64 protein-coding genes, 6 tRNA genes and 1 other RNA gene (1 of these 71 only partly in view) are annotated in these 55,956 nt (G+C 45.2%); 33 read left to right on the top strand and 38 right to left on the bottom strand.

Going from position 1 to position 55,956, the window contains the following annotated elements; genetic code table 11:
* On the top strand, window position 1 holds a 1-nt sliver of the coding sequence (locus DK846_RS16105) for a sugar-specific transcriptional regulator TrmB (protein ID WP_109970018.1). Its footprint begins 1,142 nt before the window's first position; a 1-nt sliver of its 1,143-nt coding sequence is all that appears in the window; the start codon falls outside the window, past its left edge; its stop codon straddles the left edge of the window (only 1 of its three bases is visible, at window position 1).
* Between the two features lie 67 nt (window positions 2-68).
* Window positions 69-809 carry an FKBP-type peptidyl-prolyl cis-trans isomerase gene (locus DK846_RS16100; RefSeq protein ID WP_109970017.1) on the top strand — a complete coding sequence of 247 codons (741 nt, stop codon included), beginning with the start codon at window positions 69-71 and terminating at the stop codon, window positions 807-809.
* Between the two features lie 241 nt (window positions 810-1,050).
* Here the strand turns inward: DK846_RS16100 and DK846_RS16095 are convergent, their stop codons facing one another.
* The 14 genes from DK846_RS16095 to DK846_RS16030 form a co-directional block, all read right to left on the bottom strand.
* A complete protein-coding gene (locus DK846_RS16095; protein WP_109970016.1) occupies window positions 1,051-2,838 on the bottom strand; it encodes a NosD domain-containing protein in 1,788 nt (595 codons plus the stop codon).
* A gap of 187 nt (window positions 2,839-3,025) precedes the next feature.
* Window positions 3,026-3,110 (bottom strand) — tRNA-Leu (locus tag DK846_RS16090).
* A 31-nt stretch (window positions 3,111-3,141) separates the two neighbouring features.
* Window positions 3,142-3,504: a prefoldin subunit beta gene (locus DK846_RS16085; protein ID WP_109970015.1), complete on the bottom strand. Its 363-nt coding sequence runs from the start codon at window positions 3,502-3,504 to the stop codon at window positions 3,142-3,144.
* Window positions 3,501-3,776 carry a KEOPS complex subunit Pcc1 gene (locus DK846_RS16080; protein ID WP_109970014.1) on the bottom strand — a complete coding sequence of 92 codons (276 nt, stop codon included), beginning with the start codon at window positions 3,774-3,776 and terminating at the stop codon, window positions 3,501-3,503. Before DK846_RS16080 ends, DK846_RS16085 begins: the two co-directional genes overlap by 4 nt.
* A gap of 6 nt (window positions 3,777-3,782) precedes the next feature.
* On the bottom strand, window positions 3,783-4,187 hold the full coding sequence (locus DK846_RS16075) for a hypothetical protein (protein ID WP_109970013.1): 405 nt from the start codon (window positions 4,185-4,187) through the stop codon (window positions 3,783-3,785).
* Window positions 4,184-4,318, bottom strand: a complete 135-nt coding sequence (locus DK846_RS16070; RefSeq protein ID WP_109940869.1) for a DNA-directed RNA polymerase subunit P — start codon at window positions 4,316-4,318, stop codon at window positions 4,184-4,186. Before DK846_RS16070 ends, DK846_RS16075 begins: the two co-directional genes overlap by 4 nt.
* Window positions 4,319-4,325: 7 nt before the next feature.
* Window positions 4,326-4,613: a 50S ribosomal protein L37ae gene (locus DK846_RS16065; RefSeq protein WP_109970012.1), complete on the bottom strand. Its 288-nt coding sequence runs from the start codon at window positions 4,611-4,613 to the stop codon at window positions 4,326-4,328.
* A gap of 53 nt (window positions 4,614-4,666) precedes the next feature.
* Entirely contained in the window at window positions 4,667-5,362 is a 696-nt protein-coding gene (locus DK846_RS16060) for a ribosome assembly factor SBDS (RefSeq protein WP_109970011.1), read from the bottom strand.
* A gap of 26 nt (window positions 5,363-5,388) precedes the next feature.
* Complete coding sequence (gene psmA / locus DK846_RS16055; protein WP_109970010.1) at window positions 5,389-6,111, bottom strand: archaeal proteasome endopeptidase complex subunit alpha; 723 nt, start codon at window positions 6,109-6,111, stop codon at window positions 5,389-5,391.
* A complete protein-coding gene (locus tag DK846_RS16050; RefSeq protein WP_109970009.1) occupies window positions 6,101-6,589 on the bottom strand; it encodes an Rpp14/Pop5 family protein in 489 nt (162 codons plus the stop codon). The genes psmA and DK846_RS16050 overlap by 11 nt, the downstream gene beginning before the upstream one ends.
* Window positions 6,586-7,236, bottom strand: a complete 651-nt coding sequence (locus DK846_RS16045) for an RNase P subunit p30 family protein (protein WP_109970008.1) — start codon at window positions 7,234-7,236, stop codon at window positions 6,586-6,588. The genes DK846_RS16050 and DK846_RS16045 overlap by 4 nt, the downstream gene beginning before the upstream one ends.
* Window positions 7,237-7,245: 9 nt before the next feature.
* Complete coding sequence (locus DK846_RS16040) at window positions 7,246-7,836, bottom strand: 50S ribosomal protein L15e (RefSeq protein WP_109970007.1); 591 nt, start codon at window positions 7,834-7,836, stop codon at window positions 7,246-7,248.
* Between the two features lie 104 nt (window positions 7,837-7,940).
* Window positions 7,941-8,411 carry a cyclic pyranopterin monophosphate synthase MoaC gene (gene moaC, locus DK846_RS16035; protein WP_109970006.1) on the bottom strand — a complete coding sequence of 157 codons (471 nt, stop codon included), beginning with the start codon at window positions 8,409-8,411 and terminating at the stop codon, window positions 7,941-7,943.
* A complete protein-coding gene (locus tag DK846_RS16030; RefSeq protein ID WP_109970102.1) occupies window positions 8,408-9,829 on the bottom strand; it encodes an NAD(P)H-hydrate dehydratase in 1,422 nt (473 codons plus the stop codon). The genes moaC and DK846_RS16030 overlap by 4 nt, the downstream gene beginning before the upstream one ends.
* Before the next feature lie 150 nt (window positions 9,830-9,979).
* Between DK846_RS16030 and DK846_RS16025 the strand changes: the two genes are divergently transcribed.
* The 7 genes from DK846_RS16025 to DK846_RS15995 all read left to right on the top strand — a co-directional run bounded on the left by DK846_RS16025 (window position 9,980) and on the right by DK846_RS15995 (window position 15,344).
* Entirely contained in the window at window positions 9,980-11,380 is a 1,401-nt protein-coding gene (locus DK846_RS16025) for a single-stranded-DNA-specific exonuclease RecJ (RefSeq protein ID WP_109970005.1), read from the top strand.
* The gene (locus DK846_RS16020; protein ID WP_109970004.1) at window positions 11,352-11,816 is read left to right on the top strand and encodes a PUA domain-containing protein; all 465 of its coding nucleotides are present in this window, start codon (window positions 11,352-11,354) and stop codon (window positions 11,814-11,816) included. Before DK846_RS16025 ends, DK846_RS16020 begins: the two co-directional genes overlap by 29 nt.
* A complete protein-coding gene (locus tag DK846_RS16015) occupies window positions 11,813-12,157 on the top strand; it encodes a nascent polypeptide-associated complex protein (RefSeq protein ID WP_109970003.1) in 345 nt (114 codons plus the stop codon). Before DK846_RS16020 ends, DK846_RS16015 begins: the two co-directional genes overlap by 4 nt.
* Window positions 12,154-12,879, top strand: a complete 726-nt coding sequence (locus tag DK846_RS16010; protein WP_109970002.1) for a methyltransferase domain-containing protein — start codon at window positions 12,154-12,156, stop codon at window positions 12,877-12,879. The genes DK846_RS16015 and DK846_RS16010 overlap by 4 nt, the downstream gene beginning before the upstream one ends.
* 147 nt (window positions 12,880-13,026) lie before the next feature.
* Window positions 13,027-13,866 carry a hypothetical protein gene (locus DK846_RS16005; protein ID WP_109970001.1) on the top strand — a complete coding sequence of 280 codons (840 nt, stop codon included), beginning with the start codon at window positions 13,027-13,029 and terminating at the stop codon, window positions 13,864-13,866.
* A gap of 245 nt (window positions 13,867-14,111) precedes the next feature.
* Entirely contained in the window at window positions 14,112-14,915 is an 804-nt protein-coding gene (locus tag DK846_RS16000; protein WP_146201255.1) for a hypothetical protein, read from the top strand.
* 198 nt (window positions 14,916-15,113) lie between these two features.
* Window positions 15,114-15,344 (top strand): hypothetical protein, encoded by a 231-nt coding sequence (locus DK846_RS15995; RefSeq protein WP_146201254.1) that lies wholly within the window; start codon window positions 15,114-15,116, stop codon window positions 15,342-15,344.
* Between the two features lie 1,243 nt (window positions 15,345-16,587).
* Here the strand turns inward: DK846_RS15995 and frhB are convergent.
* The 4 genes from frhB to frhA are packed head-to-tail and all read right to left on the bottom strand — an operon-like array spanning window position 16,588 to window position 20,223.
* Window positions 16,588-17,454, bottom strand: coding sequence for a coenzyme F420 hydrogenase subunit beta (frhB, locus tag DK846_RS15990; protein ID WP_109969998.1), 867 nt, complete (start codon window positions 17,452-17,454; stop codon window positions 16,588-16,590).
* A gap of 1 nt (window position 17,455) precedes the next feature.
* Window positions 17,456-18,376, bottom strand: a complete 921-nt coding sequence (gene frhG / locus DK846_RS15985) for a coenzyme F420 hydrogenase subunit gamma (RefSeq protein WP_109969997.1) — start codon at window positions 18,374-18,376, stop codon at window positions 17,456-17,458.
* Entirely contained in the window at window positions 18,294-18,842 is a 549-nt protein-coding gene (gene frhD / locus DK846_RS15980) for a coenzyme F420-reducing hydrogenase, FrhD protein (RefSeq protein ID WP_109969996.1), read from the bottom strand. The genes frhG and frhD overlap by 83 nt, the downstream gene beginning before the upstream one ends.
* A 13-nt stretch (window positions 18,843-18,855) precedes the next feature.
* A complete protein-coding gene (gene frhA, locus DK846_RS15975) occupies window positions 18,856-20,223 on the bottom strand; it encodes a coenzyme F420 hydrogenase subunit alpha (RefSeq protein ID WP_109969995.1) in 1,368 nt (455 codons plus the stop codon).
* 601 nt (window positions 20,224-20,824) lie between these two features.
* Between frhA and DK846_RS15970 the strand changes: the two genes are divergently transcribed.
* Window positions 20,825-21,340, top strand: coding sequence for a HepT-like ribonuclease domain-containing protein (locus tag DK846_RS15970; protein WP_181391832.1), 516 nt, complete (start codon window positions 20,825-20,827; stop codon window positions 21,338-21,340).
* Between the two features lie 2 nt (window positions 21,341-21,342).
* On the opposite strand, the gene mptA is transcribed toward DK846_RS15970, so the two are convergent.
* A complete protein-coding gene (mptA, locus tag DK846_RS15965) occupies window positions 21,343-22,320 on the bottom strand; it encodes a GTP cyclohydrolase MptA (protein ID WP_109969993.1) in 978 nt (325 codons plus the stop codon).
* A 305-nt stretch (window positions 22,321-22,625) separates the two neighbouring features.
* Here mptA and DK846_RS15960 point away from each other — a divergent pair, with 305 nt between their 5' ends.
* Entirely contained in the window at window positions 22,626-23,237 is a 612-nt protein-coding gene (locus DK846_RS15960; RefSeq protein ID WP_109970101.1) for a translation initiation factor IF-2 subunit beta, read from the top strand.
* A gap of 15 nt (window positions 23,238-23,252) precedes the next feature.
* Here DK846_RS15960 and DK846_RS15955 read toward each other — a convergent pair whose 3' ends face one another.
* From DK846_RS15955 to DK846_RS15935, 5 genes are read right to left on the bottom strand one after another with little or no spacing between them, the layout of a single operon-like run.
* Window positions 23,253-23,528 (bottom strand): DNA-directed RNA polymerase subunit L, encoded by a 276-nt coding sequence (locus DK846_RS15955; RefSeq protein ID WP_109969992.1) that lies wholly within the window; start codon window positions 23,526-23,528, stop codon window positions 23,253-23,255.
* Between the two features lie 46 nt (window positions 23,529-23,574).
* Window positions 23,575-24,297: an MBL fold metallo-hydrolase gene (locus tag DK846_RS15950; protein WP_109969991.1), complete on the bottom strand. Its 723-nt coding sequence runs from the start codon at window positions 24,295-24,297 to the stop codon at window positions 23,575-23,577.
* A gap of 5 nt (window positions 24,298-24,302) precedes the next feature.
* Complete coding sequence (locus tag DK846_RS15945) at window positions 24,303-25,583, bottom strand: ATP-binding protein (protein WP_109969990.1); 1,281 nt, start codon at window positions 25,581-25,583, stop codon at window positions 24,303-24,305.
* A gap of 59 nt (window positions 25,584-25,642) precedes the next feature.
* On the bottom strand, window positions 25,643-26,518 hold the full coding sequence (map, locus tag DK846_RS15940) for a type II methionyl aminopeptidase (RefSeq protein WP_109969989.1): 876 nt from the start codon (window positions 26,516-26,518) through the stop codon (window positions 25,643-25,645).
* Complete coding sequence (locus tag DK846_RS15935; RefSeq protein ID WP_109969988.1) at window positions 26,515-27,645, bottom strand: M24 family metallopeptidase; 1,131 nt, start codon at window positions 27,643-27,645, stop codon at window positions 26,515-26,517. Before DK846_RS15935 ends, map begins: the two co-directional genes overlap by 4 nt.
* A 59-nt stretch (window positions 27,646-27,704) precedes the next feature.
* Here DK846_RS15935 and DK846_RS15930 point away from each other — a divergent pair, with 59 nt between their 5' ends.
* From DK846_RS15930 to DK846_RS15900, 7 genes are all read left to right on the top strand, one after another.
* A complete protein-coding gene (locus tag DK846_RS15930) occupies window positions 27,705-27,932 on the top strand; it encodes a hypothetical protein (RefSeq protein WP_109969987.1) in 228 nt (75 codons plus the stop codon).
* Window positions 27,933-27,943: 11 nt separating this feature from the next.
* Window positions 27,944-28,240, top strand: a complete 297-nt coding sequence (locus DK846_RS15925; RefSeq protein ID WP_109970100.1) for a hypothetical protein — start codon at window positions 27,944-27,946, stop codon at window positions 28,238-28,240.
* 59 nt (window positions 28,241-28,299) lie between these two features.
* Window positions 28,300-28,372, top strand: a tRNA-Asn gene (locus DK846_RS15920).
* Window positions 28,373-28,383: 11 nt separating this feature from the next.
* Window positions 28,384-28,456, top strand: a tRNA-Ile gene (locus tag DK846_RS15915).
* A gap of 47 nt (window positions 28,457-28,503) precedes the next feature.
* Window positions 28,504-29,538 carry a hypothetical protein gene (locus DK846_RS15910; RefSeq protein WP_109969986.1) on the top strand — a complete coding sequence of 345 codons (1,035 nt, stop codon included), beginning with the start codon at window positions 28,504-28,506 and terminating at the stop codon, window positions 29,536-29,538.
* Between the two features lie 14 nt (window positions 29,539-29,552).
* An RNA gene (gene ffs / locus DK846_RS15905) (signal recognition particle sRNA) lies at window positions 29,553-29,865 on the top strand.
* An 18-nt stretch (window positions 29,866-29,883) separates the two neighbouring features.
* Window positions 29,884-30,843, top strand: coding sequence for a malate dehydrogenase (locus tag DK846_RS15900; protein WP_109969985.1), 960 nt, complete (start codon window positions 29,884-29,886; stop codon window positions 30,841-30,843).
* Between the two features lie 27 nt (window positions 30,844-30,870).
* Here the strand turns inward: DK846_RS15900 and DK846_RS15895 are convergent, their stop codons facing one another.
* From DK846_RS15895 to DK846_RS15885, 3 genes are read right to left on the bottom strand one after another with little or no spacing between them, the layout of a single operon-like run.
* On the bottom strand, window positions 30,871-31,128 hold the full coding sequence (locus DK846_RS15895) for an elongation factor 1-beta (RefSeq protein WP_109969984.1): 258 nt from the start codon (window positions 31,126-31,128) through the stop codon (window positions 30,871-30,873).
* Window positions 31,129-31,131: 3 nt separating this feature from the next.
* The gene (locus DK846_RS15890; protein WP_109969983.1) at window positions 31,132-31,293 is read right to left on the bottom strand and encodes a zinc finger domain-containing protein; all 162 of its coding nucleotides are present in this window, start codon (window positions 31,291-31,293) and stop codon (window positions 31,132-31,134) included.
* Between the two features lie 46 nt (window positions 31,294-31,339).
* Entirely contained in the window at window positions 31,340-31,930 is a 591-nt protein-coding gene (locus tag DK846_RS15885) for an amino acid kinase family protein (protein ID WP_109969982.1), read from the bottom strand.
* A gap of 29 nt (window positions 31,931-31,959) precedes the next feature.
* Between DK846_RS15885 and DK846_RS15880 the strand changes: the two genes are divergently transcribed.
* Window positions 31,960-33,654, top strand: coding sequence for a phospholipase D-like domain-containing protein (locus DK846_RS15880; protein ID WP_109969981.1), 1,695 nt, complete (start codon window positions 31,960-31,962; stop codon window positions 33,652-33,654).
* A gap of 5 nt (window positions 33,655-33,659) precedes the next feature.
* Here the strand turns inward: DK846_RS15880 and DK846_RS15875 are convergent, their stop codons facing one another.
* The gene (locus tag DK846_RS15875; protein WP_109969980.1) at window positions 33,660-34,337 is read right to left on the bottom strand and encodes a cytochrome c biogenesis CcdA family protein; all 678 of its coding nucleotides are present in this window, start codon (window positions 34,335-34,337) and stop codon (window positions 33,660-33,662) included.
* Window positions 34,338-34,339: 2 nt separating this feature from the next.
* A complete protein-coding gene (locus tag DK846_RS15870) occupies window positions 34,340-34,927 on the bottom strand; it encodes a TlpA family protein disulfide reductase (protein ID WP_109969979.1) in 588 nt (195 codons plus the stop codon).
* An 87-nt stretch (window positions 34,928-35,014) separates the two neighbouring features.
* Between DK846_RS15870 and DK846_RS15865 the strand changes: the two genes are divergently transcribed.
* A complete protein-coding gene (locus DK846_RS15865) occupies window positions 35,015-35,407 on the top strand; it encodes a hypothetical protein (RefSeq protein WP_109969978.1) in 393 nt (130 codons plus the stop codon).
* On the opposite strand, the gene nadC is transcribed toward DK846_RS15865, so the two are convergent.
* Genes nadC through nadX form a run of 3 tightly spaced genes read right to left on the bottom strand, consistent with a single transcriptional unit; the run spans window position 35,370 to window position 37,878 of the window.
* A complete protein-coding gene (gene nadC, locus DK846_RS15860) occupies window positions 35,370-36,212 on the bottom strand; it encodes a carboxylating nicotinate-nucleotide diphosphorylase (RefSeq protein WP_109969977.1) in 843 nt (280 codons plus the stop codon). The two genes, DK846_RS15865 and nadC, sit on opposite strands and share 38 nt — an antisense overlap.
* Entirely contained in the window at window positions 36,209-37,123 is a 915-nt protein-coding gene (gene nadA, locus DK846_RS15855; protein ID WP_245926589.1) for a quinolinate synthase NadA, read from the bottom strand. The genes nadC and nadA overlap by 4 nt, the downstream gene beginning before the upstream one ends.
* Window positions 37,120-37,878 carry an aspartate dehydrogenase gene (nadX, locus tag DK846_RS15850; protein WP_109969976.1) on the bottom strand — a complete coding sequence of 253 codons (759 nt, stop codon included), beginning with the start codon at window positions 37,876-37,878 and terminating at the stop codon, window positions 37,120-37,122. The genes nadA and nadX overlap by 4 nt, the downstream gene beginning before the upstream one ends.
* A gap of 95 nt (window positions 37,879-37,973) precedes the next feature.
* Between nadX and DK846_RS15845 the strand changes: the two genes are divergently transcribed.
* Together DK846_RS15845 and DK846_RS15840 are read left to right on the top strand one after the other, a co-directional pair.
* Complete coding sequence (locus DK846_RS15845; RefSeq protein WP_109969975.1) at window positions 37,974-39,242, top strand: tRNA (N(6)-L-threonylcarbamoyladenosine(37)-C(2))-methylthiotransferase; 1,269 nt, start codon at window positions 37,974-37,976, stop codon at window positions 39,240-39,242.
* Window positions 39,243-39,304: 62 nt separating this feature from the next.
* Entirely contained in the window at window positions 39,305-39,838 is a 534-nt protein-coding gene (locus DK846_RS15840) for a hypothetical protein (protein ID WP_146201253.1), read from the top strand.
* 9 nt (window positions 39,839-39,847) lie between these two features.
* On the opposite strand, the gene DK846_RS15835 is transcribed toward DK846_RS15840, so the two are convergent.
* Together DK846_RS15835 and DK846_RS15830 are read right to left on the bottom strand one after the other, a co-directional pair.
* A complete protein-coding gene (locus tag DK846_RS15835) occupies window positions 39,848-40,315 on the bottom strand; it encodes a hypothetical protein (protein ID WP_109969973.1) in 468 nt (155 codons plus the stop codon).
* Between the two features lie 37 nt (window positions 40,316-40,352).
* Window positions 40,353-40,426, bottom strand: a tRNA-Ile gene (locus DK846_RS15830).
* A gap of 137 nt (window positions 40,427-40,563) precedes the next feature.
* Here DK846_RS15830 and iorA point away from each other — a divergent pair.
* The 7 genes from iorA to DK846_RS15795 all read left to right on the top strand — a co-directional run bounded on the left by iorA (window position 40,564) and on the right by DK846_RS15795 (window position 49,063).
* On the top strand, window positions 40,564-42,333 hold the full coding sequence (gene iorA / locus DK846_RS15825) for an indolepyruvate ferredoxin oxidoreductase subunit alpha (protein WP_109969972.1): 1,770 nt from the start codon (window positions 40,564-40,566) through the stop codon (window positions 42,331-42,333).
* On the top strand, window positions 42,330-42,908 hold the full coding sequence (locus DK846_RS15820; RefSeq protein ID WP_109969971.1) for an indolepyruvate oxidoreductase subunit beta: 579 nt from the start codon (window positions 42,330-42,332) through the stop codon (window positions 42,906-42,908). Before iorA ends, DK846_RS15820 begins: the two co-directional genes overlap by 4 nt.
* 51 nt (window positions 42,909-42,959) lie before the next feature.
* A complete protein-coding gene (locus DK846_RS15815) occupies window positions 42,960-44,576 on the top strand; it encodes an ArnT family glycosyltransferase (protein ID WP_109969970.1) in 1,617 nt (538 codons plus the stop codon).
* 114 nt (window positions 44,577-44,690) lie between these two features.
* Window positions 44,691-46,235, top strand: a complete 1,545-nt coding sequence (locus DK846_RS15810; protein WP_245926588.1) for a 2-isopropylmalate synthase — start codon at window positions 44,691-44,693, stop codon at window positions 46,233-46,235.
* Window positions 46,216-47,466, top strand: coding sequence for a 3-isopropylmalate dehydratase large subunit (locus DK846_RS15805; RefSeq protein ID WP_109969968.1), 1,251 nt, complete (start codon window positions 46,216-46,218; stop codon window positions 47,464-47,466). The genes DK846_RS15810 and DK846_RS15805 overlap by 20 nt, the downstream gene beginning before the upstream one ends.
* A 2-nt stretch (window positions 47,467-47,468) precedes the next feature.
* On the top strand, window positions 47,469-47,957 hold the full coding sequence (locus tag DK846_RS15800) for a LeuD/DmdB family oxidoreductase small subunit (protein ID WP_109969967.1): 489 nt from the start codon (window positions 47,469-47,471) through the stop codon (window positions 47,955-47,957).
* Complete coding sequence (locus DK846_RS15795) at window positions 47,945-49,063, top strand: isocitrate/isopropylmalate dehydrogenase family protein (RefSeq protein ID WP_109969966.1); 1,119 nt, start codon at window positions 47,945-47,947, stop codon at window positions 49,061-49,063. Before DK846_RS15800 ends, DK846_RS15795 begins: the two co-directional genes overlap by 13 nt.
* A gap of 55 nt (window positions 49,064-49,118) precedes the next feature.
* Here DK846_RS15795 and DK846_RS15790 read toward each other — a convergent pair.
* The 3 genes from DK846_RS15790 to DK846_RS15780 form a co-directional block, all read right to left on the bottom strand.
* A tRNA-Ser gene (locus DK846_RS15790) sits at window positions 49,119-49,202 on the bottom strand.
* 35 nt (window positions 49,203-49,237) lie between these two features.
* Window positions 49,238-50,194 (bottom strand): RNA-guided pseudouridylation complex pseudouridine synthase subunit Cbf5, encoded by a 957-nt coding sequence (locus tag DK846_RS15785; protein WP_109969965.1) that lies wholly within the window; start codon window positions 50,192-50,194, stop codon window positions 49,238-49,240.
* 6 nt (window positions 50,195-50,200) lie between these two features.
* Window positions 50,201-50,890 (bottom strand): uroporphyrinogen-III synthase, encoded by a 690-nt coding sequence (locus DK846_RS15780; RefSeq protein WP_109969964.1) that lies wholly within the window; start codon window positions 50,888-50,890, stop codon window positions 50,201-50,203.
* Between the two features lie 81 nt (window positions 50,891-50,971).
* Here DK846_RS15780 and DK846_RS15775 point away from each other — a divergent pair, with 81 nt between their 5' ends.
* From DK846_RS15775 to DK846_RS15765, 3 genes are read left to right on the top strand one after another with little or no spacing between them, the layout of a single operon-like run.
* Complete coding sequence (locus DK846_RS15775; RefSeq protein ID WP_245926587.1) at window positions 50,972-52,183, top strand: tripartite tricarboxylate transporter permease; 1,212 nt, start codon at window positions 50,972-50,974, stop codon at window positions 52,181-52,183.
* Window positions 52,183-53,076 carry an NOP5/NOP56 family protein gene (locus DK846_RS15770; protein ID WP_181391831.1) on the top strand — a complete coding sequence of 298 codons (894 nt, stop codon included), beginning with the start codon at window positions 52,183-52,185 and terminating at the stop codon, window positions 53,074-53,076. The genes DK846_RS15775 and DK846_RS15770 overlap by 1 nt, the downstream gene beginning before the upstream one ends.
* Window positions 53,073-53,687 carry a fibrillarin-like rRNA/tRNA 2'-O-methyltransferase gene (locus DK846_RS15765; protein WP_245926586.1) on the top strand — a complete coding sequence of 205 codons (615 nt, stop codon included), beginning with the start codon at window positions 53,073-53,075 and terminating at the stop codon, window positions 53,685-53,687. Before DK846_RS15770 ends, DK846_RS15765 begins: the two co-directional genes overlap by 4 nt.
* Here the strand turns inward: DK846_RS15765 and DK846_RS15760 are convergent.
* Window positions 53,685-53,757, bottom strand: a tRNA-Gln gene (locus DK846_RS15760). The genes DK846_RS15765 and DK846_RS15760 overlap by 3 nt on opposite strands.
* Before the next feature lie 378 nt (window positions 53,758-54,135).
* On the opposite strand from DK846_RS15760, the gene DK846_RS15755 reads away from it, so the two are divergent.
* Window positions 54,136-55,956 (top strand): MEMAR_RS02690 family S-layer glycoprotein (locus tag DK846_RS15755; protein WP_109970096.1); only part of this gene is annotated, 1,821 nt, incomplete at its 3' end.

Genomic DNA, 55,956 nt, shown 5'->3' with positions numbered 1-55,956 from the left:
ATTCAGGGAGGAAGATCTGAATGACTAGGAGGGAATACTATTTGACCAAACCTGTGCTATAGCTGAGTATGGACAGATCTCAGATCATTCCCCGCAGACATAGATATCTCACAGTTGTCTGCGTCGTTCTTCTCGCCCTTGCCCTGCTGGCAGCCGGGTGTACCAGCAAAGATGCAACAAAATCACCAGCAACAGCATCCCAATCAGCACAGCCATCACAGGCAGTCCAGTCTGCAGCTCCTGGAGAAGGTGTTCAGAATGGAGACCTTGTTGAGATAGAATACACAGGAACTCTTGCTAATGGATCTGTATTTGACAGTTCCAAAGACCGCGGCCCATTCCAGTTTATCATTGGAGAAGGTACTGCTATTGTCGGATTTGAGAACCAGATTAAGGGTATGAAGACCGGTCAGAACAAAAAGTTCACCCTGAGTCCTGAAGAGGCATATGGTCAGTATGATCCATCCCTGATTAAATCAATGCCAATTGATTTCATTCCGAAAGAGGAGAAGGGAAATATTACCATTGGTGACACAGTAACTCTGTTCAATGGTCAGGCATACTTCCCGGCAAAGATCATCGCAATGAATTCAACGAATGTTACCTTTGATCTGAATAGTCAGCTTGCTGGGCAGACCCTCACCTTCGATATCACTCTGGTAAACCTTACTCCTGCAAAAGAAGTCGAAGAGATGGTAAAGAACCTTCAGCAACAACAAAACCAGACAGTTCAGGTTCCTGTTGATGCATCAGGAAAAAGTCAGTCTTCCTCTTCTCAGCAGCCAGCAACTGGGAAGAACAGCCTCTAACCCTTTTTTATTTCAGTTATTCTCGTTTGTAATATCTCGTTTCACGACATTCACTCAAAAGTCATCGTTATACTGTTTCATCGATGAGGATAGTGAATTCAACAAAAATGTTAAATCTCAAAGAATTAGTTAGTGCTCATTTTTGTGTAAAATAGGAATTTGAATTCATTTTAACCTTGTATCATACAGAACTGATAGATAAAAATAGACACGGGTATATTCTGGAGAGAATTGTCACAATTTAACAATCTCTGATCTGTACCCGGTGGTTGAGGAGCACTGTATTGTTTATCTTATCCTTTTCGTAGATGTTATTGGATGGGTCCGCTATTGCACCGATAAAGTACATCTTTGCAGGTGTTCCAGCAGGTATCTGGAGGGTATCAGTAAGCTCTCGTTTGTCGTGAGGGTTAAGATTTTCAATCATGTGGTATCCGAGTTCTTTATCTGTACCGGTAATTACCTGGTCGTCAGACAGGTAGTAATGAACTGAGAAGTATTTGGCCCCTAGATCTCCAATGTTTTCTACCAAACAAGTTACAGGAAGACCCGATGTCCTACAAACACTATCAGTAGCATTCAGATTGCTTAAAACCAACTCTGCAAAATATGCACTATTCGGTTCTTTTTTCTCTGTTTCTTTTATATTTGGTTGGGAAGAATTGGTTATCGGTTCTTCTTTTTGGGTATTTGATTGGTTATCTGCAATATCTGTTGTTGAAATAGAGAGATTGTTTGATATATTTATCTCAGGTTCTGTCTGAATATCTGAAATATTGGGTGTTTGTGTAACGGATGGTTGGGCTGTAACATTCTGATTGATAGATATGGGGTAATAATCGATATTATTTGCGTTGATTGTGTAAGGCACATCGATAATTCCATCATGGTTCTGATCCGGGCTCGAAGCAGAATATCCGGTTCCATTTAAATCTAGCCACACATTACCTCCCTTACTACTACCGCCTGCGATGTTGGTCCCTGCCTGCTTTTCACTATTCCAGAAGTTACGTTGATCATCGTTGGCAGCAGCGTTGAACTGATTTTTCAGGTAATTATTAAAGATTTTATTACCCACTGACTGGAATGCCCCGATACCCATTACATTATTTTCAAGGATATTATCCGAAATTGACATGGAACGTGATTGATCCAGACGTATGCCGATATTCTTACAATTTTTAAATGTACAATTTACAATGGATCCGCCCTCAATACGATAAAACCAGATCCCGAAATCAACTCCGTCAAGCACACAGTTTCTGATATTAATATTTTTAATTGTGTTACCTCCGTCTGCATATATTGCTGAAGTAAACCCGGTGGAAATTCCCTGTATTATGTGTCCTCCTCCATCAATTGTCACGTCTGAACTGGCAATTTTTATTCCAGCATTCCGATCCCCAACCTGGATGTCCCTCATCAGCAGGTATGATCCCGAATTATCAATTGTACTGGGAGAGTATATTGGTACAGATCCTCCTGCCTCTGCATATGCTCCGATTTTTACTGGATGATCACTGATGTATTGGACAAATGAATTACTCCCTTTTTCATCTGAATCAATTCGAATCATCACCTTGTAATTACCTGGTTTGAGGCTTTTTGATACCATATAGTTATTAGTGAAAACTTTCACCTCCCCAGGTTTTAATTCAACATTCCTGAAATCGCTTCCCAACTGGGTGCTAATAGTATCCTCTCGTCCCTCTTTCACCAGGAATGTTTTGATCCGCAGCCCGGATAGCACATTGGCTTCGGTATTTACCACTGATGTGGAGATCGAAATTCGTTCATCAGGTATCTGACCCAGCGGAATATCACCGATTTGGCTCACATCTATTGTTGCAGAAACATCAACAATTTTTACAGCCAGTGAAGTATCTGTTGTTATATTGCCACTCAATGGTGGAATCCCTGCTGTTGAAAGAGATGTAACTCCAATTATTATTACCCAAAAAAGGAGTAGTAATCTTTTATAGTCTGGTAATATTAGGGGATTTCCCCATCTCCCCTTTTCCGAATCCATAACTTAACCCCCATCCAGAATGGATATCTTCCATAATATATCCTTTCAGTTATTATATTATGTGACAATAAAAAAGTATAGTTATTGATCTTGTTTTTATTCAATGAATTGAGCAATAAACAAGATAAAAAAGATAATGGTAGTATCACCGTTATTTTGATGAGGCATTTTTTATTTCGGGAAAAAATGTGGGAGGAGGGATTCGAACCCCCGAACGCCTGCGCGATAGGACCCTAAATCCTACTCCTTTGACCTGGCTCGGATACTCCCACGCAATAATGAGATAGAGGATTATCAGGGATGTCAGGCAGCTTCCGGGGTGCTTCCCCCGTCGAGGACCTGTCTAACCTGTGCCTGAAGTTTTTCAAATTTCTCTTGAAGTGCTTTTTCCTGACGCTCGATGGACTTGATTCTGACTTCGAATGTTTCCACTTTCTCATTCAGTTTTTCCAGTACCTGCTCGCGCGGTTTTTCAATTACAATAGTTCCAACTGTCATGTAAACTGCGGCCCCCTCAGGAGCATCACCTAGTTCTTCCTTCGCTCTTCTTGCCTCTTGAGCAGCAAGTTCGTACTGGTTTTTTTGGTTTACTACAGTCTGTAATTGTTGCTGCAATTGTTGCAGCATATTTATCTGATTTTGCACCTTGGGTGGAATTGAATTCATAATGAGGTTCCCTCTATCATTATACCTGCTCTGATTTGAGTGCTATCAATCATCTCGGATGCAACCTGTATAAGACGAAGCCATGAGTTTAATGATGCACGGAGTGCAGGAAGGTCTGCGGCAGAAATTGATATCTCCAGGCATTCATGAGATATCATCCGGCATTGTCCCTGAGATCGAAGTCCATTTTTTTCATCCTCTTCTTCAGGAGCAACAGATTCGCATATAATTAATGCAGAATCTGTCTCTATCCTGAATAATGCAGAATGCATGATATTCTAATCCGTCTTTCCCAGTTTCAAAAAACTCTGACGACGTTGTGGGCCATCGATAATAAGAACTGGAATTTCATCATCCTGAATAAAAACCGGAAATAATGGGTTTAGTCTTTCATATAGTCCCTTATCTGACGTTATTATTCCTCTGGTTAACACTCCTTCACGTGTTCTACATTCATATGTAGTAATTTTACGTTCAAGTTCAGGAGAACCGTTGTAGTACCAACGTAACATGAGGCCTTTCTCGTCATATGAGATGATGAAAAAAGATGATTCCGTATCTAAAAATTCCCGAATACCTCGTTTACCACGGGCGACATACCTTGCCCCTAAAGCAAATGCGAGATCCTTTGCCACACCTCTGCTTTCAGTGGTTGAACGGCGTGATGTGGTTACCAGAGTCATCGGGCTTTCAGTTCTTTGATCGCTGCTCCTCGTTCTTTGAAGAGTATCCGATGCCCACAAAATGGACAGCGGACATTTATATCGATCTCCACCTTCTGTTTGCACCGGGCACATTTATATGAGCCTGGCATGGTAGGTTTATCCCTCCTTTACTGTACGTTCAATTGCGCGGAGTGCAATTTTCAGGTTTGGAGTAACCGGGACGTATGCGCCACCAGCATATTTAAACTGGCACTTTTTACATTCCCAGATCCCTGTTCCGACTCTCCGGACAGAAATATTGTCGCACCGTGGACATGTGTGAGTAGCTTTTGAGATTACTTCAATTTCACGAACACGTTTGCGGATAAATCTACCATATCGTGGGCCAAAGCGACCTGTTGATCCGGAAACCCTTCCTTTGGCCTTTGTCTTGACACTACCCATACAAGATACCTCTATCGAATGTCCTTTGTTATATGTTCTGAATCCACTTATAGTTACTTGATAAGTTTGGTCTCTGCTTCTCCACGACTAATCTTGTTGATGAGATCATAGAATTCGTTCTGTATTCCTGCTGGGATAGTTACAACACAGATCCACGAACCATCTTTCTGCCATTCTTGTTGCTCTATTGAAGCAGAAGACTGAATTTCACCATATGCACGGGGTGCATAATCAGCGGGAATATGGACCGCAACCTTGACCTCCTCGAATTTTATTGGTATGAGTGGTCGAAGCAGTTTCATCGTGTCCTTTACAAGTTCTTCCAGACTGCGGAAGGGATCGATGTTTACTTTGGCTTCTTCCATTGCCATTTCAATTCTCTGAGGGGGATGTGGATGACCCGTTTGTGGGTTGATTGCATTTCGCGCTATGAAGAATATCACTTGCCGGCGTTTTTCTGCTATCATTGCCCTGCGCTGCTCAGCAGTAAGGTGAATCTCTCCCTTAGTTATAATCTTAGTAGCAATCTCTTGGAAAGAAGTAGTTCCGAATGCTTTCTTAAGAGATTCATCTGATGCTTTCTCTGCCTGCGATGCGTTTTCGAATATGTAGAGGGCTGCTACTGCATCCTCTATCTCAATTTGATTTCCCTGGCGGATTTTTGCTGCGATATCTGGATCTACCAGAATTTCAAACCGTTCTCCATGGCTTTCAATTCTGGCAACCACTGCATGATCTAGTGGTATCATCCTCTCATCCCCTCTTGTTGCCCCGCTTACGCGGCGGGCTGATCAATATATGTTGCGACTTCTTCGCGGGTCATCTTTCTGAAGATGCCTTCACTTCGTGAAATAACTCCGATTTCTACAGTAGAGACATCAAACTTCCCTTCTGTAGCTTCATGGAGTGCTTTTAGTCCGAGTTTTATTGCGTCATCCAGCGAACACTCGTACGTATACTCTTCTTCAAAGAGTTTCATTACAGCCGGTCTTCCGGTACCTATCCCTGTTGCTTTGTACTCCAGAAGTGTGCCGCTGGGGTCAGTTTCGAAAAGTCTGAACTCACCATCAGATATACCCGTAATTAATAGAGCTGTCCCATATGGTCTGGCTCCACCAAACTGGGTATATGTCTGCATATGATCCCCGAGTTTCTTTGATAGCGTCTCGACATCAATGGGTTCGTCATATGAGATACGGTTTATCTGTGCCTCGACTCGTGCTCTGTCTACCAGAGCTCGTGCATCACCTACAAGTCCTGAAGAAGCAACTCCGATGTGCTCATCAATCTTGAAGATCTTCTCAATCGAGTTTGCTTCAAGAAGGCGGGAGTTGATTCGTTTGTCAACGATCAGAACCACTCCATCTTGGCATTTAATTCCTACAGCAGTGGTTCCTCTTTTGACCGCTTCACGGGCGTATTCAACTTGATAAAGTCGTCCGTCAGGACTGAAGACGGTTATCGCACGATCATATGCAGCTTGGTTATTATTCATCATAGTGCAGGTCCTCGATATCCTCTTCTGTTATATAGAGGGGTATATTAGGATTAATTCCCTTCTCTTTCAAATCGATCCATCCCTGTGGTAAAATTCTTACAGAAAACCATTCGTCATGATACTTAACTCTGCACGATCTGTACGAATTCTCTCCCTTTGAGATCTCTTCTCTGATTGTTTTGATAGTACCTGATGTTTTCAGCGGGTGCAGAACTGCTGCTATTCCTTTTACATTGGTAACGGCAGCCATTGCAGTCTCAACTTTCTGTTCATATCCTCTTCTGAACCTGATAATAGTATATGGCTGTGAGTACTCCATGACCGCAACCCAGGCATATGATGCCTGAACTTCTCCAAAAAGTGAAATAAATGAATCAGAGATTGATAGGTAGATATCTTTTGCATCAATTTGCTCTTTTGATACAACTCTTGTGAGAATATACCGATAATTCTCCCGCATTGAGGGTCTGAGCCTCATTCAAAAATCTCCTGAACTGATTTATTTTTTATTAGAAGGCTGGGAACAGATGAAAATGACCTGTTGATAAGATCCATGTCCATCCCGATCTCTGCAAGAAGGACCTTTACGGCTCTGACACTCCTCATATCATAAGGTGTTAGGGCGCCGGTTGAGATAGTGAGGGGAAATTCATACCTGTTCTGCAATAGAAGGATTTCTTCATAAGCTCGAATCACCCTCTGTCTTGATACTCCTCTCAGTTCCCAGAGTGGTCTGACCCTGATATCTACTGCAATATTTCTTTCAGCGGCAAGTTGTGCACAATATCGGTCAAATGCATTTTTTGGGGCAATATGGAGATCACATAGGGTGTGAACCCCGGAAAGGGTTAAGAGAGAGCGATTTAACCCGTTTTCTCCTGCCTGGGCCATGCAGTATTGATCTTTTCCTATAGGGTCCTGGGCATCTCTCTGGATTTTTTTAAGATTAGCCCCTTTGATATACCGGGCTGGAATTATCTGAAAATTATCTTTAGGTATTTGATTTTGGTTTATACCGCAGGCAACCATCCCGTTGTATCCAAGTTCTTTCAATTCGCTGATCGCACGATTGATAGAACAGGAACCTGATTGAAATAAGAAAACACAGCCGTCGATATACTGCATTAAAAAAAGTTATTTGGCCCTGTTGGCATTGGACCTGACGCTGGGGCGGCACTTTTCGGTACCAATTCCACGCTTGCCCATTCCACGGCCTTTCATACCAGCACTGGTTTTTCCACGTTCTGCACGGCCACGGTGCCCGGTCTGGCTGATCCAGTTGAGATTAGAATCATTGATGACCGACGGGTGATGTGGATCAACTAAAATGACCTCATACCACTTCTGTTTTCCGTCTTCACCAACCCAGTATGAGTTCAATGCTTCCATGTTCGGGTATTTTCTGCTGGCCCGCTCTTCTGCGATCCGCTGAATGCTCTTACCCATGGTGCGCTTATTGATACCCATCCGAGCAGTTCTACGGGCTCTGACGTACCGGGACGCCCTTCGACCGCCACGGCGGACTTTCACTCGTACAACAACTATACCCTGTTTTGCTTTGTAGCCGAGTGAACGTGCCCGGTCAATTCTTGTTGGCCGGGTGACACGCACTACGCTGCCCTCCCTGCGCCATACCTGCATACGTTCCCAGAGGAGGGCACGAACTCCGGACTTTGCCGGAACTTTCCATGCATCTCTGACGTATGCATACATCGATTTTGCCATAATATCTCCAAGGTTCAGCCTGTAATCAGGCTACATTCCTAAACGGGACTTGTCCCGTCTTCCTTACTTTATGGGAACCACTGCTATTTATTGCCGTTCCTTTATTAGTGCTGGCCCTTCCGTTTCTCATCTACCCGGATTTCTTTAATAAGAGTGACAGGGTACTGTCCGTTATCGTCTTTTTCTGCAGATTTTACCATATCCCATATGGTTAGAAGTGCTGTGCTGACCCCAACAAGCGCCTCCATTTCAACTCCTGTCTTTCCGCTTGAGACTACCTTCACACGCGCTGTAATGGATGTTTCATCTTGTTCAAAATTAATGTCAATTCCATGGACCGGAATATTGTGGCACATTGGGATAATTCTAAACGTGTCCTTTATTGCAAGGGTTGCTGCTACCCGTGCTGTTGCGAGAACATTCCCTTTTATGGTAGATCCTGATGCAATTGCTTTTAGTGTCTCTGGACGCAGTATGATTGTTCCCGAAGCTACCGCTTCTCGGCTGACTTCGTTCTTTGATGAAACATCAACCATACGGACGCGATCATCTGTAATATGTGTAAATTCCGTCATGGGTCCCTCTCTATAATATGTCTGTAGAGAATTTGAGGAATGGCAGGAATAATATCTTGAGCAGTGAGTCCGTAACCGGTTTGCTTTGTTACGAGCTCTCCAGCAGATCCGGTTGCATAAGCTCCGATGCATGCTGCATCAAATGCTGGAAGCACAACAAATAATGCCCCACATACGCCTGCAAGAACGTCCCCGGTCCCGCCTGTTGTCATTGCAGGTGTTCCGGTCCGGTTAAATCGGATCCGGTTTCCATCTGATATAATATCCGTTTCTCCTTTCAGGAGTATAGTTCCGTTATCTGATGCCTTTTTAACTGCATCAGCCCGGGCATGAATCTCTGTCCCTGGATTAATCCCGGTAATTCGTGTAAATTCGCCAGTATGCGGAGTATATAAACTCTCTTTTGCGACCGGAAGGGGAAGACGCAGGGCATCCGCATCAAATACTGCTTTTTTGCAAAAAGGTGCGATTTTAGTGACAACTTCATGAGAATCAGGTCCGAGTCCCATTCCACAGATGACAACATCAGAATTCTCACACAGGTTGGCAAGAATATCAATGTCATCTTCTGATACCTGTTCATTCTTGGTTGGTATGTGAATTAGGTCAGGGAATTGGAGAGGAGAGGGTGATGCTACACGGACGATGTCTGCTCCTGCCCTGAGTGCAGACATACCTGCAAGATATGGTGCTCCCTGGTAAGGTCCTCCCCCTATGACAAGGATCGAGCCTCCGATTCCTTTATGTGCTGAAGGATTCCTGTCCGGGATCATGAGCAAATCACCGGGTCCCGTGCAGATCTCTGCAAGAACTGGGATACCTATGTCAGCATTTTCTGCACCTTCTGACTTTGCTCTGTGGAATGAACATATTATTGTGGGAATAATGCCCGGGGTAGGCATATCCGCAGATATTATCGGTAATTTTGTTTCATTAGCGAGGATTACACAACTCTTATGAGGTTCTCTTACATCTCCTGCCATACCAGTTCCCAATAGGGCATCTAGTATCAGGGTAGATTGTGAGAAGAGGTATTTTATGGAATGAACATCGTCCTTGCATCGTACTGGGAGAAGTCTCACTGCACAGTTTTCAAGAATAGACAATTGTGTTTTGCATGCAAGGGACATGGTTGAACTATTATGATAGATGACTGTGACATCTGTCTCATGTGCAAGAAGCCGTGCAGCAACCATTCCGTCTCCTCCGTTATTACCTGAACCACAAAGGATGAGTATCGAGGCCGGATGATATCTACGGACGACGTTCACGAGGGCATGTCCGGCATTCTCCATAAGTTGAAGATCACTAACTCCAAGGGCCATTGCATTTGAATCTATCACCCTCATCCTTTCGGGGGAGATGATCTGCCCGTCACGATACTTTTTTATCTGGTTTGAATCTGCCCAAAATCTCATATTATCATCTGCTTCAAGTGGGGTTCGGAACACTTTGGGTTTTAAAAATCTCTTTATATATTAATTGAGTTCTTTTTGCATAGAATTTCAATTGGATCACATCATACAGGTGCTCATCCTTTTCTGCGTAGGTCCCATATCATACATTAAATGAGTCTTGATAAGGATGTACGGTCTGCTGCCGAAATGGTTCTTTCTTGCAAATCGGCAACTGTCATCTCTCACATTGATGCTGACGGTATATCTAGCGAATCTATTCTTTCACAGGCGATTTCGCGTGCGGGAATCCCTGTCCGGAGCATCTATATCAGGCAACTGGATCCCCTCACCCTTCATGAGATTCCTGATGATGATTCTCTCAAGATTTTTTCAGACTTTGGTTCAGGTCAACAGACAATGTTGCAGGAGAAAGGGATTCGGTCGAAAGATGTTGTTATCATCGATCATCACGTAAGTCAGCCTGCAGATGCTGGGTATCTAGAGGTAAATTGTCTTCTCCATGGATTTGAAAAGATGAGTGCTGCCGGGGTAGCCTATCTTGTTGCCCGTGAAATGGATGAGATTAATCGTGATCTTGCAAAACTTGCAGTCATTGGCAATATCGGAGATATGATGGACAGGGAGAACCTGAAATTATCAGGTCCTGCTCATGAGATATTGTCAGACGGGGTGGGCTATGGAAATGTTGAGGTCTGGGAACATGATCTCAATATTTATGGTATATCCACCAGGCCTCTCCCAAATGCGCTTGCATATTCTGATGATATTGACATACCCGGGGTGTCCCATGATCCTGATGGTGCAAGACGATTCCTTGAAAGGATAGGTATCAGGCCGGTTTCTGCAAACCGATGGCCGGTTTGGGAGTCACTAACGATTGAAGAAAAACAGATAATTGTCTGTTCTATTATTGATCAGATGATGGCCTGTGAAAAGAATCTTGATAGGCTGTTTGCGGATCATTATCTCTTTCCTGACGAGAGTAAAATCCAGGCAACCCTCCGAAATGCTTCTGAATATGCGACCCTCCTCAATTCATGTGGAAGATGGAAAAGGCCAGAACTCGGAGGGGCAATATGTCGTGGTGACAGGGTGACAGCATACCGGGAGGCTGAACAGATGCTTAAAAACCATCGGACAAAGATCAGGGAAGTGATGGAGTATATAACCGATACCGGAGTCTCGGAACTCTCTCATCTACTTTATATTCATGTTGGAGATCGGTTCCCTGATACTATTGTTGGGATCGGTGCTGGGATGTCACTCTCCAGGCTTAATCCTGAAAAGCCGATATTAATAATGTGTGAAGATTCTCTAGATCCCTCCAAAACCAAGATCTCAATGAGAACAAAGCCTGAAGTCGTGGATAAAGGAGTTGATCTTCAGAAAGCTCTTTGTATAGCATGTGAGCGATTTGACGGTTCGTCTGGTGGTGGCCACCGGATAGCAGCAGGGGCATTTATTCCACGTGAAGCTGAACGAGAGTTTATCGAAGATGTCAACCGAATAATAAAACAGCAATATGCTCAAAAGAGTTCAGATTCTTGCTGACTATCAGTTTGGAAAGGGTGTTGGTGTTCAGTTATTTCCTCAAACCTGCCGGTTTATTACTTCCCGGAGGGGAGGAGTCAGGCAGGTTATGCTTGATGGCCGACGGCTTGCAACCCTTCGGGCCCATGATGGACGACTAACGCTGGGTCTATTAGGTGCAGAACGGCTGTCTCGAATTCTGGATCCATCCCGAACCAGAGTGATAGTCCGTGAAGATGTCTGCCCATACATTGCTAATGGGAAGAGCGTTTTTGCAAAGCATGTAACTCAAGCCTCTCTGGATATTCAGGCAGGAGATGAGGTACTTGTCATGTCTGGTGATGGGACTCTTCAAGCTGTAGGTGATGCCATGATATCAGGAAGAGAGATGGTTTTGTCAGAATCTGGAGTGGCAGTATCTGTGCGAAAAGGAAAAAATCAGGAGGATAAGGAATGATACCTGGAATGAACCCCCGGAAGATGAAGCAGATGATGAAACAACTCGGAATGGATGTCCGACCGGTAGATGATGTCCAGGAGATTGTGATCACAACGCCTCAAGGAAAATATGTTTTTGACCAGGCAGAAGTTGCGATAATGAAAATGCAGGGGATTACTACCTGGCAAATTACCGGTGAACCACGGTTTGAGGAAGCAGCTCTGACAATACCTGATGAGGATATATCACTCGTTGCAGAACAGGCTGGTGTGCCAGTAGAAAACGCGAGAGCAGCCCTTGAAAAATCGAATGGCGATATTGCCGATGCAATCCTGAACCTAACAGGAAAGGCTGAATGATTGGGCTTTCTGATCGGGTCATTATCTCTAGTAATGGTAAATCATGGTTTGTCCGTCCATCAGATGGGAAACTAGGCACCGATCTTGGACTTGTCGATCTTGAACAGATAGTTGGAAAGGAGCCTGGTGATGTCATATGTACGCATTCGGGGAGAGAACTTTCCATACGTCTTCCCAGGTCTACTGATTTTTTTGAGTATGCAAAAAGAAGTACCGCTCCTATGCTTCCCCGTGATATTGGCCTTGTGATAGGTTTGACCGGGATGAACAAGCATGATCATGTTCTGGATGCAGGTACTGGTAGTGGGATATCGGCAATCTTTTTTGCAGGAGTGGCAGCACACGTAACCTCATACGAGCGAAGGGCCGAATCTGCAGAACAGGCCCGATTGACTGTTTCTGATGCAGGTATACAGAACCTGGAGATAATATCCGGTGATATTCTGAAAGAAACACGGATGTACGATGTGGTTCACCTGGATCTTGGCCTTACAAAAGAGCATGTAATCCATGCCCACTCTGTTCTCAAACCCGGTGGATACCTGGCTTGTTACACACCCTTTTTTGAACAAATGGCTTTGGCATTTGATAGTGCTAAAAACTTGTTTGTTGAGTGTTCTTCATACGAGTGTATTATGCGTGATATGGACCGGGGAGAACGAGGAACAAGACCTTCAACCCGTGTTTGTCATAGCGGATATATCACGATAATGCGGAAGTAATCCGGCACTAATTATCCATTTTTTGAATTGAATTTGAGGTTAACCACAATTTGCTGAGTTCGAAAACTCAGAAAATATATAACTCGTTACCGACAACGTGTCTATGTTGATGCTGAGAGTATCAGCATGAAATGTAGGAGGAAATAAATGAAGTTCGTATTTGCAGCAATTGTTGCACTGGTTGCCCTTGTGGCAGTTACCGGGTTTGCAGCAGCAGACCGTCTGCCCAACGCAACCCCAGAGAATCAGGTTTTTTCAATTGACACCGTCATCGACGCAACTGGTGCAGTCGACGACAAGTCCACCATGTCCTGGGTAATTGCAAATCCAGGTAAGATTCCAACCGGAATCCTTGGAGCAGGCCAGACAATCTCTGACGTTACCTACAAGGATGCAATCCTCACCAACGGTGGAAAGCTCGCTGAGAACAAGAACTTTGATTTCAACTCAAAGAGCCAGAGCAGCGGCCTCTACAACATTGAGTCCCAGAAGGTTCTGACCTACGCCAGCACCGAAGGTGCACACCTTGTCGGCGAGGAAGAGTACACTCTGTCTGTTGCAGGTAACTTTGCAAGCGCAGACAACAACATCCGCTGTGTGTTCTCAACCCTTAATGGTTCAATGCTCCCAGCATTCTGCAACATTGTCTCTGCAAAGAGCAGTCTTGTAAATGTTAACAGTGCACAGGTCTCCACCAAGGGACAGATCCGTGCAACTGCAGACACCGCTGATGTTCCAGCAGGTCTGAACTACCAGATTGCAGTTACTCCTGATGCAAACTCCGGCAGCGGCTTTGCAGAGGGTACTGTCAAGACTGTATTCGCAGGCAGCATCATGGAAGCCCGTGACAGTAACTACGACAATGGAGCAGGAGCAACCTGGAACAAGACCTCTGCAACCAACAGCTGGAAAGACAACACCGAAGTCACCGGCGGCATAAAGACCCTGCAGAAGGCCTTTACCTACCAGTCCGGATTCAAGGTATAATCTTAATACCTCATAATTTCCCTTTAGGGAACCTTTTTTTGTTACTCTGTGTGAATTCTGTTGTTCTTTATCTGCCTATTAGCGCTTTAATTGATATTTTTGGTTAATTCGCTGTACAAGAGTTTTTCAGAAACTACTTATTTCTCTGATCATAATGTATCCTTATTACCTGGGGGTTTCAGGTATGGGAGTGGGGTATTATTGTGAATTATAGAGTTATGTTATATGCTGGCTTGGTGATTTTTGTGGCTGTTATAGGTCAGGTCGCTGGTGATAGGCTTCCCAATCAGACACCGGAAAATCAGGTTTTTTCAATTGATACTGTAATTGATGTCACAGGTTTTGTTTCTGATAATACTATGTTGTCCTGGGTTATTGCCTCACCAGGAGCAATTCCTACTGGTATTCTTGGTGCTTCTCAATCGATTGCAGACATCACATATCGTGATTCTATCATGACAAATGGTGGTAAACTCAGTATGAACAAGAACTTTGATTTTAGTTCTAAGGATCAGTCGAGTGGGCTATACAATCTTGAATCCCAGAAGGTTTTGACCTATGCCAGTACTGAAGGTGCACATCTTGTTGGTGAGGAAGAGTACACCCTCTCTGTAGCAGGCAATTATGCTTCTGGTGACGGAAACATTAGGTGTGTCTTTTCAAACAGTGCAAATAATGCTCTTCCGGCCTTCTGCAATATAGTGTCAGCAAAGAGCAGCCTTATCAATGTAAATAGTGCTCAAATCTCAAGTAAAGGTCAGATAAGAGCGGTTGCTTCTGATGCTGGTGTGCCTGCTGGTCTGAACTACCAGATTGCAGTCACTCCTGATTCTAACTCGGGAAGTGGATATGCTGAAGGAACAGTGAAAACTGTCTTTGCTGGAAGCATTATGGAAGCCCGTGATGGTGGTGATAGTAATTATAATTCAGCATCTGCAACCTGGAACAAGACATCTGTTACCAACACATGGAAAGATTCCACGACTGCAACTGGTGGAATAAAGAATTTCCAGAAAGCATTTACTTATCAATCAGGATTTAAAGTCTGATTGGGTTTTTACCCTTTTTTTATAATTTACCTTGTGTCCTCAAATATCAGCAAAAAAATTAACCTTTGGATGGTTTGCACTGTGCAAGACCAGATTCTCTTATAAAATAATGATTAATAATGATTAAACGAATATTTCTCCATAATGGATAGTAAGATTAAATACGATATCCATCAACATAATGTGAGGAATCCTGATATGAAGCGTACGAGTATGGTATTGGTTTCAGGTGTAATTTTCGCCCTTATACTGAGTATTGTGGGAATTGCATGTGCTGATGATGATGTTCTTTGGCCTAAGAGCATGCAGGAAACACAGAAGTTCAACTCAAGTGATGTTAAGAGCATGCAGGAAACAGCAAAGTTCAACTCAAGTGATGTCAAGAGCATGCAGGAAACGAGTTCACCATTTAACTCAACTTTCGCTTAATTGAATAAATGCATATTCCTTTTTTTCGATCTTTTATAAAATTTTGTTCTTTGTTATATTCTTTTACGTTTTATAGGTGTCTTTAGGCCATTCGGTATGTATCTTGATAAGGACGTTAAAGATTACCTATAAACAGTTGTATGAAGGATAGTAATCATAGGTTTACTCAAATTCAATGGTGGCCTTTCATACGATAGAGGATTGTTTTCACCGAAGAGAAAAAATAACTCACCATTGAGGTTACATTGCCCAATGAAAAAAATGTGGGGTTTTTAGCTGTCCTCTGGAGTAAAATCATGCTAAGAATCACTGTAGTTGTCCTTTTATCCTGATTATGGTATTAAATTTAGATTAATCCGGATTTATTGAAAATATAAAGATTTTAAGTTCAAATTCGAACCCTAAATGAGTAATGCCCGATGAAATTAATGACAATTTTTCTCAAGTATTTACGCATCAATAGATCCTGAACTTTGTTGACCTGAATCATATCTTGTTTCTTTGTCAATACTTCAAAATATTCTTCTTTTTCTGTTATCTTCCCGAGGAATTCTAACAGTATTGCATCGACATCTTGTTTTCTAAGAAAGATATCAAACTAATCGTCGTAAGTTTTGTCTTGAAAGTGATGGAACTCACATTCCCCGGTTGGAGTAAAAACATGAATTAAATGAAGCCATATGGCAACCGAATTCCATGATGTTTGTTTTGGAAAAAAATCTGCATGATTAGGAAAAACAGTCTCCTTTGTGCAATCTGTTTCTTATGTATATCACTATATAGTTTAATTGATTGTTATGTAATTAATTAGCATCGTTTCAACCTTACTTTGCCACTTTGACTTTTGAGATTAATGAGTTCATCCACTATTACGATCTAATTTTCCCGAATTTCATTAGGAAACTGTATTTGACAGTTGAAGTTTCCCTCAAAACTTAACGTAACCACCACTATGTCCAAAAATAACTATGATGATGGCATCAAAATTGGAATGAATGAACTTTTTTGTTATTCCTCATTCACGAATAATCATAACAGTCAAATTCGATAACGCTATTTTTGGTGAATTTTGTTGAGATATGCTTCACATTTTGGACAATTCAAACATCACTAATTACATTTTATTTTATTATTGGCAAAGTTGGATTTCAACAATAAAAACCAGGCAGTGACCAAAGCAGTTAAATATGAGATTTCAGTAGAACTAGATTATAAAAAAGATTAATGAACCAAAAAAAGGTTCTTAGATATATGGGTTGCGAAGGCCCTTGTTTACACCCATCTTTGCACGGTGTTCAAGTTCCTTCTGGTTCTTGGTGATCTTTTCAGTGGCGAGTTTGGTTACAAGGTCCAAGCCTGGCTTGACACTGTCAATTGCTTTAACTTCAAAGACACCTGCTTCTACTGCCTTTTTCCAGATATTGTCACCGTTGGTGCTTCTGACAAAGACAGTGCTCCATCCGTCTGGTGAACCGACTGAACCGGTTGAAATGTCACCCATGTTGGCGACATAGTCCAGACAGACGTGGCAGCCTGGCTGCTCGTACTTGTGAGTAACTTTCAGGGGGATCTGGGAGACTGCACCACGGTTGGTGTATGCCCAATACTTACCCTTTCCGATATCAGTCTTCTTGAGAGAGTGCAGATCCACATTGCAGTGGTCTTCTACAATCTGCTTCATGCTCTGGTAGGAGAAGTTCTCCATACAGAAGATACCCATTGCGAGAGCGATCTTGTCAGTGACATACCGCATTCCGACCGGGTAGAGCTGAGCCTTACGGAGTGCCTGCATCTGGCAGGGAGTTCCGACAATACCGACCTTATCAAGGCCATACTTCCGGACTGACTCCTTAATGACAGCCATATTTGGTGAGATGTTGTACCTGGTTCCCCTGGCTGCAAGTATCTCCTCAGGAGTTGTTGCGACCATGGGTTTTGGTTTCCAAGGTTCGTCTCCAGGTCCTGCGACAATTGCACCGTCGATGATGCCCTCTTCAAGAGCATAGATGAACATCTGGGTGACAATTCCACCATCCTGGGACGACTTCAGAATCTCACTGCTGGTGCTGCGTGCTGCAACACAGGTTTTGTACTTGCCGAGCATATCCATGTTAGTTGCCCCCTGGGTTCATTGCAGCAGTAATTGCGCCGAGAATGTTTTCGTAATCGCCACATACATCGAAGCTGAAGAAGCTCCGTGGGCAAGAACTATAACAGGCACCACACTTGATACACATTTCGCGGTCAATGTTAGGTTTACCATACTCCATACTGATTGCAAAGACCGGACAGGATGCTGCACAGGTTCCACAGCCCATACACAGTCCCTGGTTGATGACCTTGAGCATAATGTCACAGCCACAGGCCTCGCTGTCGGACTCAATGCGGGATCCGTCCTTTGCAAGAGCCATCAGTGGTGCAAGGTATGCTGTTGCCAGTTTCTTCTGTGCGTCATTACCCTTCAGCAGCAGGTATGCCATTACAGCAACGTTCCTGATAACTTCTGGGTTTGGTGCACAGCCTGGAATGTAGACATCTACATCGATCAGTTTGGAAATTGGTACATAGGACTCGTGCTGTGGCTGGTTGAACTGACCGCCGCGGCTGAACCGGGTAATGTTTCCGTATGCTGAACATCCACCGAGAGCCACCACGACAGTTGCCCTCTCACGGGTTTCCTTGATCTCTTCAATTGAGAGTTCATCCTGCAGGCATACAGATCCCTCAACGAGGGCGACATCCATCTTCGGGATGTGTCTTACATCCACCAGTGTTAGGCTGTAAACCAAATCTGCGTAATTATCAAGCAGAGTGAACAGGCCCCCATAGGTGTCCGCAATTGAGACACAGCATCCTATACACCCACTCATGTGCACATGTCCGAGAGTAATTTTGTTAGACACAGGTCTTTCCTCCTTATGTGATTCTTGTTTCACACTCGCCACGGGTTTAGGAGTTGCAACCGGCTGTGGTGGTTTTACCTCCACCGGTTTCTTCTCTTTCCTCCCGAATATTAGCGATAGTAGTCCCATAATGCTCCTCCAACAACTTCAGTACTAACTGTACTGTTCGTGGAATCGCGCTTGCAACCTCATCCGAGAGTCCGATTTCTAAATCAGGAGCAGTAACACGCTTGGGTTGACATCCAATGATCGTGATATCGATCTTGTCTTTTATGCGGTGAAGTGGTTCTGCAAGGTCCCATGAATGGGCATCCCGGTATTTGCCTGGAGGCAGATCATAAGGAGTTAACAGAGTTATCTCTCCAGGATTTCCACCAAAGTCTGCAATATCAATGATGATTATCTTCTTCACCGGTTCTTCAGACTGGTCCAGCAAGGTGAAGATAAAATGTGGGCCACCAAGACCTGCATCTATCACCTTCACTGTTTCAGGCAGTGAGATCTTCTTTAATTCCTCTACTACTTCCGGACCGAACCCGTCGTCAGCAAAGAGCGGGTTACCGCACCCGCATATCACGATCTCCTGAAATAACATGCGCGAGACTCTCTCACTGGACGAGTTTCTGGGCGATGATCTTCTTGTTCTCGTCTACGACCAGCATGTGGGTTGCACAGGAGACACAGGGGTCATAGGCACGTACAATAACCTCTGCGAGCTGCCAGGGTGCTCCTTCGAGAGCTCGACTACAGGTCGGGAAGTTCCAGGTGGTTGGCACAAGCAGGTTGTACATCTGGACTCTTCCATCCTTGACCTTAGCGAGGTGAACATCGGTTCCACGAGGTGCTTCGTTGGCGTTCCATCCAAGGCTACCGTCTCCCTGTGGGATCTCATCAGCAAGGACAGACCCATTACAGTCAAGGGCATCCAGAGCATCGATAATAGTGTATAGGCAGTCTGGGTACTCCATCTCACGTGCAATGTTCTGACCCATGGCTCCCTTGTGATCGAAGTTCTTGAAGGTGACCATACGGGCACGTGGACCGACTTCTACTGGCTGGCCATCGTAGAGTGGAATGGAGGTGCAGGCCTGCATCTGTGGCCATGCCTTGGTTCCGATCTTGGAGGTTCCACCGATTGGGTAGTCTGGGTCCTCAAGTGAAACTTCGCACTCGCCCATGTACCAGTCCCAGGGGGTTACATCGGTCCAGCGGTTTGGATCCCACTTGGGGTCAAAGTCAAGGCTTGATGACTGGAATATCGAGTCGACAGCCATGTATCCCTGGTTGTGGTATCCGAATTCCTTTGGCATATCAACAGTGGTCTTCCCGACGGTAACGGTCTCCCTCTTCTCGAAGTTCTTGAAGACAGCGTTCATGAAGTCCATCTGGGCGATGGCCATTGGGAGGGCTTCCTTTGCGAGGTCAAAGAGCTTCTGCTTTGCCTGTGGGCTGATATTGTAATACATTCCACCGACACGTGGATTGCTTGGGTGAACTGGTTCTCCTCCGGCAATCTCACCGATCGTCTGTCCGATCTCACGGAGCCGCTGGATCCGCTTTGCAACGGTTCTGACTGGTTCTTCCGCAGTGAACGGATTGATCTTTGTCTCGGTGCCTGGGATGTACATATCAGGCAGTGCAAGGATGTCGTGCAGTGCAATACTGTGAAGTTTATTTGCGCACTGGAGGATAAGCCTGAGCAGATATGCATCCTGTGGAATCTCACAGCCGATTGAGGCTTCCATTGCTCCGATACCTGCCAGGGTGTGTGCAATCGGGCAGATACCGCAGACACGGGATGAGATCTTTGGTGCCTGGTGCATCGTCTTTCCGATACACAGTTTTTCCAGACCTCTAACCGGGGTTATACTGATCCAGTCTCCTCGCTCAATAATTCCCTCATCGTTGACTTTGAGTACGAGCTTGGAATGCCCCTCATGTCTTGTGGTTGGGGAAATTTCTACTACTTTGGACAAGAGAATCGCCTTTCATTATTGGTTTGTTCGTAGTGCTATACCACTCATCGCGAGAGAGCCCTCAGGAGATCTGAGGGTACGACCGTACCAGTGTACGACAAATGGTGATTTGAGACTTCAATATATCTAATTTGTCATTTGAAACCCGAATTTCTAAAGAAACCGCGCCAAACCCTTAGTTTTGGTAAAAATAATCCATATTAATTATGCCATTTGTGTTACTAATTTTATAAATTCTATTATTATCTTCTATAGTTTTTGTAGAGGAAAAATATCCTAAAAAATAAAAAATTAGATTTCGGAATTAATTTTAGTAAATAAGAGAAAAATAAGGTCTTCACTAACAATCTGAATTATTCGTGTAATACTTATCAGATTTTTATATACATTTATTATTGGATTTGTTTAATTTTTTCGAACTAAAAATTTCCCTTTCATTTTGGGACCATTCTCTGATATAAGTCATTAATAATGATTGGCGCTTGAAATAGGCAAAATATTCCGCATATTTTTTCGATAGGTTGAATATTTGAGATCTAGACTATCGACATTTTGTTTACTGATCTGCTTATCCTGATCCCTGCCCAACTACATGGGAGATATGGATAACGGTCTCACTCCAGAACAGGGTAAAATCATATCAGATATCTATCAGTATCTTGGAGACGCCAAGAGTATCAGTCTTCAGCAGACACGCCAGGATCGGGATCATCGAAATTTTTATGCATTATCGATGGTGCTATTTGCTCTTGCAAATCGCCTGATTGATCTTGGAAGAGAGACTGTTTACTATCGGGGATATGCAAGTCCAGAAGAAGAGATACGAAATAAAGTAATCTTCAAACGTCTTTCAGATTATGATGTGATCGATCCGGCGACCCGTCAGGATCTTCTCATGCTTGTAAACTTTCGAAATCAGTGTTCACATCATTTCCATGAAGTAACAAAAGAAGATCTAAACGAGATTATTGAGTCACTTCCCAGGTATGAGGCTTATGTCACAGTAATACGAAATGAACTTAACCGGACGGGTATGATTACCCGAAAACAAATGATTCTTGCTACCGGGTTAATACTTCTGGTTTGTATCTTTGTTGTAATCTTTCTTTTAGGATGAGATTAGGAGTTTTCTCCATTGATCTCGTCTGATAACTCTGCAATTGTAGCCTGCCGCTCGGCAAATGCATCGTGTTGATGAATACTTTCTTCGTTGTCTTGTGCTATTGTCACAACCGAGTCACCTGGAAGGTCACCAAACTCGGCGTGAACACGACGAGCCATCTCTCTTACGCAGTCTTCAACAAAACGTGGGTTTTTATGTGCAGCAAGAACCACATGCCCCTCGTCACCCCGTTTCAGAAGTTCGAAGATGGGGGTACTCATTGACTGTTTTAATATCTTGATGATCTTATCGAGTGGAACATGGCTCTCATCATCAGTCTCAAGAGAAAGGAATCCTCTTCCTCGTTGATTGTGAGTAGCCATTGGGACCTCATGGAAAAACTTCTCAATAGTTTCAGTGTCAATATTGAGCCCTTCCATGACCTCCCGTGCCCGTTCCTGCATGATGTTCTGGGCACAGGGACAGGCAGTCATCCCGGTAACTTCAGCCCCGATACTTTTACGGACAATAGGATCTTTAAAGGTTCTCTTGGCTATTGCACTGGCAAATACCTTTACAACCTCCTGACATATTGTCCGTGTAACCGGGGTCTCGCCGGCAACCATGAACTCACTTCGCATGAGGACTTCTGTTCTGTCTGCGTACTCATGTTTATCGAGAAGTTTTCTGGCTACCATACTACACAGTTCTTCGATCTCTTTGACTTCTCCTTCAATTGCCTGCTGGAGTACTTCATCAATCACTTCAAAATTACGTGATAGATTTGCTCCTTTAAGGCTTCCTGGCAGGTCAACAAAGATATCAAAGTTTGATATAAATATGACCGGGCGCTTTCCTGGACGGGATACCTCCACCATCTTTTTGACGTTTTTAACTCCCACCCGTGTGAGATTAATTCTTACGTCCGGGGTAGTGGATTGTACATCGGGAAGTTCCCTGACAAAGGCCCGCTCTGCATTTTTTGTTATGATCATCGCTCCTTTCTTATGGTAGGGATTGAGCTGGTTCCTACATCTGAGTACTGGAGATACTAATAGGTTGTCTATTGTTCTGTCTGAAAAATAGAGGGAAAAAAGATCGAATTGTATCCATGAGTAATAAACGGTGATATTGGCACGGAAATCTCCTAATTAGGGTGCTACTAATAATAACATGTTTAATTTTTTCTGATATTCTCGGTAAGATTTGCAGATAAAAAGGTCTCACCACAAAAAAACCGTGAATTGTACTTGGTGAAGGCCTCATATTTATCCCGTTCCCGGGAGAAATGATAGGTACCATGGTCGATTCATATGAGGCCCTGTTACATAAGGCATACGAGGAGGTGACTGAGCCCTCCGAGGATGGTGAGCGTTGGTCATATCCCGAACCCCGAATTACAATCGAGGGCAAAACGACCATCCTTGAAAATTTCACCGATATTGTCAGTGCTCTCCGACGTGACCCTGATCATCTCATGAAGTTCTTCCTAGGCGAACTTGGTACAGCCGGAAAGATCGATGGGAACAGGATCATATTAAACGGAAAATTTGAGGAGTCAATGTTCAGCCCGCTCATCAAGAGTTATGTTGATGATTATGTCATCTGCTCTGAGTGTGGCAAACCTGATACAAAATTGTTCAAGGATGATCGAGTTCTGGTAATCAAATGTGAAGCCTGTGGAAGTCATCGGCCGGTCAGGAAACGCAAAGCGAAGACTGAAATGGCAACCAGTAGTCTTGAGCCTGGAAACATTGTTGAAGTCAATATCGAGTCTACCTCACGTCGTGGAGATGGAGTCGCTAAGATCGGTAAGTATATTGTGTATGTAAAAGGTGCAAAACCAGGTCAGAAACTAAAAGTCAGGATAGCAAAGATATCTGGATCGATTATATTTACAGAACAGCCATAATGGCTGAAAATAAGGTTATTTTTTTACTGCTTCTACGTCTTTTAAAAGTTCATTACATGAAGCAGAGAGACGATTACATGCAGCGACAATCGGTGCAATCGGATCCTTTTTGTCATAAGTCGTGACGGTAAGCACCGGATCAGAGAATTGGAATTCAATGACATAGTTTGCTACGTCAACAGTTGGATCCTTCTGAATCTCACTGATGAGGGCGTTCATGAACGTATGCCCCTGACCGATCAGGGTAATTTTAACCTTATCTTCACTCAGTTCAAGAACGGTTATATTCATTCCAGATTAGTGTGTCTTCAAAACTCATAAACTTACAGCCATCTCTTTAGAAGATGAATTGTTCACCATCATAGCCCTGATGAGGGAGGTTGAATGGGAGGTAATGGCTCATATGAACAACTCTAAAATCCTTGGCCTTGAGTTCTCCGGCAAGATCCACTGCTTCCTCGTAGTTAAGATGCTTGGCGACTTTTTTGAAAGATGAAGGAAAGAGGCCGTCGATAAAGAGGAGATCCATCCCGGTTAAGAGTCCCCGGGTCTTTTCGGGGAGGTGCTCATTTGTATCTGACGTATAACCTATCCTGACCTTTCCATCAGAGAAGATAACTCCGCAGGTATACACATTTGGATGTGTAACTTCTACCAGTGTGAATTCAAGGCCAAAAAGAGTGAAGGGGGTATAAACCTGAATTTCATGTTTATCATGAATGAGGAACTGGTATATTTCCCCACAATATTTCATCACGGCTGGTGCTGCGTACACAGGTGGAATCCTCTGTACACGGTAAAATTCCCCGAACCCCATGAAATGATCATAATGCCCATGGGTCCAGATGACTGCATCTATCCGCGGGGATCCGTTCTGTAACAGTTGTCTTCTCAAATCAGGAGATGTATCGATGAGGATGGTATTGCCATTATTTCTAATTAGAATTGAGGTTCGAAGTCGTTCGATGCCATTCTTTTTTGCATAGGTACATTGTGTACAATCACACCCAACATGGGGTGTGCCTACTGCATCGCCAGTACCGAGCAGGGTTATTTCCATCTGATTTATCCCTGACAGTTTTTGTTTCTGCTAGCATCCCTGTTCTTGATAAGATTCTGACCAGTTGTCAGATCCTCGTTAGTCAGTTGAGTTCTGCTATCTATGAGTGCGGTGAGTATTGCTTCACGGACAACCATCTTGAGATCTGCACCTGAATATCCATCAGTCTCACGTGCTACCGCGCTGACATCGCATCCTGATGAAAAACCCTGAAGAAGCCGCTCCAGAATAAGTTGCCTTGTTGCAAGGTCTGGAAGATCAAAGGGAATAACTTCATCAAATCGGCGCCAGGCCGCTTCATCCAGAAGTTGAGGGTGGTTGGTTGCCCCTACCAGAAGCACATTATTTCTGATAAGGCCGATCCGGTCAATGTTTTTGAGAAGTGCGTTTACAGCCCGTTTCATGGCTCCATGATCGTCACCAATCCTACTTTTTGCGAGGAAGTCAAATTCATCGATAAATAGAATACAAGGAGATAAAGAGCGTGCAACCTCAAAGATCCGGTCGATGTTCTTGGATGTCTCACCAAGGTACTGGGAGGTAACCATCGGGAGTCTCACCTCAAGAATTGGCATGTGAAAAACCCGGGTCAGAGCAAAAGCGAGTGATGTTTTTCCTGTTCCCGGTGGGCCAATAAAGAGTAGTTTTCCAATATCAAATACCTGATGGGCCCTGAGAAATTCCAGGTTTTCTAATGCAACCTTCAGCTTGAGAATACGTTGAACCTGGTCAGATGTGCAGATGATATCATCCAGCGTCTGTTCAACTTCTTCCGGAGCACTGATGATGATTAAATCAAGACCCGCCCTTAATTTTTCATCATCTGCAAGCATCTTGGATATTCTGCGATCCAGTGACACTCTGCTATCTTCAAACCTTGGGTTAATATCCCTAGATGCACTATGTGAAATATCTGATAGAAGATTATTTTTTTCCGCATACCAGGCGAGAACAGGGTTTTTTCGAATTCTTTTCTCCCCATTGTGTTTGATAAACCAGTTGAATCCCGCCGGAAGAGTTGTTATTCTGAGTCGGTGTCCAAACTCTTCATACACCGTGAGTGGGTGCTTTTCAAGTCGCAGATGAGCGTCAGGGATACCAAGAACCTTCTGTAGCGCGCTTTCCGAAACTACAACAGGTCCCCGTTCTCCTTCCATACTCTGAACGCCATATACCTCACGTGCAATGGGGGTTAGATCGTTTATATCCAGATTCTGATTCTGGTTAAATATCTCGGCCGCCAGAAGCAGTTCGATCAGGTCCAGGATCTCCTCGTCACGGGCCATGTCAATAACTCATATCGTTAGTGCTGATCACAGATGAACGTGTTATTTTTATTCAGGGGTTATGCGGTGGTCACTACACATCCATCACTGGTGACAATCATGGTGTGTTCAGCTTGAGATACATAGGATCCAGGAACATCTGCAAGGACCGGATATGCGTGAAGCACCCCTTCTCTGACAAGTCTGAGCAGGGAAAGGTCAGGCTTTGGTGTTTTAAGATGTCTTCTTGCGAATGGAAGCCCGTTTAATGGTTCAATCTCTTTCAGGATCTTCCGCGATGTAGGCATTCTTACCGGCTTCCAGGCCATCTGTGAGAAAATCTCAACACGTTTCTGGTCATTGACATAACCCGTTCCTGTTGTAGCAAATGGTTCTATTGCAATTGCCATTCCTTCTTCCAGCACTGCCCCGCCGATTCCTCCGACGTTAGGGACATTTGGCCCCATATGAAGTCTGAACTGGTCAAGGCCGTGTCCTGTAAGATTTGCAATCGGTCTGTATCCGCGTGAACCGATCTCTGCTGCCACAGCCGTTCCAAGTTCACCAATGGTAACTCCGGGTTTGACTTTAGCAATGGCTGCATCACGCGCAGCAATTGATGCCTCCACTAGTAGGTTCTGGTCTCCAAGATCGACAGTTAATGCCGTGTCAGCGATATATCCATCCAGATGTACACCCAGATCCAATTTTACCATATCTCCTGCTTTGAATGTCCGGTCATCTTCAGGTGAAGGTGTATCATGAGCTGCTGATTCATTCAATGAGATGTTCACTGGAAATGCCACTCCAAGACCTGCATCGATTACCATCTGTTCAACCTCAGCAGCGGTTAGTGCAAGTGATACATCGGGTCTTATCAGGTCTCCTCCCTTTCGCAGGATGGTGGATGCCACCTTTCCTGCCTGTATATATCGTTCAAATACCTCTTCTTTCAAAGAATCATCTCCACAGGGAAATTCGTTAGCCGATTAAAACCGCTTCTTGTAACTACTCCCATGTTCTCAATCCTGACCCCTCCTACTCCACGGTAATAGAGACCTGGCTCTACAGTAACAACATGTCCCTCTTTCAACTCTTCACCAGCTGGTGAAAGGCTTGGTTTTTCATGTACCTCCAGGCCGATTCCATGCCCAAGACTATGAATAAATCCCTCAGTATCTGTTTTGAACCCCTGGTCATCGAAATAATCCCTGACCTTCTGATAACATTCAGCCCCGCTCACACCAGCTAAAATTAGACTCTCTCCCAGGATCTCTGCATCGCGAACTGCATTATATAATTCACAAACCTTACCTGAAGGTTCTCCCTTTGAGACAGTTCTTGTCATGTCTGCATGATAGCCACTCGTTTCACTTTTAGGAAAGAGATCAATCACGATAGGTTGGTGGGCCTTGAGTTGTCCCTCTCCAGTACAATGAGGCATTGCAGTCTCTTCTCCACATGATACTATGGTATCTTTGGCAACGCATCCGCGAGAAAGGAGAGCCGAATGAATAGTATACCGTATTAGTTCTGATGTAAGCTGCTTTTCGCCGTGCCAGAGTAACCCGTTTCGCATTGTGGATCCCCTGATGAGATTTATTCCGTTCTCCATTGCTTCTTCAGTCGCTTTTTGCACAACTGATATGTGGCTGATTTCATCGCTGCTTTTCTGAGATCGCATCTGTGAGATTGTAGATTTGTCATCTAGCATAACCGGTATTTTTTTCTCAAGTGCCCGGGCCAGGGCAAGAGGAAACTGAGGGGGAACGATGACTGCCCCTCCTGAACATCTCTCAATCAGAGCAGCTGTGATATTGTAGGGATTTTTTTCTGTTGCAATTATCTCCTGGAACCCGGCCTGCTGCCGGGTAATACTTTGCGCGATTGATTCACGTTCTGCCCGGTCAACCTCCATGATAGGCAGGATCATGATGGGTTTCTCCCCTCTTTTTTTTATGACTGGTACAGGATCGTTGGTGACAAAATGGGTGAGGTAACGCATATCTGGGTCATCAGATGAGGCAAACAAACAGTATGCGGATGTACCGGACCGAAGAATGAGATCATCGAGGTAGTCCATCCTCTACACATTGCTGATGAGACCACAAGTACTTTTATGATAAAATTGATGTATGAATAATGAACGAGTCTGCTAAAGAGCAGTTTAAATGGAAATTCTGGCACATTGCAGTAATTTTGAATGGAGTAATCCTCTTCTTTGCTGTCGGGGTAATTGCCTTGTTTCTCTTCCCGTCGCAATGGAGGGTTCCAGGTTCAGTTGTTTCTCTTCTTATCGCACTACTTCTTACGATAATTTTCAGAAGGCAGTATCTGAAGACAAAAGAATGGCTTGATAAGAATGCTTGAGTGAACTGCCCATGTTAAAGAAAATAAAAGGGGACATTGAATTAATCGGCAGACACCTTGAAGTTCTGTCTATTGTAGCGCAGCATCAGCCGATAGGCATCATCAAATTGTCTGAAGTCATGAACGTCCCTCAGCATCGGATTCGGTACTCGCTCCGTGTTATGGAAGGGCTTGGATATATCCGCGCCTCTCCTACCGGTGCTGTGGCTACCGAAAAGGCTGATGAGTTGTTCACGAGTTTGGACACTGATATTGAAGAAATAATCGTTTTATTGAACGGAATGAGATCATCCATTCAGAAAACGTGACCAAAACGATTTCATAAAATTTATATGGAAATTGATCCTACATTATAGAGCACCTCTGAGCCGCCATAACTCAGTTGGTAGAGTGACTGGCTGTTAACCAGTATGTCACAGGTTCGAGTCCTGTTGGCGGCGTTATTCTTTTTGGGCCTGTAGCTTAGTGGTTAGAGCGCCCGGCTCATAACCGGGCGGTCATGCGTTCGAATCGCATCAGGCCCATCATCCGGTTATTTTTTATTCGATGATCTCGTAGTGTTACTATCTGAATGAATTGTCCCGTCTGTGGTCAGGATCATATCTGTTATGCGCAGGACCTAATCAGCAGGCGGCACGAAATTTTTTCTCCATGTTCTGATTGTTGCAGGGCTGTCAGAGATAAAACCGGTCCGCCAGAAGATTCACCTCCTCCGCCCTGTCATTGTGGCAGGGCTTTTATCGATGATGTGTATGCCAGGCTCTACTTTCTTCTGGTTGATGCCGGGCTTTTTTCAGGAGATGAAGCCCTCTCTGCTGTGGGGATTCCCCTGATTGATCCCGGCATTTTTCTACGTTCCCCCCCGTTTCTTCCCACTCGTTCTCTCATTCTGATCTCTTCTGTTTTTGATGATGACTCCGCGCATCGTGCATATCATGAAATTCCTCAAATATCTGCCATTCTTAAAGAAGGAAAAGATCCTCCCGGGGTCGGAGATTGTGCTGATACGGAATCACATGTATGTTCTGAACATCGTCTTCTCTGTGGCTGTGATGTCCGGGCAGATCTGTTTCCAACCAGTCATGGTCCTGTAGTGGCTTACAAAAAACAGGGAGCAAGTCATATTGAGTTTCCACATGGCGTTGACCCAAAGATACGTTCTGTGGAAACTGCGATTCGAAGGGTCCACCCGTCTCTCTTTGTTGACGCATGTTCTGGGGTGGGAACATTGGGAATTACCGGCGGAGTCCTTGGTGTTCACCATATTGTACTAAACGATCCCTGGTATGCGGCAGCTTACTTTTCCGGGTTCAATCTCCTTGTCAACAAAGAATCACTGGGTCTTGATGAATGCGAATTTGCAATGGATTTTCCCCATCTATCGCGCGAAAAGCTCCTTGACGGCCCCCTCCCTGTTGCTGAAGGATTTGGGGCAGAGAAAAAAGTGGAGGTATTTCAAGGGAGAATGGAGTTACTTTCTCCTTTAATCCATGATCATGATGTTTTGACTGTTTTTGATCCTTTTAATAAAAAGAAGTTTAGACAAAATCATTCATTTTTGCAGGGTTGGGAAAATGATGTGGGTGGGGAAGTTTTTATTCCATGAGTCTTCGCATAATAATGGGGACTAGCCCGGGTGGATCGACGTCACCTGTAACCTGAAACCGCCGGTACGCAGGGGGCGAAGTTCGAGGAAGGCTTACACGTACTGCCCGAATTCTCCATGCTTTCAACGAAGAAACCCTGTCCTGTGAGGTCGATGGCCAGCAATCCAACCTTCGGAGGAAGGAACGACCTGTTGTCGCGGGGATCGGTCCAGGCCCGGAAGGGAGCAGACTTACCGTGAACGTTCGGCGCCCATGGGGTTGCGGGGCGGAGGAGAAGGCTTGAGACCAGGGTTGCAACGGTCTGTCGACCGAGAACGTGTCCCTATTTTTATACGCTGATTCTCATGACAAAAGTCACGATCATTGGTGCTACCGGACGGGTTGGTCAGTATGCGGCCCTCTCGATATCACGGATACCGTACATACGGGAGATCCAGTTGTACGGCCGGGATGGATCGCAGTCTCTCCTTGATGGAATTACCCGTGACCTCATTGATTCATTTGCTGCTACGGGTACAGCAAGCGTTGTACGGTGGAGCTGTGATCTTGCAGATATGAAAGGGTCTGACGTGGTTATCATTACGGCAGGGGTAGCACGCAAACCTAATCAGGATCGTCTTGATCTCGCGCATGAGAATGCAAAAATTGTAGCAGATCTCTCGAAGCAGGTTCAGATGTTCGCCCCGGAGTCGATGATTATGATGGTTACCAATCCGGTTGATATCATGACGTCTGTTGCACTTCGGTATTCCGGGAAAAAACCTCACCAGGTATTTGGTCTTGGTACACACCTCGATTCGATGCGCCTGAAATCATTGATAGCTTCGTTCTTCCAGGTTCACGTCAGTGAAGTGCATACCCGCATCATTGGCGAGCATGGAGAGAGTATGGTACCTCTCTGGTCAGCAACTACGATCGGTGGTATTCAGATATCCAATCTGCCTTCGTTTGGTAACTTGCCCATTGATGATATCATGGGGAAGGTCCGCTCATCAGGTCAGCAGATCATTGCTAGTAAGGGTGCTACTGTCTGGGGGCCGGGCGATGCAATCGCTACGATCATTAAGACCCTGCTTGGAAACGAAAACCGGATTCTGACGTTATCTGCCTATGTTAAGAGTGAAGTGCATAACATTGGTGATGTCTGTATCGGTGTTCCGGCCCGAATAAACAAAGATGGGGTATTTCCGGTATCAATCAGACTTGACCCACTAGAGGTGCATGCATTTCAACGTTCTGTTGAGCGGATTCGTGGGTTAACTAATCAGATTCTCAAGAATCTTGAGCAATCAGATTCAGAGTAGTTAATCTGAAAAAAGAGTTTTTTTTAGTTAGACAAGCGTCGATCCGATGATCTCGGCCCGCTCTATTCCGGGAATGCTATTCAGTGTGGCCTCTGCTGCATCGGTTTGTCCTTCTGCGTCCGGAACAACAACGACAACCTTGAGTGCAACAAGTCCGAACCCGATAGGTTCTTCCTGAATGTCCTGAACACGTGGAAGCTTTGCACGAATCTCTTTCTTGATATCTTCACGGTTTACTTCAGGAGATTCCGGCATTGCCTTGATGATCAGTGCCACATCACCCATGCCTTAAGGCCCCCGGAACCCACATGTCGGGCAGACGAACTCGACACTCTGTTCCCGGCAGCGGTAACAGCGGCTGATACGGACACCACAGGCTGGGCAACCGAATTCGGTTGATCCCTGCTCTGCCATTGGGCCGTTGCATGAGGTACATTTCTCTTGACTCATATTCGGATGTCTCCAAAGGTGCTTAATTTATTCTTTCTTGATCCTCTTAAACTATGGTGCCAAAACCGGTTCCAACAACCTTCTCTCCCTTCATGGCTAGAGTAATTCTCTCAGGGAAAGTCCCGTTGATAACTCCGCCATTTACCGGATGACTCAAAATAAATGGGATGAACAAGGGATCAAGGTCAGAAGTGTTAATTTGTGCTTTTATTACTTCGATTGGGACTCCATCTGCGCGTACCTGATCTATTGATTTCAGGATAAGAAGGTCTGCTTCCAGATAATCAGCCAGCCAGGCGCTGATGGTATCAGAGGTGATCTCCCAGGTATGGGGCAACGGATCTTTCTCTATGAGGTACTGGTACGGAAGCATCACGCGTGGTTTATCTGTAAACTCTGGGTATCTTGTTGTTTCAACGCCAAATCCAGATAAGTACCACCCATATTGTTCCATACCTGCGATTGCCATCCAATGTGCAACCGTTCCATCCGAGCCAGTCTCCCGCACTGCATCAGCGAAGATTCCACCTCCCGGAAGTATCAGGATAGCCCTGTTGCATTTGAGAACAGTCCTGATGATCTGCCTGGCATGGGGCAATAGACTGCCTCCAACTTTGATCACCAGTGGCTTTACCATGTGAGAAGTTTATTTCAGCAGATTCATTTATGGCTGCCTGTATATTCTGCACTATGCGTCTCATCACGCTGGTCCTGGTAGTGTTTATCTGTGTAACCACAACTGCTGCATTTCAGATAACTGAAGTATACTCTGATACCTATCTGGATGGCGATGCCGATGAATACCTGGTGATCAGTGGAGACGGACCTCTCAGTTCTCTTGAGGTAACTGATGGAGAAGGGCAGATTACCTTTCCTGCAGGTGCGGTATCATCTGGTTCAATAACAATAGCCCGTGATGGAGAAGCATTTTACAAGGTCAATGGCAGATACCCGGATTATGAACTGATTGGAATGAGCCCAGATGTTCCAGAGCCTGTGGTTACTGGAAAATTCCAGATGGCAAACCAGAAAGATGAGCTCATGCTGAAGGAGCATGGTATACTTATTCAGAATCTTTCGTGGCCAGGAACATTCAAGCCACGTAAAGGGCAGGTCCATGTCCTTGGTCCTGATGGCATATGGGACAAACGTGTTTTTATATCCGGTGCCAGCCGGTTTATGCCTGTAACCTTTTCCAATGTTACTGGTACAGCCTTTGTTTCTCCAGATTGCGGACGTGCGGTTTTTGAACAGGCAGTATCGTCTGCCCGTCGCGAAATTCTGGTCAATGTGTATGAGTTTACAGACCCTGAGATGGCTGGTTTACTCTGTCAGGCATTTTCTCGTGGTGTGAAAGTGACTGTGCTTCTTGAGGGGGGACCCGTTGGTGGGATAAGTTCTGAAGAGCAGACTGTCATCGCTATGTTATGTTCAGTCGGGATTAATGTCCGGGTTATGGCAGGGACAGGTGAAGATCACGCTCCATTCCGGTATGATCATGCAAAATACCTGGTTATTGATGGAAAAGATCTCCTTCTCACAACCGAAAATTTCAAAGAACATTCTTTTCAGAAGGCAGGTTTTGCCGGAAACCGGGGGTGGGGTGTTCTGGTCTCATCTCCTGATCTGTGTTCCTACTTTTCAAAGGTGTTTTACTCAGATCTAAACGGACCTGGCGTCACAGATATTCAGGGAAACAGATCGGAAATTCCCGAATATTTTGCAGAGGCATACAAACCTGTATTTGCACCTCTTCATTTCAACGACTCTTCTGTAACTCCCGTTCTTGCTCCAGATACCAGTGATCTTATCGTGTCTCTCATCAATGAAACCAGATCCCGGTTGTATATTGAAGAAGCCTATATCAAACACTGGTCACATGGAAAGAGAAACCCCTATCTTAAATCTGCGATAGATGCTGCCCGGAGGGGCGTTGAAGTTAAAATTCTCCTTGATTCGTATTACTACAACATCGAAGAAGAGAATGATAATGATGAGATTGCAGCTGAAATCACAGCCATCGCCAATCGTGAACATATTCCAATTGAAGCGAGACTTTTAGACCTTTCAGGGACCGGCCTCCTTAAGCTTCATGCAAAGGGCATGATCGCTGATGATTCTATATTGATCTCAAGTATCAACTGGAATGAAAATTCTCCCTCTTTCAATAGGGAAGCAGGTCTGATTATTGAGGATCCCAATGTTGCCGGGTACTTTGCCTCTGTTTTTGAACAAGATTGGAACGCTTATAAAAAGCAGCCATTATCACATGAGTCCGGGCCCGACATCGCAAAGATAGGGCTTGCCGGAATGATCGTTGGCATGCTTGCGATCCTGTATCTGTGGCGACACAGAAGATAAAAAAATCAGAGGTATTCACTGAGGAATACAAAAATCAGGTAGTATAAAGCCACCGCCAGCATCAGAACCCCTGCACCCCGGTTGATGATAAGATGGTATTTTGCAAGGAATGAGACCGCCTTCCTGTTTGCATCCATTGAAAAAGCCGATAGAACCAGAAGTGGTGTCGCCATACCTATCCCGAATATGACAAAGTTGATAAAATTCGCAATAAAATCAGCGGTCGTCGTGGAAAGGGCAAAGAGCATGATAATTGATGCCGGGTTGCATGGAAGTGCAACCAGGCCGAAGAATGCACCAAACAGGCAGGCTGTTATCCATGGAGTCTTTGCCTCTGGTGTCTGAACTGTTGGAAATATTCTACCGATATCAACACCCAGTATCATACCAATGCTCATGATGGCCAGGATCAGGTATACGACCGGGCCGAGATATCCTATTACAAGGCTGGTAGATGCCTGTAGAACGGATACAAACACTACTCCGAATGCAAGCATCGCACCAATAACTCCTGCTGTGACAGCCAGGCCGAGCAGAAGTGTTGATACCCTTTTTCCCTGGGCTGTTCTCCCTGCCAGGAAGGCCAGGTATCCGGGATAAAGTGGGAGGACACACATAGCGCCGAGAGGGGTGTACAGACCTGCGAGAAATGAAAGGATCCAGGTTTCAGGGCTGAAATCCATGGTTATGCACAGACCTGGGAAAGGGCACTCTTCAATGTCTGTGCTCTAAACAACCCTGATCCCAAGTGGTTCACAGTCTTATTACATACGATAACCGTCTGTGGGAGTTCTAGTGCAAAGCTGGTTCCGAATGTTCCTACCATCCCTCGAGTTAATTCTTTTGGTGCTGCTGCAAAGTGGCCGGCATACTTCTCTTTCTCTATATGTTTCTTTACCATGTTCTGATTCTCATTTGGATCGATGTCAATACCCACAATCGTGAATGAATCTGGGGATGTTGTCAGCATTTGTTCGCTCTCTCCAAGTTGCATTGAGCATGTAGGACACCAGACTGCAAAGGTATGGATGAGGACGGGTTTTCCCATCTTTGCGATTTGATCAATGGAAAATTGCTCTCCTGTAACTGCATCTGTCATTGGTATTTTTGTCCAGGCAAGGCCTGGGTCACTTGGTTGAGTGGCATTGACGTCAGGATTGGGAACCACCTTGCTCACCTCTTTCGGTTGCTCTGATGCGGTTGCCATGGTCATCAGAATTAGAAAAAAGCAGAGTCCGGTTATTAGAACTCTCCGATATCGGATATTGTGCATGTACAAGCATCTGTAATGATACTGTATAAACTTCCCCGGCTTTACGTATCGACAATCCTATGATGAACGGGCTACAACCATTCGGTAATGATTGAACGGCAGGAACGGACTGCTCTGCTGATTCTTTTTTTGGTATTCATATCCTGTGCTCTCTTTACATGGATTGGTGACGGGGTAGGAAAAGGACCATTTGCCCAGAATTATACTTCCGAGTCTCCAGAAGGATCCCTTGTATCACATCAGGGAATTGTACAGAAGGTCACCGCTACTGCAACAGGTGGTAATCTGATTCTTGATATGGGGGATGTATCTATCTTCATTCCATCTCCTGCTGCAGGTATGGCTAATATTTCTTCAGGAGACTTCATTCATGTCTACGGAATCGTGCAGATATGGAAAGGAAAGCGTGAGATCCTTGTAAAGGATTCTGGAGATATTTCGATTATTTCCGTATCTCGAGGGAAAAATCTGCGTTTCTGACTGTATGAGTAAGCATTCCGAGGCTTATCCGATCCGCCCCGACTGCCGCATATTTTTCAATGGTGTCTGGATTGATTCCGCCTGATAGTTCAATCAGGACCTTATCTCTTAATCCACTGATTATGAGAAGATCCATAACACCAGTGATCTGGTCTGGTGTCATATTGTCAAGCAGAATAATATCTACACCTGCTCGTGCCGCCTGCATGGCTTCTTCAGCAGATTCAGCCTCTACTTCGATGAGATGGTAAGCACTGGCATTTTTGGCTCGTCTGACTGCTTCTCCAATTGTAATCAGGGTCCGGTGTGTGTCTTTGATGAGAACTGCATCTGAGAGTGAGAACCGGTGGGTATCTGCTCCACCAATCATCGCTGCTTTCTTATCCAGTAATCGGAGCCCTGGTGCTGTCTTACGTGTTGCGGCTATCCGACAATCAGGGTTGACGGAATTAACACGGTCCTGAACTCGTCTGGTCTCTGATGCAATTCCACTCATCCTTCCTATCAGATTCAGGGCTGTCCGTTCAACCAAGAGGATTGCATGGGCATCACCCTGAAGAGAGAGAACAATTGTATCTGAATCAATCTTGTCTCCATCCTTGTATCCGGGAGATATATTCACTCTAAAATGTTCGAAGATGCGGGATATCTCTGAAATACCTGCCAGGATGAGATCCTCTTTAGCAATGATGTCTGCCTGACAGGTCTGTTTATCTAGAACATACTCCGAGGTGATATCACCGAATGGTGCATCCTCTTCAATGAAACTAAGGAGTTTACTCAAAGGAATATCTGGATATTTCATGATACAGATGCGTCCAGCATCCGGTCAAGTGATCTCCGTGCAGATACAAATGTGTCTTTATTAATTTCCATCTCATTCTGGAGGTTCGTGATGCACCTGATGAGATCCTCTATGGTTGTTTTTCTCATATCCTTGCATACTGCATCTTTGACCCCGATTATTTTTTTATCAGGGAAAAGTGACCTAAGCCGGACAACCATTGCCTCTTCAGTAAAAATGTGCCACACCCGCTCGTCACTCTGCTCGATAATTTTGATCATTTTACCAGTTGATGCAACAATATCTGCCTTATGTCTGATCAGTTTAGGACATTCTGGATGTGCAAGGATGAGCCCTCCGGTTTTACGAGCATTATTGATGTCTTCAAGACTGAACTGCTGGTGGACATAACAGTGTCCATCTGTGGGCATGATGATGATCTCCTTTTGAGGAATTTGTTCCTGAACATAACCGGCAAGGTTTGCATCAGGGCCGAATAATATCCTTAAATGGGGCAATGATTGGACAATTGAAACAGCATTTCCTGAAGTGCAAACAACATCTGCAGCTGCTTTACAGGCGGCAGAACTGTTGACATACACTACAACAGCAGCGTCAGGATACTTTTGCCTGTACTCTAAAATCAATTCAGGTGTCAGAAAATCGGCGAGAGGGCATCCGGCATCCTGAACCGGGATAAATACTCTTTTATCAGGATTGAGAATTTTCGCGGTTTCAGCCATAAATCTGACACCACAGACAATCAGTATGTCTGCATCTGACCTCTTTGCTGCCAGAGCAAGCTCCAGGCTGTCTCCTACAACATCTGCAACATCCTGAATCTCTGCGACCTGGTAGTTATGAGCAAGAATCTTCGCATTAAGTTCAGTTTTTATTCTTCTGATCTTCTGGCTGGTATCAGGAGCCATCATGCCCCTATCACCAAGGGACTGTTTATATTTTTCAGTAGTGAGAGGACGGAAAGGGCAGCGAGGTAACTTGTTGCTGGATTGTCTGGGGATGGAAGATTCGTTATCTTGGAATACAACTCCCCGAACTCCCCTTTTACAAATATCTCATGAATATTTTTATCTACATCAGGATCTGCCCATAATTCAACCTGAACTTCATGAGTACTGGCAAGAGCGATAGCCACTGATACATTGATATTTTTTGGAAATAACTTTATACAATCCTTTGCCTTTCCCTTGAATGCCAATGTCCTGGTGCTGACATTCATCTTAAGGCTCTCAGGACTTTTAGTAGTCCTGAGAAGAATGCTCTCAATATGGCTAATCTGGCCAATCTTGAGGTTATCCAGTCCCATGATTGCACCGCTGGGAATGTGAATCCGCTTTCGGTTTTCCTTGGCCACAGAAATGAGATCTTCTCTGAAGGCATCGTCAGCGAGGGCACCAACACTTAAGATGACCAGATCTTTCCCGTGTTCAATAATTTTTAGTGCGTATGCCCTTACAGCAACAATGGATGCTGCTTCAACACAGATATCGAAATCAGCAGTGATGAATTCATTAAAATCTGAATACGGCTTTGCTCCGGTCAATTCTGAAAGGCTCGCTGCGTGTTCATGCAACTGGTCAAAAACTCCAACAACCTGAAAGCCCTCCTGATGAGTTGCGATGATCTTTCCTACGTTGCCACAACCCAGGAGCCCAATTCTGACCATTGCCTACATATTTGCCGAATATAATTAAACAACTTTGCACAGTGTGATCGGTTTATCGCTGGGCCTATCTGCCATCAGATCCCATATTCCGGATAATGGGTGAACTATCCGGCGAGTCTTTTACCTATCCATCATGGGTTCAGGCTCTTTCAGGGCAGAAGATCTGTATCCTGACCTTTGGATGCACCTATAATGAAGGTGATTCTGATAGGCTCAGACAAATTCTCACGCGTGTAGGCTCTCTGTTCGTGGAGGACCCTCAAGATGCGGATGCAGTGATTCTTAACACCTGTATTGTGATAGAGAAGACTGAACGCAAGATGATCAGGTTGCTGAAGGATATGGAAGGGCAAGAAATCTGGGTCACCGGCTGTCTTCCCGGTGCACGTGCCGCAATTCTTACTGAATTTCCTAATGTCCGGGTATTATCACCTGATAGTATTCATGCAGTTGATCTGGATCATAATGTCGCACCGTCCGGTCCGATTACAGTTGTTCAGATTGGTTCTGGCTGCCTTGGTCACTGCACCTATTGCATCACGAGACACGCGAGAGGTCACATAAAAAGTAATCCGATAGAGGAAATCCTCTCGCAGATTCGCGCAGCAGTCCTGGGAGGAGCTGTGGAAATCCGCCTGACTGGTCAGGATCTGAGTGCATACGGGTATGACTGGGGAACGCCTTCTCTTCATATCCTTCTGCAGGCTATTGGAGAGATAGAGGGGACTTTTTTTGTCAGACTGGGTATGATGAATCCGGCAACACTGCTCCCAATCATTCACGAGGTTGCTGATGCTTTGGATAATGATCATTTTTTTTCGTTTGTTCATCTCCCTGTTCAGTCAGGATCAGATCACGTTCTCAACCGAATGGGGAGGGAATACGACCACTCTACCTACCTTATGCTGGTAGATATACTCAGGAAAAAAAATCCTGAAATCTCTATTGCAACTGATTTAATTGTCGGATTTGCTGCTGAGAGTGAAGATGAATTTAAAGAAACCTGTGATCTTCTTGTTACTCTTCAGCCCGATGGCATCAATGTTACCAGGTATTCATTCAGACCTGGGTCCACTGCGCCAAGAGTCGGGGAACTTCCTGACCGGATCAGAAAAGATCGCTCACGTGAATTGATTCGCATCGGTTATGGTATCCTGAAGGAGAAGAAATCAGCGCTTGTGGGAAAGACAGGGGAGGTTGTGATCACTGAAAAACTCAGGGAAGGCACCGTAATGGGAAGAACCCGGTCGTATACTGGTATAGTGATTGCTGAAGACCTCCCGGTAGGGAGTCGTCATCTGGCGGAATTCACTGGAGAGCGGACACATTACCTCACTGGAAGAGTTGTACGATCACTACTCTGATCAAAAACGGTCAGTTGGATTTTTCCCTCACCCGGGAGACGGTACCTGCATTGGTGAAATACATGGAAGATGTCATACTCAATGGATATAATCGCCTCATTGATCTTATTCAGACAACGGATGCCAGGATCGATCAGAACAGTGAGGAGATTCGCGCACAGGAGGCCGAACTCGTAGCAAGGATGGGTGCTCTGACTGCCTCTGTTATTAAAACAATGGGCATTACCATTCTCGAAAAAGGAAAAAAGGATAACAAAGGTGATATTTATGATGCGAAGCATTATTCCTCAAAGGTCTTTGTTCTTGGGAAGAGTGCCGATCCTGCTCCATACCGTCCGGATAACATGTCACGCCAGGTCATTGATCAGTTCTGTCTCATCAGTGAGGATGGCAAGTTCTACGAAGTGATGTATAGTGCTGATGATCTGATTGTTGACTCATACATGGGAGAACTTACTCCACGTCAACTGATTGATCTCTATGGATACGATGCGGTGTTCATGTTGTACAAAGGAATGAAGCAGTACCTTGAAGGGCAGGAAAGTCTTCTTTCTGCTCTTGAGGTAACTCTTCAGTTTCTGGTAAAACCTGTGTGATCTTCTTTTCTACTTTTCTTTCCAGCTAAATAGTGGAAATAATGGTTTGAGAAGATCTGTCTCCTCTTCATAACCCGATAACCGGAATATCCTCTCTGTCCGCGATCCATCTTTCCGCTCCCATGAGACTGCCGCTTTTGCATTACGGAGCATAGAAGGTAGGCGATATCTGTGTATTGAATCAGGATTCAGATCTCCTATCTCATATCTGATGTCATCTGGAATTATCCGAACCTGTGCTGATCTGGCAGGTGCAGTTCCAAGATTCTCAACAATTACAGTTTCAGCATCATCAGCCAGTACTGCAGAGATCTCAGGATGTGCATTATTTTTGGCATCCTCTGATATCAGCAAAATGAGTAAAACTGTGAGAAAAATTACTGCTACAATGCCTGCTGCAGCCGTTTCTATGAAAAACTGAGATAGCAGGGTGAGAACGATTCCAAGAAAAACAGTCAAGAGGATATTCTTATTCATATACTCTGTTTGGTTACAGAGTTTTAAAATTGAAGAGTGGGCCCGGTGCGATTCGAACGCACGACCTCCCGGTTATCAGCCGGGTGCACCACCTGTCTATGCTACGGGCCCCAGAGGCTCTAATTAGGTGGATAGTATGAGTTAATAAATCTTGTGAAATTTTTTCTTGACTCGCCAGTGGATTGATCAAGGTTCATATCTGGATGAGAATTCAAATTCAATATCTGAATATTTGGAACTGAACTTACATGGTTGTAAAATATCTCCTTGGGAACGAGGCAATAGCCCACGGCTGCCTTGAAGCAGCGTTGGATACTGCATTTGGATATCCGGGCACCCCCTCATCTGAAGTCATAGATACTCTCAGAACATGGCCTGACCGCCAGTCATATGTTGAATGGTCTGTTAATGAGAAAGTGGCATATGAAGAGGCGCTTGCCTCATCCTGGTGTGGTATGAGGTCTATTGTGACTATGAAACACGTAGGTCTCAACGTAGCTGCAGATCCACTGATGACCTCAGCTTATACCGGTGTGAAAGGTGGATTTGTGGTCATGTCTGCTGATGATCCATTTGCACACTCATCACAGAATGAGCAGGATAGCCGCTGTTATGCTGCTTTTGCACGGATTCCCTGTCTTGATCCAAGCTCTGTTCAGGAAGCACACGACATGGTCCGTGATGCCTTTTCCCTTTCAGAAGAATTTCTGCTTCCAGTACTCTTCCGGCCAACCACGCGCATATGTCATTCGAAAAGTGATGTGACTCTGGGTGAGGTCGCCGCATTAGACCGGCAGGCATCCTTTGAGAAAGACCCCCGACAGTATGTTGTGATCCCGGCGCATACCCGTGTCCTTCACAAGCAACTCAATGAAAAGCAGGCCTCTCTCAAAAAAAGGCTTGTTGAGTCTGGATATAACAGATCTACAATCCGTGGGAAAATAGGGGTCATAACCGGTGGAATTGCTGCGTCATATGTTCATGAAGTTGTCTCTGATTCAGTCTCCATTGCCCACATTGGTGCCTATCCAATCGATGAGGAGTGGCTTTCTGGCTTTATCAGGAGTCATGAACGAATCCTTGTAGTAGAGGAACTTGCCCCGGTGATTGAGGAGGTTTCCAGGCAGGTGGCCGGATTGGTTCCAATACTTGGAAAGAAGACCGGGCATGTTCCCTATGAAGGTGAACTCTCTCCAAGCCGGGTAGCGCAGTATCTCAAGGCAGCAGATATCCCGGTAAAATTAGATTACCCAGTTATACAGCCACCTGCTGGTCTACCTGTCAGACCACCAATCCTGTGCGCCGGATGCATGCACCGTACTGCAATGTATGCGATACGAAAGGTGTTTAGGGATGGAATCTTTCCAAGTGATATTGGGTGTTACACTCTAGGGCTTCAGCTTGGCGTTGTTGACACCACTATCTGTATGGGTGCCTCTATCACGGTGGCGTCTGGGATGGCCCAGGCTGGTGAAAAACATGATATTGTCTGTACCATTGGTGACTCTACGTTCCTTCATACCGGTATTCAGGGCCTTTTAAATGCAGTGTATAACGACGCAAACATTACAGTGGTAATCCTTGATAACCGCATAACTGCGATGACAGGACACCAGCCTAACCCAACCACCGGTGTAACCGCTTCTGGGGTTGAGCGTCCGGCGGTATCTCTTGAGATGCTTTGCAGGTCGTGTGGTGTCTCTTTTGTTGAGACCGTCAGCCCCTCTGATCTTGTTCAGTTCACCGGGGTTCTCAAAGATGCGAAAGCACGCAAGGGAGTCAAGGTTATCATAGCAAAACAGCCCTGTGTTATCACCGAGAGAAGGGCGAAGATCAACCGCGGCAAGTACAGGGTATCCAGTGACATCTGCATCGGATGCAAAGCATGCATAAAATTCGGGTGTCCTGCGATAGAACTTCACAGTGGCATTGCACTGATTACTGATCTTTGCTCCGGTTGTGGTGTCTGCACTCAAATATGCCCGGTATCTGCAATATCCCTTGAGGTAAAAGAATGAGTTTTGATGTGCTGATTGTAGGAATCGGAGGTCAGGGAACTATTCTGACTTCTAACATCCTGGGAGAGGCGTGTGTTATTGAAGGGATCCACGTTCGTGGTGCAGAGACTCATGGGATGGCACAACGTGGTGGTTCTGTTGAAAGCCAGATCCGTATTGGACAGGAATATGGTCCGCAGATAGCCCCCGGAACCGCTGATCTCATTATCTCCTTTGATCTCATGGAAGCAGCTCGGTATTGTCATTATCTCAAAAAAGGTGGATTCATTTTTACTAGTCAAGAGTATGTAGTTCCAACGTCCGTATTTACGCAGGATTTCCCTGCACCTGATGAACATATGATCATGGGGCTAATTGGGGATTACAAGGTTATCGTTGTGGAAGCACGAAGACTTGCTGAAGAGGCAGGAAGTATTCTGACCCAGAATATTGTCCTTCTCGGAGCTGCCTCTTCTCATCTCCCGCTACAGGAGCAATCTCTTCGAGATGCCGTAAGTAGGACTGTGCCCAAAAAGACGATCGAGTTAAATCTCAAAGCTTTTGACCTTGGAAGAGCTGTTTGTTCAACCCATTAAGGCCCCCTGGGTAAGACCAGAATCCAGACTTCTAAAAAAATTGGAGAATGTATGAACGCACACACCTGCCAGCATTATGCTGACTTTATGAAACGCCGGGATGTTTCCTGGATCTTCTGCATCTGCTGCGCTTTATTTGTCATTGGCATGGGCCTTACTTTCCAGGCCCCCTGGGTTGACTGGGATGCTTCTGATTACATTAATGTGGCGGAAAATATTGTTCATGGGAAGGGAATAGTCAGTGGATGGGAATCAGATAATATCCATGCCTTCTGGCCATTAACTGTCTGGCCTCCTTTGTACCCTATTTTAATTGCTGCTTTCATGATGGTGGGTTTTACCTCAGTAAACGCTGCAATGTGGATCCCGATTCTATCACTTGCAGGCATTGTTATCGTTTCATTTTTCTTCGGTAGAGATCTTGATTCTCCAATAACCGGTTACTTATGGGCTATTTGTTGTTTGAGTCTTAGTTCATTCTGGGAAATGACCCGGTGGGCAATGACAGAAATGCCCTATATCTTCTTTTCATTTCTTGGGTTGTATCTGCTGCTGCGTTTTCTTAATTCACGAGATAACTGGTTCATCTTATTGTCCGCTCTATTCTGTGGAGCAGGAGCAGTAACCCGTTATATGGGGGTTACTCTGATTCTGACTGGTGTGCTGATCCTGGCAATTCAGTCCTGTAAGAAACCAAAAGACCGTATAAAACAGATTCTTATATTTGGCATAATCTCGTCTATTCCTGTTTCCCTGGTTTTTCTTCGAAATATAATTTATAAAGGCCAATTCAGTGGTGCAGACAGAGGTTCTGGATCTGGGTCCTTTCTTGGTACAACAAATGATATTGTACATGTTACCCTATCTGATTTGAATCCGTTTAGATCACTAACAAGTTCAGTGGTTTCATTCGGATTAGAGATACTCATCCTGCTGTCTCTAGTAATTATTGCAATTTTTCTTCTTTATGGGGTGTATTTTTCGAATAAAAATCAATTTAAGAACACCGCTAAGAAATTTCTCTACGATAAACGCATTGTGATTGCTTACACCCTGATTTATGTTATATCGCTTCTGGTGCTGGAGATTGGGATGGGGGACATTGCCTCAATACAAACCCGGTATCTCTTGCCCGTATATCCATTTATCGTGGTTTTATTATTTTCATTTATGCGTGGTGCATGTGCCCATATGGGTTATCGGGTCTGGAAAATTGTTTGCATGTTTATCTGCACCATTTTGGTTCTCTCTTTCTTTTCCAGTCAGATTATTGGTGCAATCCCTGTTATCTCTGATAAGGGTGGCAAGAGTTATACTGATCCATCCTGGTATAATGAACCGGTTGAGGAATATCAGTGGCTGATGGAAAACACTCCTCATGGCGCGGAAATCTTTAGCAACAATCCTCGTGCATTGCAGTTACATATGTCGAGACTGATAATACCCCTTCCTGAACGTGATAATACTGCTTATGCTAAAAAATTACTTTCAAAATTAAATCCAGGGCAAATGATTGTCTCTCTCAATGGGAAAAAGAGCACTGATCAGTACATGAATGCAGATGAATTCTTTTCTTACAACAAAAATTTCTCATCTCCCGCTGTATTCAAGCCAGTATTCTCTACCAGGGATGCTGAAGTGTATCAGGTTGTCAGTCCTGCATCCTGATCTTTTTTTGGTGCATGACGTGAAGGAATCTGCACCACAAACCCAAAGTCTTTATATGAATGGGGATGATTAGTATGATCATGTCTCAGAACACTTTCGAGGCAGGGAGCGCCGGTGTTGTACACTCGGCAGGTCGCTTTCTCCAGCGATAAGAATTCTACTGCAAAGAAGATCTCTGTTTTCGACACAACCCTCCGTGATGGGGAACAAACTCCTGGTGTATCTTTTACAACTGTTGACAAGATCGAGATAGCCAGACAGTTATCTGATATCGGTGTCAGTGTTATCGAAGCCGGGTTTCCAGCATCATCTCAGGACGAGTATGCAACGGTCAAAGCAATTGTAGCCGAAGGTCTGGAATCGACCATATGTGGGCTGGCCAGATCAGTGAAAGGTGACGTTGACCGATGTATTGATGCCGGGGTTGATATGGTACATGTGTTTATCCCCACTTCTGAAGTGCAGCGGACCCACACCATCAGAAAGACCCACGAGGAAGTTGTCTCGATAACTGGTGATATCGTCAGGTATGCCCGTGATCATGCTGATAAGGTCCTCTTTTCAGCAATGGATGCAACCCGTACAGATCTGCCTGAACTGATGGAGGTTTTCAAGGCAGCGGTTAATGCCGGGGCTACGGCAATCAACGTACCTGATACGGTCGGTGTTGCGACTCCTACCTCAATGAAATCTCTTATTTCTGCATTGAGGAAGGAGATAACCTGCACAATCGATGTTCATTGTCACAATGATTTCGGGATGGCTACTGCTAATACCATATCAGCGGTAGAAGCAGGTGCTGACCAGGTCCAGGTAACTGTTAATGGCATTGGTGAAAGGGCGGGGAATGCAGATCTGGCATGCACCACAATGATCATTGAATCTATCTTCGGCTACACCACCGGGATCAAAACTACCCGGCTGGTGGAAACTTCCCGAATGATTTCACGATTCTCTGGATTGATGGTACCTCCGAACTGGCCTGTAACTGGTGACTATGCATTTTCTCATGAGAGTGGTATTCACGCCCAGGGTGTACTGGAACACGCCAGTACATTTGAACCTGGCATCATGACTCCTGAAATGGTAGGGCACCGACGCAGGCTCAAACTGGGAAAACATGTTGGTAGACATGCAGTCAGGGAGATGTTGAACCAGGTCCATATTATTCCCGACGAGGAACAGATCGATGCAATTATTGCAAGGGTTAAGCAGATCGCCTCAAAAGGCAAGAAGATAACTGAACAGGATCTCTATGAGATTGCAGAGACTGTTGTAGGATCAGGAGCCCACAGCCGGTTTATTGATCTGATTGATATCGCCATCATGACCGGGAATCATATGATCCCGACAGCTACTGTCAGAGCCATGGTGAATGGTTCAGAGAAGGTTTGCAGTTGCACCGGTAATGGGCCGGTGGATGCAGCTGTCAGGGCACTGATCGGAACTGTCCCGAGGCATGCAGAACTGAAGGAGTTCAACGTCTCGGCGATCTCTGAAGGGAGTGATGCGATAGCACATGTTGCCCTGGTTGTTCAGGATGATAAGGGGCAACTGTTCGATGCAGCTGCATCGGGGGATGATATCGTACTGGCATCGGCAGAGGCAATGGCAAATGCATTAAATATGGTGTATCGGAATGGAACAGACAATAGTTGAGAAGATCTTCTCCCGTCGATGTAAAAAAGATGTTTTTGCAGGTGAAGTAGTGATGGCCCCAGTGGACGGTGCAATGATGCATGACATCACCGGTCCGCTGGCCATTGAAAAATTCTACGAGATGGGTGGCACAAAAGTTTTTGACCCGAAGAAGGTCATCATGCTCTTTGATCACCAGACCCCTGCTGACTCACTGAATGCTGCAGAAAACCAGAAGAAGATGCGTGCGTTCGGAAAGGAACAGGGTATCCTGAATTATGACATAAAAGAAGGGGTCTGCCACCAGGTTACCCTGGAAAAGGGACGTGTCTGCCCTGGTGACATTGTCATCGGTGGTGATTCACATACCTGTACCTACGGTGCTGTTGGTGCGTTCGCTACCGGGGTTGGTTCAACCGACCTAGGGTTTGCACTCAGGTATGGATGCCTGTATTTCCGTGTTCCTGAGAGCATCAGAGCAGATATTACCGGGAAATTTGCGAAACGGGTAGGAGCAAAGGATCTCATTCTGAAGATTATCAAGGAGATTACGGTAGACGGGGCGACCTATAAAGCGGTTGAGTTTACTGGTGATACAGTCTCTTCGATGCCGATGCCAGGGAGAATGACCTGCTGTAATATGGCTATTGAGATGGGTGGAAAAGCCGGGATAGTTCCGCCTGATCAGATTACAACTGAATATCTGAAGGGCAGGACCTCCTGTCCTCCTATAGATCTAACGAGTGATGATGGTGCTTCTTACTTGTCCAGAATGGAGTTTGATGTAGGTGATCTGGTCCCACAGGTTGCTGTTCCGCATAACGTTGATCAGGTTGTAGATGTTGACAAGATTGCTGGCACACCTGTAGATCAGGTCTTCATCGGATCCTGTACTAATGGGAGGTTTGAGGATATGCAGGAGGTTGCAGAAGTGCTGGGAGATCGATCCTTCTCTGACAATGTCAGAGTTCTGGTTATTCCTGCGTCAAAACCTGAGTACCTGAAGACCCTGCGTGCAGGAATCATTGAACGATTTGTTGAAGCAGGAGCCCTTGTTGAGGCACCCTGTTGTGGTCCATGTATGGGAGGCTCGTTTGGCCTCATAGCATCAGGTGAGGTCTCTTTCTCAACATCTAACCGTAATTTCAAGGGACGGCAGGGCTCTACAGAAGGAAAGGTCTATCTTGGATCTGCTGCCACGGCTGCTGCCACAGCAATCAACGGGGTTATTACTGATCCCCGGGAGGTGTGACGATGCGGGTCTGGAAATTTGGCGACAATATTGATACAGATGCAATCATCCCGGGGAGGTTCCTTACCATTAATGATCCTAAGGGTCTTTCAGAGCACGCTTTTGAAGGATTCAGGGATGAGTTTGCACAAGGAGTTAATAAAGGGGATATGATCGTCGCAGGACGCAACTTCGGTTGTGGTTCATCACGTGAACATGCTCCTCTGGCCCTTACTGGATCGGGAGTCAGCGTGGTCATTGCAGAGTCATTTGCCCGGATTTTTTACCGTAATAGTGTAAATGTTGGGCTTCTCCCTGTTATTTGCCCCCGTGCCGGAGAGATCTCAGAGCAGGATCAGATAACCGGGCACTTTGCAGAAGGATATATCGATGTTTCAGGGAGAAGACTCGACATCGAACCCGTACCTACATTTCTACAGCAGATTATTGATGCTGGTGGGCTTGTAGAATATGCAAAACAGATAAGGAGTGAAGACCTGTGCATGAAGTAGCTGTCATTGGTGGAGATGGTATCGGTCCTGAGATCATTGCATCTGGTCGTAAAGTGCTTGATGCGGCAGGAGAGCGATATGGATTTGAGATCGGCTGGACTGATTTTGATATTGGTGCAGAACGGTATCTTAAGACCGGAGAACTGGTAAGTGAAGCAGAGCTTGATGCTCTCTCTTCATACCCTGCAATATATTTCGGTGCCATCGGGGATGATCGGGTAACTCCGGGAATTCTCGAGAAAGGAATTCTGCTGACTCTCAGGTTTGCCTTTGATCAGTATGTAAACCTAAGACCGGTTAAGATGCTTGCCGGTGTGGATACTCCTCTTGCAGGAAAAGGTCCGAAGGATATAGATTTCCTTGTAGTAAGAGAGAATACCGAGGACTTCTACGTCGGTATTGGATCCCGGTTTTCGGGAAAAGAGAAGAAACAACTTGAGGTCGTGCGAAATCTCTATTCTGTCAAGTTTGGGCTTGATGTTGAGAGTGATGCAGAGGAGATTGCATACCAGATTGGAGTTCTGACCCGGGAAGGTTCAAGGCGAGTTATGGAGTATGCCTTTAACGCCTCCCGTAAACGCAGGAAAAAAGTGACCTCGGTTGATAAGGCCAATGTTCTTTCAGATGTATATGGCCTCTGGAGGGATGTATTCAGAGATGTTGCAGCACAAAACCCGGATATTACAACAGAGTTCAATTATGTGGATGCTATAACCATGTGGTTTGTTAAAAACCCTGAATGGTTCGATGTGGTTGTTACTCCAAATATGTTCGGTGATATCATCACTGATCTGGGTGCCATGATCCAGGGGGGGCTCGGTCTTGCTCCTGGAGGGAATATCAACCCCGAGGGAACGTCAATGTTTGAACCTATCCATGGTTCAGCACCGAAGTACAAAGGTCTGAATGTTGCCAATCCACTTGCAACTGTCTGGGCAGGAGCACTGCTGCTTGACCATCTGGGAGAAGCAGAAGCAAGTGAAGCAGTCGTTAAAGGTATTGAAGCGTCTATCGCCAACGGGATTGTCACCCGTGATATGGGTGGTTCAGCCACGACAAGTGGGGTAGGCGACTGGATTGCAAACTGGATTTCAAAATCCGCATAATCTTTTTTTTTATTGATCCGAAGTCTCTTATTCACATTAACAGTTTATAAAAAAACGCTAAGGGGGAGATTTGAACTCCCGAGAGGCAAGCCTCACAAGATTTCCAATCTTGCGCCTTCCCAGACTAGACTACCTCAGCAAAAGAATTGCCCTATAATGTTAGCTCTTCCAGATTTAAGCCTTGCTGGTCTCACCTGGTGTTGTGCGGCCTTTCCATATCGCAGGATATGCATCAGCATCAGGAAATATGATTCGCGGGGCAACAGCGAGTCCTTTTTCGTTGGGAATAATCCGGGATGCACTCATAAGTGCCTCACCGATACCTATCAGATCCCCGGAGTCAGTAAAGATTGCAACAAAATCATCCATTTGGAATGAGTCCGTTTTTACAATTCCTCTCATTGAGAGGCGTGCTCCATGGCATATTGCACCGGCAGCTGAATCCTTGATTGTTACAGTGGGCAGATGCTTTATTGAGTTCTCCATCGGCAGAAGCAGTCCAGACAAAATATCCGGATTTCCAGCTTTTGCTGCTTCTACCGCATCACGGACATCATGAAGAGTATGAATCTGCGACTCCCTGAAATCTGCAGACCTGCTTCTTCGCAGTTCTTGCATGTGTGCGCCGACACCAAGAGCCATTCCGATATGATGACAAAGTGATCTGATGTACGTTCCAGAATCACATCTGGCCCTGAGTAGCACCAGCCGCCCCTCACGGCTTAAAATTTCAAGTTCTAGGATCTCCCTGATTCTTAGTGCACGCTTAACTGCACTCCTACGGGGAGGACGCTGATATATTTTGCCTGTAAACTCTGAAATTGCGGTTTCAAGGTTCTGCTGACTGACATCCCCCTGCAGGCGCATCAGGCAGATATACTCTTTTTCATCTAGATGAAGGATAGAAGTCAGCCGGACCGCCTTACCGAGAAGCACAACAAGAACACCTGATACCTGGGGATCTAAAGTCCCAGTATGACCTACCTGGGAAACTCCTGTCATCTCTCGTACCCATGCTGCCACCTGATGGCTGCTCGGTCCTCTTGGTTTGTCAACAAGGATTATCCCTCCTCCGTTGGGTAAGGGGATTACTGGTTTTTTTACTGGATTAATGTCTGATATCGATTGCATGATAATTCAGGGATTCATCAGGAGAAAGAGGTTTAATTCATCAAGTGTTCCTTCAAGGGAGCCGTCGCCAACAACATCAGGTGATAACCCTGCCTCTTCCATGGCTGATGCGGTTACTTCTCCGATTGCAACGATGACCAGATCCTCTCTTCGTTTCCATATTGCCGATTTAAATGATAATGCACTTGTGAAGAGAATTGCTTCTGCAAATGTCAGATTAAGTTCCTCGTAGGTGGGTATAAGTGAATATATTGTGAATTCCTCAACAATCCCACCAGCATCAGTAATTGCATGCAATAGTCCTGGATTTGGAGCATCAGATCTGGGTATTCCTATAATTTTCCCAGATATCCATTCACCTAAGTATGGAACAAAAGCCCGAGAATAATACTCATGTAACACTTCACAAGGAACACCTGATTCTCTGAGGGCTTTTGCTGTTTGGGGACCTATGGCAATAACCCGGGGAAGTGGGCAATTTCCAAGGAGGGGTCCGATCTTATGGGCTGGAAGGGCACTTGTAAAAAATATACAATCAAATCGTTCTTCCTTTACCTGTTCTATGAAGAGATCAATTTGATCCTGGTCGATCTCACCTGTTAGTGGTGTAACCGGGTAACAGTCATGCCCACGACGTGCGCATCTCTGTTGATCATCCAGTTCCTTGCCACGAAGCCTGGTTATTGCGATCTTCATGCCTTCCCCTGATCACTGGTCAGCAGACCAGATATGCGGTTATTTTAAGCTCTCTTCACACTTATAATGCATGAGAATCCTATGATTCCTCTTCTGTCAGGGCTTATGTTCGGGCTTGTGTGTGGTGTTATCAGTGGCCTTATTCCAGGCATTCATTCAAACACGATGGCAGGAATCATGGCAGGTCTTTCTCCTGTATTGTTCCCCGTAATCGGAGCTGAAGGTCTTGTTGCTGCACTGATTTCCATGCTTATCGGTCACTCATTTCTAGATCTGATTCCGTCTACGTTTTTTGGAATTCCTGATTCCGGGACTGCCTTGTCAACGCTCCCGGCACATGCTCTTACACTGGAAGGGAAAGGGGAAGAAGCTGTCAGGCTATCTGCTCTTGGATGTATTTATGGTATAATTATCGGAGTGCCGGTGGCGATACTGGCATATGTTCTCCTGACTCCCATCCAATCATATATTGACTGGGTCTGTGGACCTCTTCTGATTCTGATCATGGGGATGGTAATTATTCAGGAAGGGTCAGTTCTCTGGGCTCTTTTGATCTTTGCATCATCAGGCCTTCTCGGGCTTTTTGCATTCAGGTTTCAATATCTTGTCTGGAACCTGAATGGTGAGAGTGCTGTTTTGATGCCTCTTCTAACCGGGCTTTTTGGTCTTTCTGTATTGATCGTATCCTCCCATACTCAGGTTCCACGGCAGCGGTATGCAAATCTTGGACTTGAGACTAAAAGTATTCTGTATGCCTCACTTTCAGGCACAATTGCCGGGTTGTTGGTTGGTTGGCTCCCTGGTCTTTCAACGGCATCAGCGACAGCTGTGATAAATGCAAGAATAAAATATGATACAAACAGGCGGACATACCTGGTCGCCGCCGGTGCAGCAGCATGTGCAAATGTGGTTGTGGGTCTTGCTGCATTCTATGGAATAGAAAGAACCAGAAACGGGGTTATGGTTATGATCTCCTCGCTAGACCCCCCTTCATTTCCGGTTCTCCTCCTTATCGTTATCATTGCATCAGGTGCCGCGTATCTGATTACATTGAGTATGTCATCGTGTGCCAAATGGTTCTCCGGATTGGATGGAAAAATGGTGAATACTCTGGTTGCAGGATTTGTGATCCTGTTGTGCGGGGTGATCTGTGGTCCTTTTGGGTTATTCATCCTAGTATGTGCCACGGGAATAGGTCTTATTCCAGGATTCCTGAATCTGTCACGGGTACCATGTATGGGGGTTGTAACATTGCCGGTTATTCTATATTCACTTGGACTTTGGGGTTTCTGATGGATTCAAAACAATCTGAAAAGACTGATGACCTGCATGTTTCTTCTTTCTATTGGTATGATGAGTTAAAGATTGAAAGGGATTCAACTTTACCTATTCCAACTGTTTTTTATTCCCGGTTCATTGAAAATGGGGGAAAACTCTCTATTCTACCGACCTGGAAGGAGGCAGTTACCAAAGGAATCTGTAAGGATAAGGATGATTATTATTTTTATCTCCGTGAAATCTGCCTAATGTGGTCAAGGAACAAGTTGCAGAAGTATAATTCATCTGAAGAAGTCAGGCTGGTAAAACTTATGCTGGTTCTTCGTGAGACGGACCTGATGATGAGTCGCCTTTCTGAACAAATTATTAACTGGGACTCGATGAGAGAAAGTGATTCGGATTCATCAGTAAAGCAAAAAAAGGGGTTAGATCCGATCAGGGAGATGGCATCAGGTACCGGAAATGATGGTATTTCGCTACTCTGTCGTGATCTTGTGAGCATGAAGGGGAGCAGGGGTAAACTCGTCCGGGATATTTCAATGAGATGTGAGAAACTCCTCCCTAATTGTAGTAATATTGTAGGTCCTCTGGTTGCTGCAAGGTTGTTGCTTGAGGCTGGTAGTCTGAAACGTTTGTGCAGAATGCCTGCTTCAAAAATTCAGGTTCTTGGAGCCCGTAATGCTCTCTTCTCGCATCTGTCTTCAGGATCTCCCCCTCCTAAACACGGTCTTATATTTGAGCATAAGCGAATACATGCTGCATCCCGGAGGATCAGGGGAAAGATCTCCCGGACTCTTGCTTCAAATCTTATAATTGCGTTTAGGATTGATTATTACCGAGGTACGATAGACTCTGCATTTCTAGAAAGAGCACAATTAAGAATTGAAAAGGCGGGGAAGAAATCTTGATCTGGCAGGATGGGATATTGTGCTCTACCGGAAAGGCAATCAAAGGAGACAGGATGATTGGGCCCCTTCGTGTCTGGCCACCGGAGAGAAGCAAATTAGCTGCACTCTATTATCTTGGTTCTGGACCGGAGATTATAAAAACGGATCAAATTCTTTACCTTGGTGCTGCATCCGGAACAACAGTGTCGTTTATCGCTGATTATGCAGATGTCGTGTATGCGGTTGAGATTGCTCCAGAACCCCTTGCGAAGTTGCTTGATGTATGTAATAATAGGATGAACATTCTTCCAATTCCTGCTGATGCAGCAACCCCTCTTGTCTACGCTCCTTTTGTCAGCACAGTTGATCTGCTTTACCAGGATATTGCACAGAAAGAACAGGTGGAAATCGTTTTAAATAATCTGGTTTTCCTGAAATCCGGTGGTTATTTAATTTTAATGCTAAAAACGAGGAGTGTTGCTACCCAAGAGGATCCTGAACAGATTTGCAGTAAAGCCGTTTCTAAATTACAGAATGCAGGTCTTGATGATATCAAAGTAACATGGCTTGATAGGTATCATCGTGATCATGCAGCAATTGTCTGTAAAAAAAGAGATTTAAAAGAATTATAGCCCGAAGCAGATTCGAACTGCTGTCACAAGGTCCAGAGCCTCGTATGATTGACCTCTACACTATCGGGCTTCGTGCCTCCATATTTTTCTAACTCGAAGTATATAATTGTGCTGTTTACAAGATCATTTCTCTAGATCTTTTCATCCTGTATGTTGCGCGATATGGAAGTTTTCCAGACTTGGTTTATTGGTTCAGCATCGGTGGTAAAGCCGAACCTATTGATCAGAAATATTTGGGCCTGGAGGATTCTACAGTGTTTAGACATTGATTCTCGCCTTTTTTCTTCTTAACGAAACCAGAAAGGATATAATATGGGGTTCACAAATATCTAGTCATACTTCGATTATCTCGGAGTATGTGGCACAAAGTCTGTTAAACATCGTCTGGATCAGCGATGTTTATTGGATCAGTGCTTTTCGAACAATCGGATTGTTCGGAGGACATGTAATGAACGCACGAATAGTAGTTTTAATGATGGTGCTTGTCGCATGTGCATTTATTGCACTTCCGGCATCTGCAGCCCTCAACAAGGTCAGCCAGGGAGGAGATATCTTCCTTGGAGAAAAGAACCTTGATGTGAGCGCAGCAACCGGCGGCGCCAAGCAGATTGCATGGTGGCAGCCAGGCAGCAACTCAGATACTGAGCAGCCTGCTGACATTCAGACAGTTAGCGATAACAAAGCATTCTACGTTTCACCAGACATCTTTGTCGGTAAGACCGGTATCTGGTACCAGTGGAATGGGACTGTAAAGGGTTCCCCAGCCTTCAACGTGAAGGAGCCTTCTCTCAGTCTTAAGATCTGGGATGCAACCGCAGGTGAGGATATCACCGGCAAGGCAATTCCAGTCGGCAACTACGCTAACTTTGCAGTTGAGACCAACATGCAGAGCCTTGCAACCCGTCCAGGGTACCAGGCAGCTGATGGTCCGTTCAAGCTGAAGGTCAAGACCTCAGACGGCGGTGTATACCAGCAGCTTGTTGGAAACAACGGCAAATCATGGCCACTTAATGCTCTGACCGTCAACCAGCAACTCTGGTACTGGGTTGGAGAAGGCAGTGACCACACCAAGTTCGCAAAGAACGACGGGTGGAACACCGCAGCCGAAGACCAGAACAACAACCGCCTGTACAAGGCTGGTGTGTACACGGTCTGGGCAGAGTGTAACGCCAATGCAATGAAGGATATGTACAAGGCACCAGATGGCTCGGACTACACCGGAAAGACTGTTTCCGCTGTAAAGAGCGTTCAGATTGCCACCGATCAAGTAAAGATCGAAGCCAACAAGGACACAGTAGTCCGTGGCAATCCGTTCTCCGTCACCATCACTGGTGTTCCAAATGCAGAGTACATTCTCTGGGTTAAGGGAACCAACTCCATGACCGGTGCAACTGGCGATCAGCCTCCGATGATCCTGACCACTCAGGACAACGTCAAGCAGGATGACCCAGCAGGCCCATACGAGATTGGAAAATACCAGTACGAGGGTGGCGCAGGGAAGAGCGTTAAGCAAGATGTCCCCGACGACCCCGACTACCATGGAACCAAGTGCTACGCGCAGGTAAAACTCAATTCCAGTGGTACCCGAACCGTTGAGTTCAAGACAACCAAAGACACCAAGGACAAGAAGTACACCGTTCGTGTCGAGCGCAAGTCCGGCAACCAGTACAAGTCCGATGAGGTCGATATCAAGGTAGAGAAGGGCGATGTTACCATCGTCGCTGCAGGCGACCAGAGCTACTACCTTGGTGAGGAAGTCAAACTCTCCGGAACTAACTCCGAGACTGACACTACCTATCTCTTCATCACTGGTCCAAACCTCCCAACCGCAGGTGCAATGCTCAAGTCTCCAAAGAAAGAAGTCAACAACAACCAGCCACAGTCCTTTGATGTAGCTGATGTTCAGGATGACGACACTTACGAGTACAAGTGGCAGACTGCAAACCTCGAGATGGATGCAGGAACCTACACTATCTACGCGGTTAGCGCACCAAACGACAAGGATCACCTGAATGATGCACAGTACGACACTGTCTCACTCGTGATCAAGAAGCCATACATCCAGGCAACTGCATCCGGCTCAGTCGTTGCAAAGGGTGACAAGCTCTACGTCAGAGGTACTGCAGAAGGCGACCCATCACTGGGAGTTGCACTGTGGATCCTCGGTAAGAACAAGGTTATCTACGCAACCGAATCCGTGAACGATGACATGTCGTTCGAGTACGAGGTTACCAAGGAAACTACCAAGAGCCTCTATGCAGGTCAGTAC

The sequence above is a fragment of the Methanospirillum lacunae genome (genome assembly GCF_003173355.1).
Taxonomy (GTDB): Archaea; Halobacteriota; Methanomicrobia; order Methanomicrobiales; family Methanospirillaceae; genus Methanospirillum; species Methanospirillum lacunae.
Note: the sequence above shows the minus strand (reverse complement) of the source record. Positions and strands in the feature narration are given on the sequence as shown.

Coding starts and splice junctions, on each gene's coding strand:
- DK846_RS16100 (WP_109970017.1), top strand. CDS start 69: ATGGACAGATCTCAGATCATTCCCCGCAGACATAGATATCTCACAGTT.
- DK846_RS16095 (WP_109970016.1), bottom strand. CDS start 2,838: ATGGATTCGGAAAAGGGGAGATGGGGAAATCCCCTAATATTACCAGAC.
- DK846_RS16085 (WP_109970015.1), bottom strand. CDS start 3,504: ATGAATTCAATTCCACCCAAGGTGCAAAATCAGATAAATATGCTGCAA.
- DK846_RS16080 (WP_109970014.1), bottom strand. CDS start 3,776: ATGCATTCTGCATTATTCAGGATAGAGACAGATTCTGCATTAATTATA.
- DK846_RS16075 (WP_109970013.1), bottom strand. CDS start 4,187: ATGACTCTGGTAACCACATCACGCCGTTCAACCACTGAAAGCAGAGGT.
- DK846_RS16070 (WP_109940869.1), bottom strand. CDS start 4,318: ATGCCAGGCTCATATAAATGTGCCCGGTGCAAACAGAAGGTGGAGATC.
- DK846_RS16065 (WP_109970012.1), bottom strand. CDS start 4,613: ATGGGTAGTGTCAAGACAAAGGCCAAAGGAAGGGTTTCCGGATCAACA.
- DK846_RS16060 (WP_109970011.1), bottom strand. CDS start 5,362: ATGATACCACTAGATCATGCAGTGGTTGCCAGAATTGAAAGCCATGGA.
- psmA (WP_109970010.1), bottom strand. CDS start 6,111: ATGATGAATAATAACCAAGCTGCATATGATCGTGCGATAACCGTCTTC.
- DK846_RS16050 (WP_109970009.1), bottom strand. CDS start 6,589: ATGAGGCTCAGACCCTCAATGCGGGAGAATTATCGGTATATTCTCACA.
- DK846_RS16045 (WP_109970008.1), bottom strand. CDS start 7,236: ATGCAGTATATCGACGGCTGTGTTTTCTTATTTCAATCAGGTTCCTGT.
- DK846_RS16040 (WP_109970007.1), bottom strand. CDS start 7,836: ATGGCAAAATCGATGTATGCATACGTCAGAGATGCATGGAAAGTTCCG.
- moaC (WP_109970006.1), bottom strand. CDS start 8,411: ATGACGGAATTTACACATATTACAGATGATCGCGTCCGTATGGTTGAT.
- DK846_RS16030 (WP_109970102.1), bottom strand. CDS start 9,829: ATGAGATTTTGGGCAGATTCAAACCAGATAAAAAAGTATCGTGACGGG.
- DK846_RS16025 (WP_109970005.1), top strand. CDS start 9,980: ATGAGTCTTGATAAGGATGTACGGTCTGCTGCCGAAATGGTTCTTTCT.
- DK846_RS16020 (WP_109970004.1), top strand. CDS start 11,352: ATGCTCAAAAGAGTTCAGATTCTTGCTGACTATCAGTTTGGAAAGGGT.
- DK846_RS16015 (WP_109970003.1), top strand. CDS start 11,813: ATGATACCTGGAATGAACCCCCGGAAGATGAAGCAGATGATGAAACAA.
- DK846_RS16010 (WP_109970002.1), top strand. CDS start 12,154: ATGATTGGGCTTTCTGATCGGGTCATTATCTCTAGTAATGGTAAATCA.
- DK846_RS16005 (WP_109970001.1), top strand. CDS start 13,027: ATGAAGTTCGTATTTGCAGCAATTGTTGCACTGGTTGCCCTTGTGGCA.
- DK846_RS15995 (WP_146201254.1), top strand. CDS start 15,114: ATGAAGCGTACGAGTATGGTATTGGTTTCAGGTGTAATTTTCGCCCTT.
- frhB (WP_109969998.1), bottom strand. CDS start 17,454: ATGGATATGCTCGGCAAGTACAAAACCTGTGTTGCAGCACGCAGCACC.
- frhG (WP_109969997.1), bottom strand. CDS start 18,376: ATGGGACTACTATCGCTAATATTCGGGAGGAAAGAGAAGAAACCGGTG.
- frhD (WP_109969996.1), bottom strand. CDS start 18,842: ATGTTATTTCAGGAGATCGTGATATGCGGGTGCGGTAACCCGCTCTTT.
- DK846_RS15970 (WP_181391832.1), top strand. CDS start 20,825: ATGGATAACGGTCTCACTCCAGAACAGGGTAAAATCATATCAGATATC.
- mptA (WP_109969993.1), bottom strand. CDS start 22,320: ATGATCATAACAAAAAATGCAGAGCGGGCCTTTGTCAGGGAACTTCCC.
- DK846_RS15960 (WP_109970101.1), top strand. CDS start 22,626: ATGGTCGATTCATATGAGGCCCTGTTACATAAGGCATACGAGGAGGTG.
- DK846_RS15955 (WP_109969992.1), bottom strand. CDS start 23,528: ATGAATATAACCGTTCTTGAACTGAGTGAAGATAAGGTTAAAATTACC.
- DK846_RS15950 (WP_109969991.1), bottom strand. CDS start 24,297: ATGGAAATAACCCTGCTCGGTACTGGCGATGCAGTAGGCACACCCCAT.
- DK846_RS15945 (WP_109969990.1), bottom strand. CDS start 25,583: ATGGCCCGTGACGAGGAGATCCTGGACCTGATCGAACTGCTTCTGGCG.
- DK846_RS15935 (WP_109969988.1), bottom strand. CDS start 27,645: ATGGACTACCTCGATGATCTCATTCTTCGGTCCGGTACATCCGCATAC.
- DK846_RS15930 (WP_109969987.1), top strand. CDS start 27,705: ATGAACGAGTCTGCTAAAGAGCAGTTTAAATGGAAATTCTGGCACATT.
- DK846_RS15925 (WP_109970100.1), top strand. CDS start 27,944: ATGTTAAAGAAAATAAAAGGGGACATTGAATTAATCGGCAGACACCTT.
- DK846_RS15910 (WP_109969986.1), top strand. CDS start 28,504: ATGAATTGTCCCGTCTGTGGTCAGGATCATATCTGTTATGCGCAGGAC.
- DK846_RS15900 (WP_109969985.1), top strand. CDS start 29,884: ATGACAAAAGTCACGATCATTGGTGCTACCGGACGGGTTGGTCAGTAT.
- DK846_RS15895 (WP_109969984.1), bottom strand. CDS start 31,128: ATGGGTGATGTGGCACTGATCATCAAGGCAATGCCGGAATCTCCTGAA.
- DK846_RS15890 (WP_109969983.1), bottom strand. CDS start 31,293: ATGAGTCAAGAGAAATGTACCTCATGCAACGGCCCAATGGCAGAGCAG.
- DK846_RS15885 (WP_109969982.1), bottom strand. CDS start 31,930: ATGGTAAAGCCACTGGTGATCAAAGTTGGAGGCAGTCTATTGCCCCAT.
- DK846_RS15880 (WP_109969981.1), top strand. CDS start 31,960: ATGGCTGCCTGTATATTCTGCACTATGCGTCTCATCACGCTGGTCCTG.
- DK846_RS15875 (WP_109969980.1), bottom strand. CDS start 34,337: ATGGATTTCAGCCCTGAAACCTGGATCCTTTCATTTCTCGCAGGTCTG.
- DK846_RS15870 (WP_109969979.1), bottom strand. CDS start 34,927: ATGCACAATATCCGATATCGGAGAGTTCTAATAACCGGACTCTGCTTT.
- DK846_RS15865 (WP_109969978.1), top strand. CDS start 35,015: ATGATTGAACGGCAGGAACGGACTGCTCTGCTGATTCTTTTTTTGGTA.
- nadC (WP_109969977.1), bottom strand. CDS start 36,212: ATGAAATATCCAGATATTCCTTTGAGTAAACTCCTTAGTTTCATTGAA.
- nadA (WP_245926589.1), bottom strand. CDS start 37,123: ATGATGGCTCCTGATACCAGCCAGAAGATCAGAAGAATAAAAACTGAA.
- nadX (WP_109969976.1), bottom strand. CDS start 37,878: ATGGTCAGAATTGGGCTCCTGGGTTGTGGCAACGTAGGAAAGATCATC.
- DK846_RS15845 (WP_109969975.1), top strand. CDS start 37,974: ATGGGTGAACTATCCGGCGAGTCTTTTACCTATCCATCATGGGTTCAG.
- DK846_RS15840 (WP_146201253.1), top strand. CDS start 39,305: ATGGAAGATGTCATACTCAATGGATATAATCGCCTCATTGATCTTATT.
- DK846_RS15835 (WP_109969973.1), bottom strand. CDS start 40,315: ATGAATAAGAATATCCTCTTGACTGTTTTTCTTGGAATCGTTCTCACC.
- iorA (WP_109969972.1), top strand. CDS start 40,564: ATGGTTGTAAAATATCTCCTTGGGAACGAGGCAATAGCCCACGGCTGC.
- DK846_RS15820 (WP_109969971.1), top strand. CDS start 42,330: ATGAGTTTTGATGTGCTGATTGTAGGAATCGGAGGTCAGGGAACTATT.
- DK846_RS15815 (WP_109969970.1), top strand. CDS start 42,960: ATGAACGCACACACCTGCCAGCATTATGCTGACTTTATGAAACGCCGG.
- DK846_RS15805 (WP_109969968.1), top strand. CDS start 46,216: ATGGAACAGACAATAGTTGAGAAGATCTTCTCCCGTCGATGTAAAAAA.
- DK846_RS15800 (WP_109969967.1), top strand. CDS start 47,469: ATGCGGGTCTGGAAATTTGGCGACAATATTGATACAGATGCAATCATC.
- DK846_RS15785 (WP_109969965.1), bottom strand. CDS start 50,194: ATGCAATCGATATCAGACATTAATCCAGTAAAAAAACCAGTAATCCCC.
- DK846_RS15780 (WP_109969964.1), bottom strand. CDS start 50,890: ATGAAGATCGCAATAACCAGGCTTCGTGGCAAGGAACTGGATGATCAA.
- DK846_RS15775 (WP_245926587.1), top strand. CDS start 50,972: ATGATTCCTCTTCTGTCAGGGCTTATGTTCGGGCTTGTGTGTGGTGTT.
- DK846_RS15770 (WP_181391831.1), top strand. CDS start 52,183: ATGGATTCAAAACAATCTGAAAAGACTGATGACCTGCATGTTTCTTCT.